The following is a 57,671-nucleotide window of genomic DNA, read 5'->3' on the forward strand; positions in this document are numbered from 1 at the left end:
ATGGCCATTAAGGGAGCCCACGACCGTGAGCAAGGCAATCGCAAAATCCCCAATAACTCCATCGATTGTCTTTTCACGATCTTGAAGCAGATTCAGGCTGACAAGCGCCAAACGGCCAACGCATGGGTGACCCGCACCATTACGAAAAAGCAGCGCGATATGCTCGCGCTGCTTGGCTTAGAAAATCCGCCCCGGGTGCTGAAAAATTAGGGATCAGTTATCCGGGAGTTCCGGCTTTACGTCGCCCGCTCCCATCCTTCCGGTGAGATAAAGAAGAAATCCCGCAATAAGCACGCCTACAGCCCAAACTGAACCGCTTTGCAGAAGACCGAGCGCCGCAGTTCCATTTCCCGCGAGCGAAGCTGCCGCGAGCGCCGCTGCCTCGACAAGGACGATAGAGACGACTGCCGCATTCGGTATGCGTCGGAAAAGCAGATCCGACACAGCCGCCCAGAGAACCAACCCCAGAATGGCCATGCTGAAGAACTGCCCCCATACGCCCAGCGCGTTCATTTTGCAGTGCAGCCTGCCGCTTAGTTACTTAATGCTGACGTTCTTGCCGGCACCGGAGATATCGTCTGCAATCTGCTGGAACTTGTCGCGCAGCGCGGAGATGAATGCGCCGTCCGACGAGAAGATGTAGCCGACGGCCGCAGCCATCGCTGCAGCCAGAATGCCGTATTCGATAGCGGTAACGCCGCTTTCATCAGCGGCAAACTTGCGAAGGGACTGAGAGATTTTCATGGGATTCAATCGTTAGGCCCCCTCTCCCGAGTCACTATTGTTTATTTCATAAACAATTTCGAGGGAGGTTGCAGCTAAATAAATATACTTATGCGAATCATTCGCATTTGTGACGCGAATATTACAAGGGTAAATCCGAATTTTCAACTGCATACCCCCTTGGAAACGCCTGTCTAAGTATACGTTTGAGATATTGCCAAAAAATAGATACGTCCAGTCAGGACGCATATCGGATCAATAATGCTTGTATATAATTGAATTAGGTGTATGGGTTACCCTTACATATAATCCTTTACCTACCTCTGTCCCCCTCCCATTTGTTCTGCTGGCTTATGCCTAAAGTGATATGCACAGCCGTTGCCGGCAGCTGCCGCAGCCACCGCTTGATTCAGACGTCCAAACTGACAACCCGCCGTTTTGCGTGACGCCGATCGACGGCGGCTTCACTATTATTTGTATATTCGCCTGAGCGGCTCCCTCAAACAGCTGCCGCCCCGCGGGAAAGATTGCCCAACACTCAGAATCGATTCCATTGGAGGCCTTTCATATGAAGTTCACATTCCAGACGCCCACTCGTCTTATTTTCGGCTCCGGCCGGCTTGACGCCTTGGGTGACGAAAAGCTTCCCGGCAAGAAGGCGCTTCTGCTCACGTCTCGCGGGAAATCCGCTGAACGCACCGGTGCACTTGAGCGCACCATGAAAGCGCTTGAGCGCGCAGGCGCTCAATATGTGTACTGCCCGATGGTGGAGTCCAATCCCGTTGTTGACAACGTCATGAAAGCCGCGCTTGCCGCCCGTGAAGCCGAGTGCGACTTTGTCATTGCGTTGGGCGGCGGCTCCGTCATGGACTGCGGCAAAGCCGTGGCCATGATGGCGACCAACCCCGGCGACTTCTGGGACTATGTGCCTCAGGGGACCGGCGGGCGCAAGCGCATTGAAATTGCTCCGCTCCCCATCGTGGCCATTTCCACCACTGCAGGCACCGGCAGCGAAGTCGACGGCGGCGGCGTTATTTCCAACCCCGAAACCAAAGAAAAAATCGGTTTTGGCGGCCATCCCGGCCTTTACCCCGTACTCGCCGTGGTAGATCCCGAACTCACGCTCTCAGTGCCGCCCAAGCTCACGGCCTATCAGGGATTTGACGCGCTCTTTCATGCCGTTGAAGGCTACCTCACGAAGCGTCCCAACTACATGTCCGATATGTTTGCGCTTGAGGCCGTGCGCCACATCGCATCGGGTCTTGCCCGTGCGGTGAAGGACGGCCATGACCTCGAAGCCCGCGAGCATGTTTCCATCGCCAATACCCTCGGCGGCTATGTCATGGCCTGCTGCCGGCTGACAAGCCAGCACGCTCTCGAGCATGCCCTCTCAGGCGAATGCCCCGAAATGCAGCACGGCGCCGGCCTCATTATGCTGTCGATCGCCTATTTCAGTCACATGATCAAGACCGGAGCCAACTCGATGCGCTTTATCGAGCTCGCTCATGCACTCGGCGTCAAGGATGCCGTTCATCCGGATGACTTCCTGCGCGCCCTCCATGACCTTCAGATCGCCTGCGGCGTAGCCGACCTGAAGATGAGCGACTACGGCATTACGCGCGACGACATCCCGAAGCTTGCCGCCAAAGCGCGAAGCGTCGGAGCCGCGCTCTTTGAGCAGGATGCCGTTGCACTCACTTTTGAAGACACCGTATCGATTTTGGATTCTGCCTGGCGTTGATTCCGCAGCGCCTCTGCCGGCGGCAGCCTCGAAGCCTGCCGCCCAGCCCAAACCCGCCTCTCGAAATGGGATGCGGGTTTCTTTATGTCGGAGGCTTGCTGCATGGCGAGTCATGCTGATTTTTCAAATGCCGACGCGAAGCACTCTTTTGACCCTGCTAGGTCATCCGAACTAACACGGTCTAAGGTCTCTCCTTTCGGCAAAAGGAGAGCACTCCTTTGCACCTCCCGCACTCCGGACTACGCCGCATTGTTGAACTATTCTGCAGCATACCCCCTTTCACTTTTGAGATTACCTCCCGCCGGAGGGCAAACACGATCCTTTCAGCCCTATTTGTATACTTACCTATTTTTCAATAAAATGCGCAGTCTCGTCGTGATTTAATCGCCGTCGAGCATCCGTTCCCCTCGTTATGCATCGTGCAGTTTTGTTGTGCCGGCATGCACAGCTCGAGGTAGAGGCACACCTGCTCTGCAGTCGACAATTTCCTCCGGCTTACGAACGACATACCGGATCAACTTTGGATAGAGACAAAGCGCAGGAACACAGCTCAAGGCGGTGTTTCCGGCCTTTGCTCAAACCAAACTATTCAGACCGTACCTCCCCCTCGGGCGGGAAGCGAAAACGGCACCCAAGCCGGCAGCATTCGCAGGCCCAGAGAGGAGATCGTCTTAATGTCTGCGAAAAAATACTTCGGCGCTTTCTGTCTGTACCTCAACTACTTGGTACACGGCATCGGCGTTCTCGTGATGAGCCTCAACGTTCACGAATTCGAAGTGCAGTGGCAGACCGATGCTGCAGGCGTATCTGTCGTGATTTCCTCGCTGGGTCTGGGCCGTCTTGCGCTCCTGGTTTTGGCGGGTTCGCTTTCAGACAAATACGGCCGGCGTCCCTTCGTGCTGCTCGGCACTGTCACTTATCTCGCTTTCTTCATCGGCCTGCTTTTTACGCATGATGTCGGAACGGCTTATTTCTTCGGACTCTTGGCCGGCGCAGCCAACAGTCTGCTCGATGCCGGCACCTATCCTCGTCTGATGGAACTCTTCCCGAAGGCACCGGGACCGGCAGTCATTCTGGTCAAAGCGTTTGTCGCAGCGGGGCAGTTTTCGCTCCCGCTCATTCTGAGTTTTTTGGTCGCTCATGAATTGTGGTTTGGCTGGAGTCTTCTCATTGCAGCCGCCATCCTTGCACTCAACTTCTGCGTGCTCTTCTGGATGCCCATTAAGGTTCCCGATCAGCCCACACGCCTCGGCGAGCCTCTTGCCGCTGAGCTCGCGCAGCTCAATGACCCCGAAACGAAGCTCAAATTGAAGCGCAGCAGCCGCATCGCGATGCCCGAACTCATCAGCTACACCCTCTTTGGGTACACCGCGATGGCCACTTTTTACATTGTGAGTCAGTGGCTCGCGCAGTACGGGGAATCCGTTGCCGGAATGCCTTATTCTGAGGCGCTCAAACTGCTCTCGATATACACCACCGGATCACTTGCCGGGGTGTTCTGCTCATCGCTCGCACTGCGGACATTTTTGTCTCCGCAGATGATGCTGCTCGGCTGCACCACTGTCTCAACGCTCGCGCTCGCCGTCGCCTGCTTTTTCCCGTCGCCGACCGTGATGTTCGGCTTCTCATTTATTTTCGGCTTTGCTGCCGCCGGCGGCGTTGTTCAGCTTGGCCTCGCCATGATGGCAGCTCAGTTTCCTCGGGCCAGAGGCCGGGCCACAGGCATCTATTACAGTGCGGGGAGCATCTCCAATTTCACCATGCCGCTCATCACGGCCTGGATCGTCCGCGAATGGTCTATCCATGAGATCTTCAAATTTGACGTCATCATCTCCGGATGCGGCATCTTGCTCGCCGTCTTTATTGCCTGGAGAAGTCGTCATGCGCAGGCTATTGATTTGAATTAAGTGCAGAGCAACGGTATACACGGTTTACCGTTCTCTTCCCTGTAGGCTAAACACATCTCAATTTCATCGGCCATCAGAACCATGTATCAACATGTCTTCCAGACTCAAGGCGTCATGCATTTTGAAAGCGGCAAAACGCCCCGCGTTATGCGCTATGTTGTCAGTGACGATCCGCATTGGGCTTCGGGCTACCACATGCATGAAAACGAAACAGAGCTTATCTGGGTCGAACGAGGCACGGTAGAGGTGATGGTCAATGCCAACAAATACGTGGCTCATGCCGGCGACATCATCGCCTTGGAGCACGGCAAGTTCCATATGCTTGCCTCAAGTGACGCTGATCCGGCAAAAACATTCACCTGCGCCGTCTACGGCTTCAAATTTCACGACGTTCGAGGAGAGTCCCTCATTCTTGAACCGGACTCTGTTCCGGTCGTTCACGCAGCACTCGGCGTAGATACCATCCGCACGCTCTTTCGCGAATTTGACACGCTTGTAACCCAGGCCAATCCTCTCGTTGACATTCTCGGCAATCTGATTGCCACGCTGCTAACCGTTCTTTTCCGCGAAAACTTCAAACTTGCAGCTCGTCCCGGGAAAGACAAGCAGCTCAAGAACGCCTTGATCCGAGAGGTGCTTGTTTACCTCAACGAAAACTATCGAGAAAAGATCACCCTTGAGGCGCTCTCCAAACGCTTTCGCGCGTCAGTGAGCTATATCGCTCATGAATTTGCACGCGAATACGGGGTTTCGCCGATCAACTACGTTATTGAACGGCGCATTACCGAAGCAAAATTTGCGCTCACTACAACTACGCAGAGTCTCAACCAAATCGCCTGGCATATCGGCTACGAAAATACTTATCACTTCTCCAAACTCTTCCAGCGCCACGTCGGCTGCTCGCCTTCGGAGTACCGTCGGCGCTTTGGCAAGAGTTCGGGAGAGCATCCCGACGAAGCGTCCGAAGACTGATCGTTTGGAAAGCAATAGGCTTTGCGCCCCTATCTGACGCATTATTTTCACCCTGCAAATGGGAGACAGCGCTGACTGACAAAACGCTGCCTCCCATTCTTTTATGCGCCTCCTATGGAGCCGACCGTTGGCGGTCCGGATGCATCCATCCTTTAGGTTAAAGTTTCGGCCTCCGCTGAGCGGCCATTTAAATGTTTTCGCCCGCCACCATGCCGAATGTCAGAGCATCGATGATGCCGACGGTACCGAGACGGCTCGCTCCATGAACCCCGCCCGTGACTTCGCCGCCGGCATAAAGACCGGGGATGGGTTTATGCGTGCGCATGTGGATGACTTCGCCTTTGGGCGAAATCAGAACGCCGCCCATCGTGTGATGGATCTTCGGACAAACGCGGCCGGCATAGAAAGGCGGTTTGGATACATCAATTCCATTCGTCACATTCATCGGTTTGCCGAAGGCTTCATCCTTCCCGCTCTTAACGGCAGCGTTGTACTGCTCAATCGTGTCACGCAGCGCTTTGCGGTCAATCTTATAAAAATCAGCGAGTTCATCAATAGAGTTAAATACCTTTACGGTCTTCTTTTCGAGCGGAGCCATGAGGAAGGCAGGATTCACGGCCTTAGCCGCCGCAGAGTCACCGATCGCCACCGGATAGTTTTCATCGTTGCCGATGACGGCGAACATGGCTTCCGTTTTAGGCTGGCGGCCCGCGAGCTCGTTAACGAAACGCTTGCCCGTCTTGGGATTCACGATGATGCCGTAGCGGTAGCAGGCGTGTTCGATGAAGTTTGCCGAAATGCCGTACCCGGGCTCATCAGGATTGCATGACGGGAGGAACTGCAGCCAAGAAATCTGAATCGGGGCGGCACCAATGTCCAAAGCGGCAGTGAGCGCCCCTGCAGTTGCGCCGGGCTGATTGGTTGAATCCATGGTCGGCTGCACGCGCGGATCCTGCATCTGACGGAACCACGTATCGCGGGAGAAACCGCCTGCGGCAAGCATCACGCCGCGCTTGGCACCGTAGAACTTTTGCTCACCGGACGTATTGTCTGCATCGTCGCTCGCAAGTTTGGAGTTGAAGCTGTATTTGGTGCGCGCAGCGATGCCCGCCACTCGGCCGGCATCATCGATCACAAAGGAATCCATTTTCGTGCGGTTCATGATCGTGACATTCTTCATGCCTTTGAGCGCTTTGAGCATCGGCAGGACATAGCAGGAACCGTCGCTTGTCGTTGACTCAATGATTCGGGCCGCAGTATGACCGCTGCTGATGCCAAGATGGGAATCATCTACCGTGCAGCCGTATTTGCGCAGGAGCGCCACGACATCGTTGCAGCGGTCATAGATGACATCGAGCAGTTCGACATGGTTGATTCCAAGGCCGTCTCTGGTGCAGTCGCCGATAAAGATTTCACGGGAATCCTTGATCCCGAGCTTCTTTTGATTGGGGTTGCCCGGACAGGCAAAGTTGCCGCCGCAGATGAGCGAATTGCCGCCGAGGATCGTCATTTTCTCAATCAGCAGCACCGAGTAATTCTTCTCGGCGCACCGAAGCGCACAGGTGAGTCCCGCAAAGCCCGAGCCAACGATAACGACATCGTATTGCTCATCGAATTTTTCAATGCTGCTGCGGGGAACCGCGGCCTGCACAGCAGAAAGACCGGACAGAAGCGCCGCACCGCCGGCGAGTTTGAAGAGATGGCGTCGAGTTGATTGCATGGTGTTTCTCCTTTCTCCATACTGCTGAGCGTTTTTTTGCTTCATCCTGACGGAAGCGCTTCGCTCTGCATTTGCCAAGCAGTCTATGGAGAGCCCTGAACGAGAGGCATCTCCCGCGTGAGGTGAGGTTTTCCTCACGTACCGGCGGAGGTGAGGAAACCTGCATGAGTCCACTATCATTGCCTGATGCTCAGTCGCTTCCTTACCGTTTCCGTTTTCACGGCAGCCTTCTTTTTGGCCAATCTTCCTCGTCCCGGATATGCCGAGGCTGAAGAGAAGACCATCGTCATTGCCATGGCTGAAACGCTCGAGCCCGGGCTGCGCGATCACCTTTTTGTTGCGACAGGAGCCGTTATCCGCCAAGCGCTCCCCGGACGGAACATTGCCTTTGAGACCATCTCCGCCATCAACGCTGCACGCGACGTTAAACGCCTGCATCCAGACTTCCTGATCCTTCCGAGCGGGCTCTACCTTACGCTTGCCCAAACGAATGACCTGAGGCTCCTCGCCACGCGCAAGCGCTCGGAAGCTGCAGACCCGTCTCGAGGCGTGGCAGCCGCGTTCGTCGTTCGTGAAGACCGCACAGATCTTCAGTCCCTTGCGGATCTCGAAGGTGTCCGCATTGCAGCCGGAACACCCTACTCAGTGGACGGGTGGCTTGCCGCACTTGGCGAGATTCAGGCCCGAGGATACGACCCGGAGCATTTCTTCAGCGAGACGATCTTTCTTCAGTTTCCTTTTCCTGACATCGTCCGCAGTCTCATGAAGGGCAGCGCTGATGTCGGCGTTATTCCTGCGTGCATGCTCGAGCGGCTTGAATCAGTCGGCGCACTGGAGAAGGGGCTCCTGCGGGTAGTTCATGAGCAGACTTCGCCCGAACTTGCCTGCCGGCGCTCAAGCGCACTCTATCCGGATTGGGTTGTGGCATCCATGGGAACCGCTTCGCCCGAAGACGTCCGTCAGGTATCCATCGGTCTGCTCACCATGCCGAACACAAATGACTTCGAATGGTGGGCGGCCGGAGATTTTCGCGCGCTTAATGAGCTCTACCGTACGCTGCGGCTCGGCCCCTACGCTTTTCTTCGGGATTTTTCAGTTCACGCAGTGATTGAGCGGTACAAAGGGCCGCTTCTCTTCGCTGCTGCGCTGATGGTGCTCTTCCTCCTCAATGAACTGCGTGTGCATGTGCTCGTCAGAAGGCGAACAAAGGAGCTTTCGGACGCGCTTATGGAGCGTGACGCCAACGCGCAGTCCATCCGCGAACTGCAAAAACAATTGGGCGAGGTCGAGCGTGTCGGGGCGGTTTCTCAGCTTTCGAGCATGATTGCCCATGAACTGAAGCAGCCCGTTGCCTCCATCATCAACTTCTCGGCGGCGCTTTCCGTCCGTTTGGGCGGCCTGCTTAAAGCGCACCCGGAATGCGCAGCCGGACTTTGCACCATTCGAGCGGAATCCGAACGCATCTCAGAGATCATCTCCCGCGTGCGGCAATATGCTAAGCATCGACCGGTGTCTGCCGCGCCGTGTTCCTTGTCGGCAGCTGTCCGCAAAGCAGTGCTTGTTTATCGAAACGGCGAAGGCGGGCGTATTCCGGTGGAGGTGACCGAAACGGAAAATGTCTGGGTGGTGGCCGATGAACTTGAACTCGAACTCCTCGTGCTCAACCTCATCCGGAACGCGGCGCAGGCACAGACGCGCGTAGAGACGCCCTACATCCGCATCCGCATTGAACGCTCAGCATCTGAAGTTCAGCTCACGGTGGAAGACAACGGTCCTGCGCTGAGCGATGCTCAATTTCTCAAACTCTCACATGCACAAACGAGCATGAAACCGGACGGTCTGGGTCTGGGCCTTGAAATAACCCGTTCCATCGCCGCACGATCCGATGCCATGCTCGTCTTTGAGCGCAAGCCTGACCGCGGCCTGCTCGCCATCGTGCGCTTTCCGCTGAAGCTCTCTCTCAGCGGCACTGCATTCGAGGAGCGCGAATCATGATGCAAACCGCTGAAATTGAAACGACCCGTCCAGTCATTCGAATCGTTGATGACGATGAAGTTTTTCTGGCTTCACAGAAATTTTTCTTCGAAACATTTTTCCCTGAAGTCCGCGTATGGCCGTGCGCAAAGCGTTATCTCGATGAAGAGGATCTAAGCGCTCCGGGATGCCTTATTCTGGACTACCGCATGCCGGACCGATCAGGCCTGGAAGTTCAGCGCGCACTGCTTCTGAGACGCAAACCAATGCTGCCGATCATTTTTTTGAGCGCCCATGGCGACATCGGCACCGCCGTACATGCCATGAGGAACGGCGCGGTCGACTTTCTGGAAAAACCCGTTGAACCTGAAGCGCTGCTCGCCAAAGTTCGTACTGCCGTCGCATGGTCTCTTGATGCCTTTAAGCGTGAGCATGACCGCCGCCGTATGGAACGCCAGGTGCTGTCACTCACCGGAAGAGAACGTGAAGTCATTGATCTTGCGGTCAAAGGAATGCAAAACAAAGAAATTGCGGATCTTCTCGGCATCTCCGTGACGACCGTGAAGATGTACCGCGCCAATGCTTTTCAAAAACTTGGCGTCAATACGATTTTGACTGCGTCGCAGTTTCTTGCGCGTGCGGAAAACTCCTTGGAGCAGTGAGCATGATCACCAGACGTCAGCTCTTTGCCGGCATTTTGGGATTAACAGCCGGCCCCTCCTGGTGCGGGCCTCAGGAAATCCTCGCCGCAGCCGATGTAATTGTCGTCGGGGCGGGATTAGCAGGCTTGAGCGCAGCGGTTTCTGCGCGTGAAGCCGGCGCCCGACGGGTGCTAATTCTCGAAAAAGATGTGATGATCGGCGGACATTCAATCATGTCAAGCGGCTACTTCAATGCCGTCGATCCCAAGCGGCAGAAACCGCTTGGCATCATTGATTCGCCGGCGCTGATGGAGAAGCAGTCGCTGCAGGTAGGAGGAGACACCGCCTCCCCCATTCTGATGCGGCGGCTTGCCGAATCCTCTTCAGAGGTGCTTCAGTGGCTCGAAGCGCACGGCGTGCATTGGAGCGACCAAGTCTTCGAATCCTATTCATCCTTTCAGCGCAGGGGTCACATTTCAAGCCCTGTGCGGGCCGGATATGACTATGTGATGGCGCTCCTCGAGTGTGCGCACCGGCTGGATGTGAAGATTCTGCTTGGGCATCGTGCCGAACGCCTCATCACTGAAAACGGCCATATTGTCGGTGCTGCGGGAGTTTGCCGGGGCCGTCAGGCTTTCGAAGCCAGAGCGCATGCCGTGATTCTGGCTACGGGCGGCTTTGCCGCCAATACAGCCCTGCTTGAAAATGCGCTTGGCCCTTATGCGGCAACGCTGCGCAGTTCGGCCAATACGCGCGGCATTCTGACCGACGGTGCGGCCGGCGACGGCATTCTCATGGCACGCGCCGTCGGAGCAAAGATCGTCAATATGGACTCCGTTCTGCTCGTTCCCTATAACGGCGGCCGAGTGACGGGTTATGTCGGCGGCGACATCTATCTCACCAAAGAAGGCAGACGCTTCATCGATGAAGGAGCGTCCTGGCTCGCGCTGCGCCAAGCCCTGCAAAACCTCCCCGACGGAAAGATGTGGGTGCTCACGGACTCCGGAACAGTGAAAAACAACGACTTTTCGCTCAAACTGATGACCGGCGCGGTGCGCGAAGCCGCGACGCTCGATGAGGCTGCCAAAGGCATTGGCTGCAATCCTGCGGTATTGGAAGAGACCGTCAGGCAATACAACCATTCGGTTCACATTGGACGCGATGAGGCCTTTGGCAAAACGACGATGCTTAAAGCGCTTGATGAACCGCCCTTTTATTACGGCGAAGAACGGCTCAACATCCATTCAACCGAGGGCGGCGTTGCCATTGACACGCAGGCCCGCGTTCTGGATCAATCCGAGGAGCCCCTCTTGGGTCTTTTTGCGGCCGGCGAGACCGTCGGGAATCTTCACGGCAAAAGCCGTCCCGGCGGGAACGGCGTTTTGGCCTGCGTCGTCTTCGGGAGAATCGCAGGCCAAGAAGCGGCTCAACTTAGCCTCTCAAGTCATTGAGAGGCTCCAAGTCTTTTGCTCACAAAGGCGGAATGGGTTTGCCTTCGTTATGCCTCACTTTCATCATCAGGGCGGTGACAGTGCGGCCGACTAATCCGAGGGCTGACCGGCTGCCACACGCTCACGAACCATTCGAGCCAGGGCAAATTTCTGTAGCTTACCCGAAGACGTCCGGGGCAGCGCATCGAGCACCACGAGATATTCCGGGAACTTATATTTGGCCACCCGCCGGCCGTCAAAGAAAGCGACGAGGTCCGTCAGATGCATGGCGGGGGCGCCGGGCCGCATGCTCACGCACGCACAGCTGCGCTCGCCCAGACGTTCGTCGGGCATAGCCACTACGGCGGCCTCCCGCACGCCGGGATATTCGAGCACAATGTCTTCGACTTCGCGGCTCGAAATATTCTCGCCGCCGCGCACAATAATGTCCTTCTTGCGGCCGGTGATGCGGATGTAGCGGCCCTCTGAATCCGTGCGGCAATAGTCGCCGGAATAGTACCAGCCGTCCGCGTCAAGCGCCCGTGCGGTCATCTCAGGCTCTCCCCAATACCCCACAAAGACCTGCGGACCGCGGGACGCCTCTTCGCCCTCTTGGCCGTGCGGCACTTCATGCCGGTTGTCGTCCACAACGCGGATCTCCACGCCGTCGACTGCGCACCCGTCCGTTTCTTCCGTATGCTCGCGCGTGTCGTTGAGCCGCACCAGCGAATGCGGCGAAGACTCGGTCGAGCCGTAAATGGATAAGAGCCGAATGCCGAAAGGCCGGCAGTCCTCAAAGAGCTTTGGCGGAATGGTGGTGCCGCCGCAGAGGAAAAAGCGCAGCGAGGACAAATCCCGCGGATGCTGCCGGAGCTCTTCGAGGATATCGAAGACAAATGGCGTCGCCCCCAAGACGCAGGTCGCTTTCTCGGCCTCAAAGAGATTCATGCAGTCATCTGCGCGGAAAATATCGAGAAGCAGACTCTTGCCGCCCAGAATGAAGGGCAGCGTCACCCCGTGGAGAAACCCGGTCGCATGCCCGAGCGGAGCGGGCATCAGAAAAGCATCCCGCCACGTGAGATTGAGGCGGTCGGCATAGGCGCGTTCGCTCGCGAGAATGTTGTTGTGCGTGAGCATCACCCCCTTGGGGCGTCCTTCCGTGCCTGAAGTGAAGAGCACTGCTGCGACTTCATCGGCATCAGCGGGAATCGGCGTGAGGAGCGGTTCCGCGCCGGCAATGACATCCTCGAACGCGTAAACACCCTCCTGCGAACGCAGCGATGGGGCAAGCGGGGCCATTTTTTCCACGGCCACAACAGCAGAAAGCCTCGGCAGGTGCTGCGCGAGTTTGGCAAGCATTTCAATCGGGCGGCTTTTGCGGAAAGCCGTAGCGGTAAAGACCACCTTGGCTTCACACCAATCGAGCGCCCAGGAGAGTTCCGCCTCGCGCCATGCGGGCAGAAGCGGCATCGCGATGGCACCGAGCTTTAAGGCCGCAACATAAGCGATGGTGAATTCCGCCCAGCCCGGCAGATTAAGCGCCACCACGTCGCCGCGGCCGACGCCGATCGTGCGCATCCAGCCGGCCAGACGCTGCGCCTTCTTGTCGAGTTGAGCGTAGGTGTATCGGCCGCCCTGGCTGTCAACAACACAGGTACGGTCGGGCACAGCACGCACGGACTGATGCCAATAATCAGCGAGCGTGGCGTCGCCCCAAAAGCCCTGACGGCGATAGAGCGCCCGGCGTTCGGGATTAATCGTGTATTCAGGACGCATGACTTGAGCGGTATGCAAATGGAAGGCTTGGAGAAGAAACCGGCCCGGCCTGCGCCGAGGAATCCGCAGGCCGGGCGGCTAGGAGAATCGAGGCTCAGCCCCGGAGACGCCGGCTTAGCCGAAGCGGAATTCGACGCCGAAGGTTCCCTGCGGGAATTCCCATTTCTTGAGGATCGTGTCGCCGCAGAGGACGCGGCAGGTGCCGCATTCAAGGCAGCCGGCGCAGTCAAAGCTGATCGTGCCGTCGTCGGCCTCTTTATAGAGATTGGCCGGGCAAGCCTTCACGAGCTTGCGGAATTCTTTGCGGTCGGGCTCATCGCAGAGCACGATGTGCGCATTTTCCTCATCCACAAAGAACTTGTCTTTGCCGAGCTTTTCGTCCACGTTGACGAACTTAATTTCCTTCGTGCTCACAGTGCTTTCCCCCAACCGTAGCCGTCTTTAAGGAGATTCATAACGCCGGCAGCCTTAACGCGCTGCCAGAGGCTCTTGCGAACCGGCGGGACCGGCGAACCGTCGTAGCGGAAAAGGTCGCGCATGATGCCCGCGGTCATCTTCGGGTAGTCCGAGAAAAGACGCGGATTCTCCATCAGGTGCGGCACATTGCGGTACTGCTTCATATCGCGAAGCACAAAGCTCTCTTCGAGACGACGCCGGTAGCCGGCCAGTCCGGCAGCAGAAAAATCTCCCGCCTTCTTGGCGTCGATCACGGCCCGAGCCGCGCATTCGCCAGAGGCGACGGCCAAATCCATGCCGCGCACAATGAAGCCCAGATTGATGCACAAGGCCGCAGCATCGCCCGTAATCAGCACGCCGTCTGCGGCGAGCTTTTCAGGCACCATGTCGTAGCCGCCTTCGGGGACGAGATGACCGGAATATTCGAGCAGTTCGCCGCCCTCAATCAAGGGCTTAACCGACGGATGATTCTTCAGATCCTCGAGCATCTGCGGCACGGTCTTGGGCGACTTTTCAATATCGCCCAGTCCGCAGACCACACCGAGTGAAATGGAGTCTTCATTGGTATAGAGGAAGCCGCCGCCCATCAGACCGGCCGAAGCAGAGCCCGCAAAGAGCCAGGCAGCGCCTTCACCGTCGCTCAGACCAAAGCGGTCATTGATGACCTGCTTAGAGAGGCCAATGACTTCTTTAGCGCCGACGGCGTACTGGTGAGCGTGATATTTCGGCAGCAGACCGATCGACTGGGCCAGAAGAGAATTAACGCCGTCGGCAAGAATCACGCATTCGGCGAGGAGCTCGTCCTCGCCCGCCTGAACGCCGGTCACGCGGCCGGTTTCATCCTGAAGCAGCCGATCGACGCGAATACCCGGAATGAACTGGGCGCCCTCGGACTCGGCCTTTTCCTGAAGCCACTGGTCAAATTTGCCGCGCAGCACGGTGTAGGATGCCGCCTCCGCGGAGAACGCTTCGCCCGTGTGATAGTCAAGCGTCACCGAGTCATCGTCGGTAATAAAGGAGATCTTCTCACGGGTCACAAGGCGCTCAACGGGCGCTTCCTCAGCGAAGCCCGGCATGACGCGCTCGAGGCTGTGGGCGTAGAGACGGCCGCCCGTCATGTTTTTGCTGCCGGCATAATTGCCGCGCTCAATCACGAGAACGTCAAGCCCTTCCTTGGCAAGAACGTAGGCGGCCACGCAGCCGGCTACGCCGGCGCCGACTACGATGGCGTCGAATTTTTCTTCGGACATGGTTGATACAGCGCGGACGGATGCTGTTGGGCAGCAGCTCAGGCAGTGCTGAGCACTTGAGAGCTGCCGGCATCGAGTGCAGACGCCCGGCGCCTTAAATTAGGGGTTGCAGGTGGGGTCGCGGGCACCCCGCGGCGGGGTGCCCTTTGCGGTGAACTCAGCGCCGCTTAGGAAAGCGCGCGGGTGAGTTCCGGAACGATCTTGTAGAGGTCGCCCACGATGCCGGCATCGGCATCCTTGAAAATCGGCGCGTTCTTATCCTTGTTGACCGCGAGGATCACGCCGCAGTCGGCGGCGCCGACCATATGCTGAATCTGGCCGGAAATGCCGAGCGCAATGTAGATGTCAGCTTTGAGCTGCGTGCCGGAAACACCGATATAGCGTTCGCGTTCCATCCAGTGCTCGCCTTCGGCGATCGGACGGGAGCAGCCGATTTCGGCGCCGATAGCCTTGGCAAAGGCTTCGATCATCGCAATGTCTTCCTGCTTGGCAATGCCGCGGCCGATGCCGATGACGCGCTTGGCCTTCGTGAGGTCAACGCTCGCGGCAGCCTTCGCACGGCGTTCCTTGACGACGATCGCGGCCGCCGGAGCGACCTTCTCGACCGCAATGACAGGGATGTCGGCCGACGCATCTGCCGGTTCGGGTTCAAAGACGCCCGCGCCGACCGTTACCACGGCGTCAGCGGAAACGATACGGACAGCCGCGGCAGCGAGACCGCCGTAGGTGCGGAAGGTGGCCTTCACAGCGTCACCGGCTTCGAGGCTCAGCGCATCGTTGACGAGACCGGCGCCGCGCTTAGCAGCTACGCCGGCAGCAAGCGCCTTGCTGCGGCGAGTGGCATCAAAAAGGAACAGATTGCCTTCGCCCTGCGCGAGCGAAGCGATCGTTTCCGCGTAGTTCTCAATGGCTTCGCCTTCGGCAAGGCCAAGGTTATAGACGGCCGCCGGACCGCAGGCACGAAGTTCAGCAGCGCAGCTTTCGCACGGCACAACAGCATTCACCACGGCGCCGAAGCGGCGCGCGCCGGCGATCAGATCCGCATAACGTTCAGCAGCATCCGCGTAGACCCAGACAGTTTGAATTTTGCTCATGACTCTTATCTCCGTGATGACTTATTACTTGAGGGCGGACTTGATGCGGGCAGCGAAATCGGCCACAGCGGAATCGCCTTCGAGGACCTCGTGAGCACGTTCTTTGCGCGGAGGCACTTCAATAGCATCGAGCTCAACGGTCTTCGCCGGAGCGCTCCAGCCGATGTCAGCCGTCGAAAGGGTCTTGGCGGGCTTCTTGCCGGCGCCGAGAATGGCCTTCATCGTGGGGATGCGGGGAACATTGATGTCGCTCGTGACGCAGACGGCGGCCGGAAGCGGGAGTTCAATGACTTCGACTTCATTTTCAAGCGAGCGCTCTACGCGGATGCCTGCATCGGTCTTTTCAATGCTGCTCACGGCATTCACACAGGGCACGCCGAGGATACGGGCGGCCAGAAGACCGGTCTGCTGAGCGTAGAGGTCTCCGGACCCTTCACCGAACACCAGCAGATCAAAACCGGTCGTGCGGGCGGCGGCGGCAATCGCCGAGGCGGTCGTTTCAGCAAGCGCGCCTTCAAACGCAGCGTCATCCTTGACCAGACACAGTTCGGAAGGACCGCGCGAAAGCACGTCCTTTTTAAGCTTGGAGTTTTCGAGGATCTTGCCGCCGACGGAGAGCGCCGTCACCACGTCGCCTTCACCGGCAAGCTGTACAGCAGCTTCAATGCCGTTCAGATCGAACTGGCTGATTTTGAAATCCGCACGATCAAAACTGAGTTTTTGATCGGGCGTCACAACAATGTCCTGCTCTTCGGGAACGACCTTGAAGCACGAGACGATATGCATAATGACTCCTTGGGGTTCAGAAATTACGCAGCTTTACCCCAGAGCATCATGGTGAGATCTGAAGCTTTTGCCGCCGCTAAATAAACTAGATCATTTAAGGATTGAGCAGTTTTTGCTCGCACCGCATTTCGATCGATGCAAATAGTGCTCTTCAAAAACAATCTTGACGAGAGCCATATTTGTTTTTCGTTTAAATTATCTTGCACGCGATGGCATGCTTCATCCCCGCTGACATTCGGTGAAATGAGAGTATTCCTTTGTTTTACCTAGGTTTTCGCCAGACGAAACCTTTATTCAGGGAGCAAAATACGTCAGCTCGCCTCCGATCTCCCTCACCGGTTAGGGATCCATGCGGTTCAAGCCGCCGACCACTGCCAAGCACGTTCCAGTTCCCCCAAAGGCGCAGTACCGTCATCCCGCCGATCTAGTGTCAATTCCCCTGCAGTACTAGTTAATTGGGGCGGATTTCAGGCATTTTCAAACACTCGTCCGAAGGCGCTCCAAGCGCGTCCTCCCCTCCTTCAGAAGAGCCCATTTCACTTTGAAGGGCAGCTCAATTCCATCCTCCGTGCAAGATAGCCATCGGCGCCTGCAATATAGTTTCTTCGTATTTTGTTTATTTTTCAATTAATTAACAGAATTTCAGCCTGCTGAGCACTTTCGCCTTCCGTGCAGGAATCGAGCCTCTCAGTCGTTTACGAATCAAGCAGCGTCATTCTGTCGGCTGCCTGAGGCCCTGGAGTCTTTGGATTCACTTCGCCCCTCCCTCTATATAGAGATGCAGCTCCAGAGGGCGCCATCCCGCCCTCTTTAGAACCTATAAGACGTACGAACATCCCTCACTGCTGCTGGCAGCATCCTCATCAAATCGAAGATAGATAAGGTAAACCAACGAGTTTTCAGTGAATTAGGGACGACCCGTCCGATTTGAACAGCCCTGCGCCGCTCGAGCCCAAAGGAGGCCCTCCCGCCGGTTCTGAAGCCCCTCATCAGGCTTGGGTCCCGGCTGGTCACCCCTCGGCCAAGCAAGATTGTCCAGTCCTCCATGCACGATTCGAGCTATTCAAGTCATTTTCGATCGTTCCTGCGCCGATACTGTTTTCCTTAATTTTCATAGCATTAAAAGCCTTTTAACTCGTCAGCCGGCGTTTCGGCTGTGCAGAAATATTGGCAAACAAAACATTTTCTTGCCTATCCAAAGGCTTTGCACATTTTGATAATTTCTCCTGTCCAAAGGAAGTAATCCGACCGGCGAATAAAGCCAATTAAAAATGACTTTTAAAACCGCCGCGGATTAAACAATACAAATGTATTGAAGCAGACACCCTTTAATTTTCTCTTCAATAAAACCGGAGAACGCTTTTATGACTAAACCCAATTCCGCAGCGGGAAGCACATCGTTTCTCGTCGCGGCGATCGGCATCTACGTCGCGTACTTCCTGCACGGTGCAAGCGTCATCGCACTCGCGCAGAACATGTCGGCTCTTGCAGAAAAATTCGCAACCGACAGCGCGGGCATCGCCTACCTGATTTCCGGCATCGGCCTCGGCCGTCTCGTCACCATCCTTTTCTTTGGTGCACTCTCAGACAAGTTTGGCCGCCGCTCGATGATCCTCCTCGGGCTCGTCCTCTACGTTCTCTTTTTCCTCGGCATCCCCTACAGCCCGAATCTCACCATTGCCTTCATTCTGGCTTTCTGCGTCGGTGCGGCCAATTCAGCCATTGACACCGGCGGCTATCCGGCCATGATCGAATGCTTCCCGAAGGCTTCGAGTTCCGCAGTCATTCTGCTCAAGGCCATGGTGTCCTTCGGTCAGATGCTCTATCCGATGTGCGTGAGCTTTCTCATGGTTTCGGGCCTCTGGTACGGCTGGGCCTTTATTGTCCCGGGCGCCATCCTGATCGTGCTCTCGCTCTTCATCATCAAGTGCCGCTTCCCCGGCACGAGCGGCTCGGGCGCTGCCGGTGCGGATGTTCCGCAGATGCGCGCCAAGCCCAAGATGATGCTCGAAGGTTTGGTGGCGGTTGTCTTCGGCGTCTGCGCCTTCTCCACTTTCTACGTTGTCGCCGTCTGGATGCCGCGCTACGCCGCAGCCTTCGGCGGCATGACGGAAGCCGAATCGCTCACCACGATCTCCTACTACTCCATCGGCTCGCTCGTCTGCGTCTTCGCCTTTGCCTACCTTCTGAAGAGCAAGGTGCGCTCCGTCTGGGCCATGACGCTCAACGGCCTCATCGCCTGCGTCGCATCTGCGGTTCTGTACCTCTACCCCTCGCCCTTCGTGTGCACGGCCGGCGCTTTCCTGATCGGCTTCTCAGCCGCTGGCGGCATCCTGCAGCTCGGCGTGGCTGTGATGGCGGAATTCTTCCCGGACAGCAAAGCCAAGGTGACCTCTGTCTACATGATGATGGGCGGCCTCGCAAACTTCGTCATCCCGCTCGCAACGGGCTACCTCTCGCAGATCAGCATCCGCTACGTGATTCTGCTCGACTTCGGTCTCGCGGTCCTTACATTCCTCTCGGCCATTTACCTCTTCAAGCGCTACTACGCGGTCTTCCGAATTCCGCAAAACGATCTGCGCTGGGGCGAACGCGCCGTCGCGAACAAATAACCCCCCGTCAACATCTTTTCCAGGCTAAACGCCTAACGAATGCCGCGCTCGGGCGACGCCGGACACCCTCGTCAGAAGCTTGCTGCCTGACGCCCGGTGCGACATCCAATCACCTCTCTATCCAGGAGCAATCAAAATGGAAGTTACTGCTAAGTATGAACTGATCGGCCTCATGGCCTACCCCATTCGCCACAGCCTCTCGCCGACGATGCAGAACTGCGCCCTCGAAAAGATGGGCCTGCCGATCTGCTACATGGCCTTCGAGGTTGACAATGCAAGCTTCCCCGACGCCATCAAGGGTCTTCGTGCTCTGAAGATGCGCGGCACGGGCGTTTCCATACCCAACAAGCAGCTCGCCATCGAATACGTTGACGAACTCGATCCGGCCGCTGAACTCGCCGGCGCCATCAACACGATCGTCAATAAGGACGGCCGCCTGATCGGCTACAACACCGACGGTACGGGCCACCTCCACGGCATCAAGGAAACGGGCTTTGACCCGAAGGGCAAGACCATGGTTCTCGTCGGCGCCGGCGGCGCTGCCACGGCCATCGGCGCCCGCGCCGCTGTCGAAGGCTTCAAGGAAGTCAAGCTCTTCAACCGCAAGGACGAATTCTGGGAAGGCGCTCATGCCTTTGCCAAGCGCGTCAATGAAAAGACCGACTGCGTCGTTACCGTTCACGACCTCGACGACACGGCCGCCTTCCGCGCTGCCATTGATTCCGCCGACGTGCTCACCAACGCCACCAAGGTCGGCATGAAGCCCCTGCACGAACTCTCCGTCGTGGGCGATGCCTCCTGGCTGCGTCCGGGCCTCGTCGTCTCGGAATGCGTCTACAACCCGCATATCACCAAGCTCCTCACGCAGGCCAAGGAAGCCGGCTGCACCACGGTCGACGGCTACGCCATGCTCCTTTGGCAGGGCTGGGAACAGTTCAAGCTCTGGACGGGCGAAGACTTCCCGATCGAATACGTGAAGGAAAAGATGGGATTCAAGTAATCCAGATCAGCTCTCCAATCCGCGGATGTCTCCGAAGCAGCCTCTCAATGTGGGAAACTGCTTTCGGAGGCCCGCCGCTCCCACTCCATTCGAGCAGCCCGAGCGTCTGTGCTCGCTCCGCTCATCCCCCGCTGCATTCATCAATATCGTCATGAAGACCGTTCAGATCAAGAACATCACCGTGGGCGAAGGCGCCCCCAAGATCATCGTTTCGCTTATGGCCAAGAATCTCGCCGCCGTGAAGTCCGAAGCTGCCGCCTACGCCGCTGCAGACTTCGACATTCTCGAATGGCGCGGCGACCACTTTGCTGCCGTCACCGATTCCGCCGCCGTTCTCGAAGCGCTCAAGACGCTGCGCGCCGCTTTCCCCGAAAAGCCCATTCTCTTCACCTTCCGCTCCAAGCACGAAGGCGGCGAAGCCGAACTGACGGCCGACGACTACATCGCCCTCAATATCGCCGTTGCGGAAACGGGCCTGGTCGATCTGATCGACCTCGAGCTCTTCACGGGCGACGAGCTCGTTAAGAATGCCATCGCCGCCGCCCACGCCCGCGGCGTGAAGGTGATCATGTCCAACCACGACTTCCACAAGACGCCGGCCAAGGACGAAATCATCTATCGCCTGCGCCGCATGCAGGAGCTCGGCGCTGACATCCCCAAGATTGCGCTGATGCCCACCTGCCGCCAGGACGTCCTCACGGTGCTTTCTGCGACCGTCGACATGTCCGAAAAATACGCTGACCGCCCGATCATCACGATGAGCATGGGCAAGACCGGCGTGACGAGCCGTCTCACGGGCGAAGCCTTTGGCTCCGCTGCCACCTTCGGCGCCGTGAAGACCGCTTCCGCCCCGGGCCAGATCTCTGTGTCCGACCTGCGCACGGTCCTCACGATCATCAATAAGGCCTAATCGGGCCAGCCTGGAAGTTCGCTCGGTCCGCCGACTCGAACTTCCGCCCCCTTTTTTTAGGAACGACTGCCGCCTTTGCGGCAGCCGCCGGGGGCTGCATTGTCGCTCCAATCGCCGCCCCCCAATCCCCCGTTACGTTCCTTTGCCGCGCTGCTTTCGCCACGCGCGGTCACTCCGGAGACATCCCCCATGACGTTTGCACGCCCGAAGCGCATCAACGGCCGAGTTCCCGTTCTCACGGCCGAAGAAGCTGTCAAGTACATTCCCGATGAATCCACCCTCTGCGTCCTCGGCGCCGGCGGCGGCATCCTTGAAGCCACGAAGCTCATTGAAGCCCTTGCTGAACGCTATAAGACCACGCAGACGCCGAAGAACATCGGCATCATCAGCCCGACGGGGCTCGGCGACCGCGCTGAACGCGGCATCAGTCCGATCGCTCAGGAAGGCCTCGTCAAGTGGGCGCTCTGCGGCCACTGGGGTCAGTCTCCGCGCATCTCCGAACTGGCCGAACAAAATAAGATTTTTGCCTACAACTACCCCCAGGGCGTCCTCACGCAGATGCTGCGCGCTTCGGCCGCCCATCAGCCCGGCATTCTGAGTGAAATCGGTCTGGGCACCTTCGTTGACCCGCGCAATCAGGGCGGCAAGTTAAACGACATCACCAAAAAGGACCTGATCAGCCTCGTAAATCTCGAAGGCAAGGAATACCTCTACTACAAGACCGTTGCGCCTAATGTGGCCTTCATCCGCGCCACGACCTGCGACAGCGAAGGCTACGCCACCTTCGAAGACGAAGTGATGTACCTCGACGCCCTCGTCATCGCCGAAGCCGTCCACAACAACGGCGGCATCGTGATGATGCAGGTTCAGAAAATGGTGAAGAAGGCTACGCTGCACCCGAAGGCTGTCCGCATTCCGGGCTACCTCGTTGACATCGTGGTCGTTGATCCCGCCCAGACGCAGCTCTACGGCGGCGCGCCGGTCAACCGCTTCATCTCGGGCGACTTCACGCTCGACGACAGCGAACGCGTCAAGATCCCGCTCAACCAGCGCAAGGTTGTCGCCCGCCGCGCACTTTATGAAATGAAGAAGGGCGCCATCGGCAACGTGGGCGTCGGCATTGCTGACGGCATTGGTCTCGTCGCCCGCGAAGAAGGCTGCGACGAAGACTTCGTGCTGACGGTCGAAACCGGTCCGATCGGCGGCATCACCACGCAGGGCGTCGCTTTCGGCGCCAACGTGAATACCCGCGCCATCCTCGACATGACCGCGCAGTTCGACTTCTACCACGGCGGCGGCCTTGACGTCTGCTACCTCTCCTTCGCTGAAGTCGACCAGCACGGCAACGTGAACGTCCACAAGTTCAACGGCAAGATCATGGGTACGGGCGGCTTCATCGACATTTCCGCCACGTCGCGCAAGATTGTCTTCTGCGGCACGCTGACCGCGGGCGGTCTGAAGACTGAAGTGGGCGAAGGCAGCCTGCGCATCACCCAGGAAGGCCGCGTCACGAAGTTCGTCGAAAGCCTTCCCGAAATCACGTTCAGCGGCAAGGTCGCTCTCGAACGCGGTCTCGATGTCCGCTACATCACCGAACGCGCTGTCTTCACGCTCAAGGAAGATGGTCTGCACTTGATCGAAGTCGCTCCGGGCGTGGATATCGAACGCGATGTCTGCTCGAAGATGGCCTTCCGTCCGATCATCGACGAAAACCTCAAGACGATGGATCCGTGCCTCTTCACGGACGCTGTGATGGGCTTCAAGCTCCCCGACGGCGAATAACTTTTTTTCGAATTCATTACTCAAGGAATACGCATCATGGCAATCGATTTCACCATGACCGAAGAGCAGGAGCTCCTTCTTTCGAGCATCCGCGAACTCATCAACAACGAATTCCCGGAAGAATATTTCCGCACGCATGACGAAGAAGGCAAGTATCCGCGTGAATTCGTGAAGGCCCTCGCCGAAAACGGCATTTCGCTGCTGGGCGTTCCGGAAGAGCACGGCGGCATCCCGGCCGACTACGTCACGCAGATGCTCGCCATTATGGAAATCGCCAAGTGCGGCGCGCCGGCCTTCCTGATGACTAACGGCCAGTGCATGCACTCGATGATCCACTTTGGCTCGCCCGAGCAGCTTCGCCTCACGGCCGAAAGCACGTCCACCACGGGCGACCCCGCCTACTCCCTCGCTCTGACGGAGCCGGGCGCCGGTTCGGACAACAACGCCGCGACCACGACCTGGGAACGCAAAGACGGCAAGATCGTGATCAACGGTCAGAAGACCTTCATCACGGGCGCTGCCGAATATCCCTACATGCTCGTTCTCGCCCGCGATCCGAAGTGCGAAGATCCCAAGCTCGCCTTCTCGCTCTTCTGGGTCGATGCCAAGGCCCCCGGCGTCAAGATCAACCCGCTCCACAAGATCGGCTGGCATCTCGTGAGCACCTGCGAGGTGTATCTCGACAATGTCGTCGTTGAAGAAAAAGACATGGTCGGCGAAGAAGGCAAGGGCTTCCTCAACGTCATGTACAACTTCGAAATGGAACGCCTGATCAACGCCTCGCGCTGCACGGGCTTTGCGGAATGCGCCTTTGAAGACGCCGCCCGCTACGCCAATCAGCGCATTGCTTTCGGCAAGCCCATCGGCTTTAACCAGATGATTCAGGAAAAGCTCGCGCTGATGAAGGTTAAGTGCATGAACATGCGCCACCTCGTCCTGAGCTGCGCCGTTCAGGCCGACCGCAAGGAATCCATGCGTGAAACCGCCGCGCTCGCCAAGCTCTACTGCGCCCGCACGGCCCTCGAGGTGATCGACGACGCCATCCAGATCATGGGCGGCCTCGGCTACACCAACGATGCCCGCGTCTCGCGTCTGTGGCGCGACGTCCGCTGCGAACGCATCGGCGGCGGCACCGACGAAATCATGATCTACATCGCCGGCCGTCAGATTCTGAAGGCCTTCCGCGACTAACAGCTGATTGATCTCTCTTTATCCGAAGCGCAGACCTGCCGATCCAAACGCGAGGTCTTCGCACGGGACTTGACTGCCCATGAAGACTTGCTGTCTTCATGGGCTCTTTTTTCTTTGATGTTTATTGAGGCATTATTCATTGCCGCACCGAGGAGCCAAAAGGCTCTGGCCCCTCGTGCAATGTTCGTCCCTAGTTTTGAAAAACGACGGATGCTATTGCTTGACCGGCGTTTTCTTCAGAGCACTCTGCGCCGCTGCGTTCGTTTTGCGCAGCTCCCATGTCACCACCGAAACCGTGCGGTTAAATCCTTCAGGATCATGGAAACCGGAAGAAAGGTCGGTGAGGTACCAATCTCGTGCGGAGAGGTATTTCTCATAGGCCGTTTCCAGCTTCTCCTTAACCTCTTGCGGAAGACTCGCCTCGCCCGCCTTGAGCTTCATGAAGATCCGCTGTGCGTCTTTAGCAGCCATCTCCATCTTCTGCACACGGATGCGGTATTCCTGCTGAATCGCTTCAATCGTATAAAGCGCCTGTCCCGGATCGGTCCAATTGCTCTTTGAGCCCGGACCATGGCAGGCACTGCGCATACAGGTGTTCTCAACCTTGAGCTTCACGAGACTGGGCTGATGTTCAGCCTTGCCGTCCGCTTTGCGGGCGAAGTGACAGTCCGTACAGGTCACCCCGGCCTGACCGTGCTTGCTCTGAAGCATGATTTCAACATGCGGATGATCCGATCCATTGACGTAATGGACACCGGTCGTGCCGTTGACGCCTTGGTGCCATCCCTTCGACTTGAACCAGGCCCAGGATTCGAGGGGATCCTTAAAAAACTCCGTCGCGTAGGGGCTTACGCCGGCCTTCTGCAGGTCCTCCGGTCTAACCGGCTTATCGTCATTGAGCCATTTATAAGTCAGATAGCGATTCGCAGCGTTGTGACACTGACCGCATTGGAAATTAGCGTTGTAGTCCTTCAGAATGCCGATCTTCCGTGTGAAGCCGCGCAAACCCATGTCGATGACCTCAATCGGAGTGGAGGCTTTGCTGCCGACGGTCTTCTGATAGAAGTTCTCCCTGCCGTTTTCGCCGGTCATGGATTCAATCAAAGGCGCAAAAATGATGCGGGGCTCTGCGGAATGCGGGTCATGGCAGAAATTGCAGTTGAAGCCCGTCTGAATCTTTTTCAGCATCGGGACCACCGGACTTGAAAAGTCATAACCCTTGGGATTCGCCGACATCAGATCGTATGAGTACTCCATCATGGTCTCGGACGTTTTGCAAAGCAGGCAGCGGGAGTCTTGCTGTCCTTCACGCCCCTTGTGCGGACGCCAGCCGATGCCGATAACGTCGCCCATCATCTGATCGCCGTTTTCCGGATGCATGTCCTTGATGACATCCCAGTGCTTTTCTTGAGGTTTCCCCTGTCCCGTCTTGTCATCGTACTGGAAGCGTCCGTTCGCGCGGTTCGCCACAAAATCAGCCATCAAGCTTGAATGGAAACGAGGGAAGCGGTACTGCAGCGACCGCGGCCAACCATCGTCCTGATCACGGATGAACGAGTAGGCGGGATTCCCGCCCATTTTTGCCCACGCATAATGGTATTTCGGATTCATCAGGTCCTGATGTTCCGAGGTGTGGCATTGAGAGCAAGATTCGTAGTCAAAGCGCGTCGTCGGACGGTTCGCAGCGGAGGGCTTAGAAAAGTGTTCAGCCTTCACCGTATGGCACGACCCGCAGTTAACGTCCTTGTGCGCTCCGCGGGTGTGAAGCTTGCTGATGGTGGTATGGCATGACAGACAGGTCTGCGCATCGAGCGCCTGAGGGGGCGGCGTAAGGGGCGTACCGGCGGCACGGCCGGTTCCGAGAGCTGATGCGGCCGTCGGCAAGCTGATTAAGGCCGCAGCAATCAGCATGGTTATGCGTGTTGTTTTTTTTGGGTGCATGGATGGATCTCCTTTGAGGTGCTGCACCGCGGTCAAAGCGGTGCAGTCTTGATGAAGGAGATTCTTCCCGTCGTTCAGCCAGTTTTCGGAGCCACTTTCCTGCTCAATGGCAGAGCCACTTCAGTTTCGCATAAGGTTTGCCGCCCTATCCGCCTTAGAGTGTCCGCCCGCCGAGGCCACTGTAAGGAACGCATCCGAAGAGGAATTGAGTGCAGTGCCGACAGAATCCTGCAGGACAGAGATCACAAAATATGCCGTCATCACTGCTGCAGTTGAATCACCGCACCCAAAGAGACCGAGAAGCGTCGGCAAAAGAACGGACGAACCGTTCGGGATGCCGGCTGCCGCCATGGAAAAAAGCGCCGAGCACATTGCGGCCGCTGCCAGCGTTCCCCAATCGCCCATGCCTGTTCCGATAAGTGCAAGGCTCACATAGACGGAAAGCGTCACAGCGGCGCCTGGCATGTTAAAGGCCGCGCCCAGAGGAATCGTGATCGACGCGACTTTGTCAGGCACCCCGTAACGCCGGCAGAACGCAAGGTTCATTGGAATGTTTGCGAGCGAGCTTCGCGAGAGAAACGCCGGGTAGGCGCTGTGCTCCAGAAGATCAAGCAGTACGCCGCGCACGGGGCGTCGTGCAAATAATTTGTAGACAATAGGATTAATGACCAACAGACCGGTAAGCGTGACGCCCGACACTAAAAGCGCGACAGCGCCGAATTGTCCTAATGAAGAAAATCCTCCGCGAGTGAGTGCCCCCACTGTCAGACAGAAGACCGCCGCCGGAAGCAGCTTCAGATAGCAGCGCAGAGCAGCCATCAGTCGTATGCCTGCGGATTCGACGAGAGCGCGCACGTTTTGAGAACCCGCCCAGCGCAGCAGCAGACCAATTCCCAGTGCTGCCGCAACTGCGCCAGGCATCAGCAGTTTCGGCATCACCTGCAAAACCGGCAGCATCTGACTCCACCCCGCAGCCGCTGTCGGATCCTGCCGCACCCCCAGTTCTGCGCTCAGATCAGGATAGGTCATTTCGACGCTTCCAGCGGCCAGCGCTCCCGCCATTGCGCAGAGGAACGTTGAGAGTATGAAGGCCAGAAAAACGCGCCCGACTCGGCAAAACCCGCTGCATTGAATCCCGCCGACAGCGGTCGACGTCGATGCCGCAACTAAAAGAGGAGCCGCCAAAGTCAATCCCCAAATAAACGCCTGTCCCGTCCAGGTCAGCAGTTCACGTACTTCGAAGCACCATCCGCCGGAAGGCAGCAAGCCATGAAACATAAGCGCAAAGATGAATGCTGCAGGAATGCTGTATCGCTGGCAGCGGCGCAGCGCTGCTGGCAAGCGGTTAGGAGATTTCATCATTTAGGTGACGCTCAGCTCAAAGCTGCAAAGGAAGAAAAATGATTCGCGGCAATACCCCTCCTTGCCTTGCGGATCTACCCACAAGAGCTTATCCCCTGCCATCCAATTCATTAGAGATTTGGATGCCTCCTTCATATTGGCACCATCAAAAGGTCTCCAATTGGCTCTGCGCCAGCGGAAATGGCTTCATAGACTGGTCCCAGCTGAGGTTCTCCAGCCTCTATTCCTGCACGCTTTTGCCATGTCCCATCTCTTCACCAACCTGCGCTGCATCCCTTTGAGCGTACTGCTTGCTTTCATCGGCGGCGTCCTTTTGGTCGGGTCTTCCGGGATGGAGACCCTCAAGAACTTTGTGTCCCGGCCGTATATAGCTGACATTCTGGCTGTACTGAAGATCCTCGGCAGCACCGCGGCAGCCCTCTCACTGGTCCTCTACCTGATCCGCCGCACTCGAGCGCCCTTCACGCGGCAATCGCTGGCAATGATCGGTCTTCATGCCGGACTGCTCGCGATGGTGGTCAGCATGGGGCTGGACTTTGCCTTAGGCTTCAAGGGCTTCGTCTACATTCGTGAGGGCGAGAGCGCAGCCACCTGGTTTGACGATGCGGGCAACGAGCGGCCTCTGGGCTTCTTAGTCGAATGCCTTAATTTCAAACTCGACGTCTATCCCGGCACTACGCGCCCCGAACGTTATGCCTCAACCATTCGGTTCTCTTCATCGCGGGATGACACTGTTCCCGCCTCAAGCCTGCTTCTGGCGGTGAACAGTCCCCAATCCTATCAAGGCGTCACGTTTTATCAGCAGGACTGCGGCCTTGCACCTCGAAAAGACAGCGCCGTGGAAGTGAAAGCTGCCGTTCGCGACCGCGAGATGAGTTACCTCATCGCCATTGGCGAACCGATCCAGCTCACCGACGGCACATTCCTCCTTATCGAAGACTTTTCGCCGACCATCACTTTTGTCAAAGGACGTCCCCAAACCATCGACGCCGATCAGATGCGCAATCCCGGCTATCTGATTCGGCTTGTCAGACCTTCCGGGGAAGATCTGAGCCACTGGGTGATGCCGTATCAGAACGCGACATGGATCGAAGACGATCTCGTCATCGAAGTCGGCGACTTCAAAAACCTCGAATACACCGTTCTTTCCGTTGCCAAAACCCCCTTTGCCTGGCTTTTCTATGCCGGCGGTCTTGTCGCCGGACTGAGCCTGCTGCTCTACACCTTCATCACTTTCGGTTCACGATCTTTTTCCGAGGCCAGCCATGAATATTGAAGAACTCTTCACCCTGTCTGGAACAGGTTTGGTCATCGGCGCTCTGCTGTCCTGGCTCTCGCTTGCATTTACGGCTCGGAGGGTTCCGGCCAGTGCGGCTCAGACTCAGCCCAATTCACGCCAGCCGCTTTCATCCGGAGGCAAAGCACTTCGAGTTTTCAGTCTTGCCGCAGCGCTTCTTGCTTTAATTGGCCTCGGCTGGGGACTTCTGGATCGGTGGCGTTGGTACATGTGGCAGATGAATACGGACTGGTTTCTCTCCTTTCCGACCGCCACTTTCTATGAGTCGGCAGTCTTTTGCGCCTTTCTCACTGCATTGGCATCTGCCGCATGTTCCTCCGTGCGCCGCAGCCCGCAGCTTTTCGGCGGAGGCATCATGCTGAGCGGCATTGTGCTGCTGGCATTGAATCTCTATGCGGTGCCGACTGCTCCAGTGCTCTTTTTGCCCGCCCTTCAAAGCTATTGGCTGGTTGCACATGTCACGCTTTCCTTTACAGCCTACGCACTCTTTGGCCTTTCTGCCTGCGCCGGAGCCGCACTTCTCTGCGGCGGCGCCTCTGCGGAAACAGCAGCACCGCTCATCCGCCGTCTGAACCTCCTCGGACTCGTAATCTTCACGATCGGGGGGCTCTTCTTCGGGGCAATCTGGGCGCATCACTCCTGGGGACGCTTTTGGGCGTGGGATCCCAAAGAGACCTGGGCATTTATCACTTGGTGCGCCTTCCTCGCTATTCTTCATTTTGATCACCGCCGCGAGCTTCCCCCGCGAAAACTCGCCGCAGCGACACTTGCGGCTTTCGCCGTACTAATCTTCACTTACGTCGGCGTTAACATTTTCTTTGCGGGTCTGCACAGCTACGCCGCACTAGAGGTCTCTCCATGACGCCCCATCCGTTCTCCATCAAACTCGATCAGACTTCAGTCGTGCCGCTTAACGAGCAGCTCACTAAGGCCCTGCAGGAGGAGATCAGACACCGGCTCCAACCCGGCGACAGGCTGCCTGCCTCGCGCATTCTGGCCGAATGCCTCGGCATCTCGCGCAATACCGTAACGGCCGCCTACAAACGCTTAGTAGATGAAGGATGGTGCGATGCCAGAGTGGGCAGCGGCACGTGCGTTGCGGAGCATCTGCCGCTGCGTGAACGGAGAGACCCCCGCACAGGCAGGCCGCCCACAGAGACTTCCAGCCTTCCAGAACTCTCAGAACGCGCGCAACTGGCGCTCTGCGCTGCGCAGTTCCATGTTCAGACCGAAGAACCGCTGGCGGTTGCCGCACCAGACTACGACAGCCTGCCGGGGAAAAAATGGACTCAGATTGTTGCGCGCATCTCTAAAAGTCCCTGGATGCACAACAGCTACTGCCATCCGGGAGGCTGGGGGCCTTTTCGCCGCGTCCTCGCAGATCATCTGCGCTCTGCTCGAGGGATTTCCTGTGACCCCGAACAGATCATCATTACCTCGGGTATTCAGCAAGGCCTCGCTCTGTGCGCGCAAATCCTCTTTAATCCTGGTGATGCCGTCGCACACGAAGATCCAGGCTTTGAAGTCCACCGCAGCACACTTCGCTACTGGGGCCTTCGTCCCGCACCTGTTCCCGTTGACGCTGAAGGGCTCTGCGTCGAGCAGCTTTCTGCTTTCCCTGAAGTCCGAGGCGTTTTGGTCACGCCGAGTCACCAGTACCCGCTCGGAATGCTCATGTCGCGGCAGCGAAGAGAAGCTCTAATCCGCTGGGCATCAGCGCACAAGGCTTGGATCATAGAGGACGACTACGACAATGAACTCTCTTACGCCGGCTCACCAACGACGGCGCTCGCTGCTATCGCAGAGATTCAATCTTCCGTGGTATACCTCGGCAGCTTTTCGAAAATGATCTACCCGGGCTTCGGCCTCGGATACTTGGTTGCCCCCAAAAGTGCTGCGAAGGCCTTCGAGGGCGCCAAGCTCTTATCAGACCGACATGAGTCCGAAGTGCACCAAACCATTCTCACCGAATTCATCAGCGGAGGTTTTTACGACGCACATGTGCGGCGTCTGAAAGTGCTCTATGCCAAGCGGCGCAATGCAGCCATCCGCGCCATCGGCCGCTTTCTTGGCGACATTGGTCACCTCACGATCGACAACCAAGGCACGCACCTGTGCTTTTGTTTTGAAAAAGCGCTCGACGACGTGCATCTTGCGGACTACCTGCGTCGGGAACACCGCCTCGAGACACGCGCTCTTTCGCCCTGCTTTGCCGATGCGCCCAAAGAGTACGGTCTGATCCTCGGTTTCGCGGGCTTTTCAGAGGTTCAGCTCGAAAACGCGGTCGAAGAGCTCTCGAGGGGTATCCGTTCGTTTCTGCGCACCTCAAACTGAGGCATAAGCTCTCGTCACCTCGAACGCAGGCTTCACTAGAGCAGATCCAAAAATCATCGGGGAAGGTACGCTGCTTGGGCCGCAGCGTACCGGTTCTCAGACGATAACGTTTAGAACTTCCAGGCGGCCTGCAGCTGCGCGCTCACACCCTGACGCTTGCCCGTGTAACCGTTCACGCCCAGATCGAATTCGAAGTGCTTGGCTTCGTTCTGATACGTCCAGCCGAGCGACACGATGCCCGTGCTGCCTTCGAGGTCAGTACCGTTCAAACCCAGATCACCAAATTGATCGGAGGCTCGGCCCTTGGCATCCGCCTTGAAGGCGTATTCGTAGGTCAACGCCGCATAGGGACGCAGGGCGGACGTATAGGCGTATTCAAACACCGATCCCAATTGTGCTCGGTGTGAATTGAGCGAATTGAAATGGAAATCCGCTCCTGCCACGTCCGAAGAACCCGAGGCGGTGTAGGACTCGCTCTCGCGGCCGTCGTAGAAGTAATTCAAGAATGTTCTGTTCTTGATCTTCCCAGCAGCTTGGAATTCACCGTACATGCCTAAATGAGCGCCCCAATAATTGCTCGTGCGGTCAAAATCTACGGAAACGCCGGCAATAGGCGCGGAGAACTCATTGCGAAGCCAACCGCCCTTCACGTATCCGGTGACATGCAGCCAGTCAATCGGCGTCGCATAGTTGCCGTAGACACCGAAACCCACATAGTTGTGCTTGCCGTCGCCCTTGGTCTCACCGACCGGAGCGGTCGTGGCGGTGCGGGTGTCGTAGGTACCGTGGCCCATTTCCATAAAGATTCCGACTTCGGAATCCTGCACGTTGAAGGCGTAGCCCAAAAGGCCCGAAATTACCGTGGTGTCCGCGTCCCCGGTGACGTCGAGGTCGTACTTGCCCACACGAGCCGCCGCAAAGGGGCCGGTTTGACGCACACCCTGACGGGACTTCATCGTGGAGTCAATTAAGAGCTCATCGGCCGCATACATCGTAGCGGCGGATGCGATGCTCGACTGCATCAGCGCGTTCGTCTGGTCATTTACCTTGTCGCTGCTCGGACGTTTTTCCTTGATCGTGGCCACCAGCATTTGGTCACTCTTCATCAGGAGATCGTAATCGTCCTTGGTGAGATCGCTTTCCTGTACGCGAGAGAGAGACGCAATGTGCTCCACCTTGAGATCACCCTTGAGCTCGTCCAAAGAATCGCCCGCGGCCAAGAGATTGTTCACTTCGTCCAACGCGATGCCTTTCTCGCTGTTGATCAAGCGCACCTCATCACCCGCGTTCAATGCCAGTCCGGTGCCCGTAAGCGTGATGGTGCTTGCCCCCTGGGTTGCCGAGTGCAGCAGGACGGGAGTGCCCGTCACCGTAACAATCGCCCCGTCTGCGGCCAAATTGCCCAAGAGTTCGGGAGTCAGCAGGAAGTTCAAGCTCGCGTTGGCGGCCACCGTCAACCCGGTAAGCGCCGAAAAATCGGTCACGTTCCAATAGGAATCTTCGCCTGCAGCTCCGGAACCGACCGTCAATGAGATCTGTCCGTTGTCAGTGATTTCCGTAAACCCTGAGAACTGCACTTTGCCGGCTCCGGTACTGTTGATGCGGATCTGCGCATCATTTTTGGCTGCCAAACTCGATTCTGCCGTGGTAATGAAATCTTTCTGGATGTCGATCTCGGAGCTGTCTTGCCCAAACAACGCATCCTTTGCATCAGTGGTCAAAGAATCGGAAATCGTAGCGATGGAAGTGCCGTGCAGCCGGACACCAGTGGTGTAATCGCCCTTCATGGTGATTGTGGCGGTCTTCGCCGTCACATGGGCGTCGTTATAGCCAAAAATACCCCAAGCAGCATTGTTATCCGCAAAATCCATCGTGAGATCGCCCGAGAACCCCACTGTTTGGTCGGTATAAAGACCGTAGGCGTGGTTCGTATCGTGAATGGAGATACTCATTTGATCGCCGAAGGAATAATTGCGCTTGGAGACCAAATCCAACGCGTATGCGGTCGCTTGAGGTGCCTTTGAAATGGCGATCGTCACCGGGCCGGTGATCGCGATGTCTTTTCCATATGCGGTGTATTGTGGATAGTTCTTATGATCCCAAACGTACAAACCCTCCACCTCTGTCATGCTCTCCGCATTGTTGCCATTGAGCTGCAGGTTCAGACTACCCACCTCAAGATTGGCTCCATATCCCAGTCGAAACGCCCCGATCGTAGTGTCGTTCGCCCCGGCGGTGATATTGATTTCCGCCGAAGTCGCGGAGAAGGTGCCACCGATTTGACCCAACACAGCCATGATGTCGCGTGCTACGTCCACCCCGGAGCGGTCAATATTCATCACCAAACCGCTGTTGAAAAAAACCTTCCCGTGGTACGCCACCCCCTCCGGCACGCTTCCTTCCATCAGCACAGGACTGTCCGTGTTAAAGGTCGTTGTTCCGGTATTTTCATAGTTGGTAGCCCGGAAAAACCATTGCTCGGTATAGGGCACTACGGTGCCATCGTCCAACGTGGTGGTCGATATGCTGGTGTCGTCCATCCGTAAGACCAAATTGCCTCCGGTAAAGGTCAAACCACCGCGGTAGGTGCCATCTAAAATCTTGGTCTGCGTATTGACATACGAGTTTTGTAAGGTCAGCGTTTTCCCCGCACCGATCGTTATTTCAACGGGATTGGTGTAATCCGAACCGATTACAGCAACGGTATTTGTGACCGTATAAACCGTGTCCTCATCAAACGTTTGACTGGAATGAATATAGGGACCGGTCACTTCTGCGCCCAAAATAGGGCCCGATAATGCGAATCCGATGGCCAGCGCCAACGGTGTGAGTTTTCCTTTCGTCATAGATTCTCTCCACGCTAGTGTCTTTGAAGCTGGAGAGAAATAAAAAACTTCGCATCCAAGTCCAAAGACTCGAAACACGAAGTTCATCGGAAAGAAAGTGCTGATTTCTCAACACTGGAGAGGGCTGTTTACCCCCCCCCCGTGTAAATTTTTATTGCATGCGCAATGACAGAAACAGTCGTTTTCTGTTTAGTTGACTTTACTGAATTCAATCGTCTTCGTCAAGCAATCACCGGTGACAACAGCATAGAAACTCCGGCATCAAAAAAGTTATGCCTAAGTTTGAATGCCGGTTTTCTAAATGAAAGCAATCCAAAGGTCTTCGACGCTTTGATCAACACAACCTCCCTCAAAAAGCAACGGCCTCAGACGAACCCGCGCCGCCTGAGGCCGATTTGTTTCTGCTCTGCATGAATTATGGCACCGTAATCAAATCGTACTGGTCATTGCCCATCCCGAGCGCCTTCATGGCAGTGAGCTGATGCAGGCCGCGTCGGCTTTCGATACGTTCGACCAGATCATGCTTCTCAGCGTCAGGACGGCCATAGACCAAATCGACCGAAGCCTGATCAATGGCCAGAATATCTGTGGAAGCGAGAATGCCAATGTCTGGGATCGTGGGTTCCGCGGCAGACGTGCCCGCGCAGTCGCAGTCAACCGACATACGGCGCAGCACATTGATAAAGACAATCTTCTTCCCAAAGTAATCACAGACGGCTTTGGCGGATTCTGCCATCGTCTCCATCAGCATTTCCTTGCCGGGCCACTGATCCCACGGCAGATTCACATCCGAAACGGCATGAACCTGCTGCTTGCCGATGCGGCCGTCGGCGCAGCCAATGGCGATATTCTTCATTGAGCCGCCGAAACCGCCCATCGCATGCCCCTTAAAGTGCGTGAGGACCAGCATCGAATCGTAATTGACGATATGGCCGCCCATCGAAACTTCCTTGAAGTGCTTGCCGCCTTTAACTGGCAGATTCACCGTTCCCTCAGCGTCCATGATGTCAACCGGGCAGAAGGTCCAGCCGTTGATTTCAAGGGTCTTGAGGTGATCCTCGGTGGTGTAGCGGTCGCCGTGATAGAGGGTGTTCGTTTCGACAATCGTGCTCTCAGGGATGCGTGCCTGCAGGGACTTCACCATTTCGCGCGGCAGGATGTTGGGACCGTGACGCTCGCCGGTATGGAGCTTAATGGCGATCTTGCCCGACAAATTGTCCTTGATCAGGTCGTAGAGTTTATTCAAGTGATCCGAGTCGATCACGGGTGAAAAATACACTTTGGCTCGCCCGGTTTCTGTGCCTGCAGCGGGCGCTGAGGCGCCCGCTGCCGTCCCGACGGCACCGAGCGCACAAGCACCGGCCGTTTTCAAGAAGTCTTTCCGAGTCATGTTCACAACGGTTCTCCTAATGCGTTTGAATGAACTGCCGCCCTTCAATCAGTGCAGTTCGTCAGAGGACAACGGCTTAAACGTTCCTGCAGCCGTGTTGACCGATTTATTTTCACCATTCCTGTCAACAAAGGAAATATCCATTTCTCTCAAAGATGTGCCCAAATCGGAACTGCAGAAAAACATCGGCACAGGTCCTTTTCGCGGGATAGTGTTCAGCCGAAAGATCAAGCGTAAACCCTAAATCGGCTGCGGCAGGCGCGTAAGATCATGAACTTTCGAATTCTTCTCAGAGCCTTTCGATGAACTATCTCACTCTGCTTGTTCTGGCCTACCTCGCGGCACTCCTCTGGTTCGGCATCCGAGGCGGGACTCGCGAACGTGAACTCAACGCGTTTCTGACGGCCGGCGGATCGGCCGGCGCGCTGCTCTGCGCCTTCTCGCTTGTGAGTACGATCATCGGCGGCTCAGCCACGCTCGGCATGGGCGCACTCGCTCAGAAGGTCGGCCCGGCGGCTTTTTGGTGGCTCGGCGTCGGCGCTGTCGGACTTTTTCTCCACGGTCTCATCATTGCGCCCGTTATCCGCAAGCTCCCCGTCGTGACGCTCCCGGATGTGCTCAGACACCTTGCGGGCCCGGCGGCAGAAAAATGGGCGGGCGCCATTATCGCGCTCTCCTGGGCAGCGGTGACGGCCGCGCAGTTCACTGCACTGCGCGCACTCCTTCATTCCATTTCGGGCGGCATGACAGCTGAGGTGCTCTATGTGCTTCTCGCGGCCGGCATTGTGCTTCATACGGCTTTAGGCGGACAGCGCGGCATTCTGCGGGCCGACTTTCTACACACGATTTTGCTGCTGGGAGGCTTCTCCGCCGCAGCGCTCTGGTGCGTCATGGAGCGGAGCGCTGACATCGCGGCGCTTCCTGTGATGCCCTTTACGGAGACCTTCGGGCTCGGCGACTGGGTGAAGATGATGCTCCTCGTCGGCATCACTTACCTGATCGGCCCAGACATGTTCTCGCGCACCTTCGCGGCCAAGAATGCGCAGACCGCGCGCCGCGCGGCCTGGACAGCTGCGCCGCTCCTCGTTTTCTTCGGCGTAATCGTGACGATGCTCGCGCTCCTCAACATCAAGGCTGAGCAGCCGATTTCTGACTGGCTCGCTGTCGGAAGTCCGCTCCCAGCCGCTGCGGCCGCAGCGCTTTCCATGGGGCTTATCAGTGCGCTTGCCGGCTCGGCCGATACGATTCTGCTCTCCGCGGCCGGCATCATTGAGAAGGATCTCTTTGGCGGCGCCCGTGCACGTGCCGTGCGTCTCTGGGCTGCCGCCGTCGGCATTTTGGCCGCACTGGCCGCCTATACCTCGGGAGACATCATCGGGTGGCTCCTCAAGGGCTACGCGCTCTTCGTCCCGGGCGTTGCCGTGCCGCTCCTCGTCCTCGTCGCCGGCCGCGCCCGACACGCGGATCCCAAGCTCTGGACTATTGGGGCCGCCGCGGGCGGCCTGGGAGGGCTTATCGGCAGCCTTACCGGCATCACCCTCTGGACTTACGGCGGCATCGCTGCTGCCGCCCTTTTTGCGATCTTTGCCGTACGGCGCGCCGCCCAAACCCGCCGAACGGCCGCCGCGTCACCGCTTCAGCCGCTTTCATAAATTAGAAGCCTTAATGTCGTCATCGGGCTTTTTGGAGCTCGATCCCGACACGCAGATCCTTTATGCTTACGGGCAGTTTTTTCGGAGCGCCGCCAGTTTTTATCCGACAAAGCCGGGCGCCGCTCCGCTGCATCTGCGTTATTAAGCAATGACCAAAGTTCTTCTCATGATTCTCGACGGCTGGGGCATCGGCGGCGGTGCTGCAGACCCGGCCGACGCCATCAGCGCGGCGCACCCGGCCTTCATTGAAAGCCTTGCCGCCCGGTACCCTCACGCGGAGCTTCGCACCTACGGCGAAAACGTAGGCCTGCCCGAAGGTCAGATGGGCAATTCCGAAGTCGGCCACCTCAACATCGGCGCCGGCCGCGTGGTCTATCAGGATCTTGTGCGCATCAACCGCGCCTGTGCGCAGGATAAGCTCCTTGAGCAGCCCGAATGCCGCGCGATGTTTGAGTACCTCAAAGCTTCCGGCAAAGCGCTTCACCTGATGGGACTCTTTTCCGACGGCGGCGTGCATGCGAGTTTTGACCATCTTCTGGCCTTCATCGACCTTGCCCGCCGCGAAGGCATTGAGCATGTCTACGTTCACGCTTTCATGGACGGCCGCGACACCGATCCCAAGAGCGGCCTGGGATTTGTGGAAGCGCTCGAGCGCAAGCTTTCCGAGCCCGGGGAAAGGGCTCAGCTCGTAAGCCTCATTGGCCGCTACTACGCCATGGACCGCGACAAGCGCTGGGAGCGCATTGAAGAAGCCTGGCAGCAGCTCGTGAACGGCAAAGGAACGCATTCTCGAGACCTTGCCAAATCGGTGCGTGCGTCCTACGCCGCCGGCGTCACCGACGAATTTATCAAGCCCGTCGTGAAAACGGATGAGGCTGACCGTCCCTTCGGCACGCTCCAAGCCGATGATGCGGTGCTCTTTATCAATTTCCGCAATGACCGCGCACGCGAACTCACCTCGGTTCTCACCCAGGCGCCGCAGGGCAGCATGCACCCGCTGCCGCTCTGGTTTGCGACGATGACGCCCTACGACGCAGCCTTTAAGGGCCTGCATGTGCTCTTTGCCAAGGAAAATGTCGTCAATCCGATCGGCGAATATGTGTCAAGCCTGGGGCTTAAGCAGCTGCGCATCGCTGAAACGGAAAAATACGCCCACGTCACATTCTTCCTGAACGGCGGCCGCGAAGAGCCCTTTGCCAACGAAGACCGCATTCTCGTCCCCTCGCCCAAAGTCGCCACCTACGACCTGCAGCCAGAGATGAGCGCTCCGGAAGTCGCTCAGAAGCTTTCTGCGGCCCTTCTGAGCGGTCAGTACGACTTTATCTGTCTGAATTTCGCCAACGGCGACATGGTTGGGCATACGGGCGTCTGGAGCGCCATTGAAAAGGCCGTGAGGACAGTGGACGACTGCGTGAAGCAGGTAATTGAGGCCGCCCAGGCTTCGGGAACCGACGTCGTCATCATTGCCGACCACGGCAATGCTGACCATGCCCGCAATGCCGACGGCTCACCCAATACGGCACATTCACTTAACCCCGTGCCGATCATCGTCGTGAGTCCGAGAGCAAAGGCCGTTCATAACGGCGTTCTCGCTGATGTCGCACCGACCGTGCTGACGCTTATGGGCGTTCCCGTGCCGCCCGAGATGACCGGCAAGCCTTTGGTTGAGCTTAAGGCATAAACCGCCAGTCCAATCCATCCAGACCCAAACGCCCGGCAGTCGAAACTCCCGGGCGTTTTGTTTTTGCGGTCTGCGTTCTCTCAGCTTAAAGAAGGCGCATCAGCATTGAGCCTGAGCAGTGTCCGAGGCATTTGGCGCCTCGGACGCCGTCAGGGCGCCGCAGAAGCTGAAGAGGCGTGCGGCGCCAAGTAAGGATTGAAACGTCTTCTGCGCGAAGCGTCAGCTCGCGCAGGCCGCGCATACAGCGTCTTCCTCGCAATCTGTCCCGCCGGAACGCTCAAGAACCTCAGCCATCGCCTCATCAGCCTCGTATCCGGCCGCCATGAAGCGCTCGGCTTCAGCGGTCGGCCCCATGGTATCCGTCGTGAGGAGACTCCCGCAGATCGCCGAATTGACGCCGATCCGCATGGCTTCCCGCACGGCATATTCGGAAAGCTGCAGCCGGCCGCCCGCAAAGCGGAGCTCTGCCTGCGGGTTAATGAGTCTGTAGAGGGCGACGGTCGTGAGGAAATGGTCTTCGGACAACTTCGGGGCATGCTCCAAAGGCGTGCCGGGACGAGGATCCAAAAGATTAAGCGGAATAGACGGGACTTCGAGTTCGCGAAGCGCAAACGCCAGGTCAATGCGGTCTTCCGCTGTCTCACCCATGCCGAAGAGCCCGCCCGAGCAGACCTCCAGTCCTGCCGCCTTAGCGGCGCGAATGGTCTTCACTTTATCCTCCCAGGTGTGTGATGAGCACACCTGCGGGAAAAACCGCTCGGAGGTTTCCAAATTGCAGTGCACCCGCACAAGGCCGGCTTCCTTGAGAAGCGCAAGATCCTTTTCGTTAAGGAGCCCGAGCGAAGCGCAGAGCTCGAGCTTGGGGTTGGTGCTGCGCAGCTTTTTAAGGTGCTCCGCATACATCCGGGTTTCCCGCGCAGAAGGTTTGCGGCCGCTCGCCACCAGTGAAAAACGAGTGATGCCGCCCGCCGCAGCGTGCTCGGCTGCCGCATCCACTTCACTGACAGGCAAAATGGGATGAATCGGAATGCTAGAAGATGGCCAGTGCGCAGACTGTGCGCACCATCTGCAATCGCAGGAGCAGGCTCCTGTTTTGATGCTGACAATGCCGCAGATATTAAAAATGCGCGATGCAAAGCGTTTCGTCGCTTCTGCGGCGGTATCAAAAAGATCTGCCCGAAGCGCAGGATCAGAAGCAAAAGCAAGTGCTTCATCGCGGGAGATCGTTTCGTTCCGGGCGATGCGGTCAATAATAGGCTGAAGAACCGGCATGAGGTCTCGCAGTTACGGTCACGAGCGCGAAACACTCGTGTCCGTCAAGAATAAGAGGTCGGAGGTCGAGTTTATGCCCGAAGGGAGGCTCTTCCGCTGCAGTCTGTGCCCGATTTGTATCAGGTCATGAAAATTTGGCTGCGGTCTACCGCCGGCATGTCGGCGGGCAGCCCCACATAGGGAGAGGCTTCGCGTTCAAACCCCGCGAAGAGCGCCTGCATGGCGCGCGCATACCATTCAAGGAAAATGCGCACGCGCTTGGTGTGCCAAGCTGACCGCGAAGTCACGATAAAGCACTCAACGGGCGGATGTGACCAGCCCGGGAGAATCGGCACCAAACGCCCCGCCTTCAGATCGTCTGCAATCTGCACGAGCGGCAGATCCGCCGCGCAGCCCATGCCTTTCAATACCGCCGCGCGGATAGCCAGGATGTCGGTGGACCGTACGGCTGAAGCATACTGGACAGCCTCCGTTTCACTGCCGCGCTGAAGCACCTTCGTCTCCGGGCGTACCGGTCCGCAGTAGATGTAGCCCGAATGACGGCGCAGATCCGCGGGCCTCACGGGCATGCCGCACCGAGCAATGTAGTCCGGACTGGCCGCAGCTACGTAGACATTTCGCCCGCGGCTCATATAGACCAGATTCGGCAGCGTGGGAATCCCCGTGAGCGTGGCCACTTCACAGAGCCCTTTTTGTACGTCAGCCTCTTTCAAGCCGGCCAGGATCTCAACCGTAATGCCCGGATGCTCGATTTGAAAGCGCTGGAGCAGCGTCGTGAGATGCCTCGCCGCAAAACCCGGCGCCGACGAAAGACGGATCTTGCCTTCGAGCGTGCGGTTGTCATCCTTCAGAGCGTCCATCAGAGAGTCGTGCGCCCTCAGAATCGTTTCCATGCGTTTGTGCGCCATGCGGCCTGCATCCGTGAGGACCAATGGGCGCACGCCGTGGCGGATAAGCTCAACGCCGAGGGTGCGCTCGAGCCCAGAAATGGCGCGGGAAATACTCGAGGGTTCTGTTTCCAGCGCTTTTGCCGCTGCCGTCAGCGTGCCGCTTCTGGCAAAAACAATGAAAGAGCGCCAAGCCTGCAGATCATCTGTTTTTGCCATTAAAGCCTCCCTGCTCTACTGCACGCAGCATTTTCTCCTGCACGAAGGCACCCCAAAGCCCAACCGCTTTGCCGCCGCCGCGTCTTTTCATGATGTTAGTGCCTGAAGCGGCACGACTCCAGCCGCATATTTTGCACTCTACGCAAATTTAAATTGCTCCAAGCGCTATTGAATCCATGCACTCAGCGCTTCAGACTGCCTGCATATCAAGGGAAAAGCCTTTGGGCCAACCCTTCATCCCTCGATTCAAACTACCAAGCCTCAAACCCATTCACCAATAGGCAGCAAGACATGCAGCGCGATGAATTTTTCTGGACCAGCACCATCAACAAGGCGACCATTGTCGTCAATGCGGCTGAGGGCCTCCTTTCAAACGAAGCTGCACGGGAGGCCGCGGGCGGCGTCGCTCGTCTTGAAGCCAAGGCCGAAAAGGATCCGGCGCTGCGCGTGAAAAGCTACATTGCCTATGAGCCGCTCCTCATCGCAGAAACTTCGCCTGCGGTAACCCTTATCCACGCCGGCCGTTCGAGTCAGGACATTCTCTCCACCCAGCGGACGGCCATTCTCCGCGACCGCACCGTGCAGGTTGCCAAAGCCTTTGACGCAGTAATCGGGAAGCTCCTCGATCTCGCAGAGGCCAACCGTCATACGATTGTGCCCAACTACACCAACGGCGTAGCCGCTCAGCCCAACAGCTATGCGCACTATCTCCTCGGCATTACCGCCGCGTTCCTGCGCGACCGCGAACGTCTCAACGAGTGTCTCACCCGCTATAACGCCTGCGCGATGGGCTCCACGGTACTGAACGGCACGGGCTGGCCCCTGAACCGCGAGGCGATGGCCGTGCGCCTCGGCTTTCCTGCGCCGCGCCGCAACGCCTTTGATGCCACCTGCATGTCGCCCGCAGATATGCCTTTCGAACTCGCGAGCATCAATGCGTCCGCCGCTCTGCACGTCGGCAGCTTCATTTCTGACGTGATGGTGCAGTACGCTCAGCCGCGCCCTTGGATCCTTCTGCAGGAAGGCGGAGAGAACACCTACGTCTCGTCCGCTATGCCGCAAAAGCGCAATCCCGGCCTGATGAACAACTGCCGCGCCGACGCTTCGGACGTGGTGGGTGAAATGGCGGCCGCCGCCGCCCGTATCCACAATCTCGTTCCGGGCATGGTCGACGGCAAAAACGTCGCCAAGAACGGCCGAATGATGGATGCTGCCGTCGGCATGTTCAGCCGATTCCTCAAAGTGCTCTGCGCACTGCGCATCAATCCCGACCGCGCGCTCGAAGAACTCAACAGCGACTGGACAGCTTCGCAGGAAATCGCTGACCGATTGATGAAGGATCATGGGCTGCCGTTCCGCATCGGCCACCACATGGCGAGCCGCATGGTGTCGTGGGCCCGCGCCAACAACGTGCTTCCGCTCGACTTTCCCTACGCCCAGATGCAGGCGATCTACCGCGAAGAAATCGAAGAGGAATTTCCCGAGACCGACCCTGTGCTTCCGATGAGCGAAACCGAATTCAAAGATGCACTGGACCCGCGCAAAATCATTGAAAACCGCCGCACTGCCGGAAGCGCAGCACCCGCGGAAGTTGACGCCATGATCCGTGAAGACCGTGCGGCGCTCGCCCAATTGAGCGCCGTCACCGCTGAAGCCGAAAAGCGTACGAACGATGCGCTCGCAGCGCTTGAAGCCGAATTCAAGCACTTCCTCTAACTCTCCATCAAACCACCCTAAGGAAAGACGACTATGTATGCCCTGATGCCTTGGATTGCGGTGATCGTCACCGCACTGGCCGGCTGGGCGCTGATTAAGCGCTACTCCACCCACATGGTTCTGCTCTTCGCCGGTCTCGCGATTTTGCTTTGCGCGGTCGTTCTCGGCGACCCGAACTTCCTTCCCAAAGGCGTGAAGCCCTCAGGATTCGTGCTCTTTGACATCTTCAATACGCTCAAATCCATTGCCACCAAGCAGAGCGCCGGCATCGGCTTTCTGATTATGACGGCCGGCGGCTTTGCTGCCTATATGGACCGCATCGGCGCCGCCAAGGCCTTGGTTGACATCGCCGTGAAACCCCTCAGCATGCTGCGCGCACCGTACCTCGTGCTCGTCGGCGGCTATTTCGTCGGTCAGATTCTGGTCATGGTGATCCCGTCCGCCGCCGGCCTCGCAATGCTGCTCCTCGTCGCTCTCTTTCCGATCCTTAAGGCCGTGGGCACTTCTGCTGCCGCCGCTGCCGCGGTCATCGGCACATCGGCCGGCGTGACCTTTGCGCCGACGGCCGGCACGGCCAATCTCGCCGCACAGGTCGGCAGCCTTGATCCGGTGATTTATCTGGTCCAATATCAGCTTCCCGTTGCCGTCCCGACCTTGATTGTCATTGCCGCCGCCCACTACTTCGTGCAGCGTTTCTATGACAAGAAGAACGATGACGTTTATACCGATGTTTCCGCAGCCAAAGCCGCGGATCAGCCGGCTGCTCCGAAGTGGTACGCCGTCTTCCCCATTTTGCCGATTGCACTGCTCATCATCTTCTCCAAACTCGTCGTTGCTTCCATCAAGCTTGACACGGTGAGCGCGCTCTTTATGGTTTGGATCGGCGTCGTCATCATTGAAATCATCCGGTCCCGTGACGTGAAGAAGGTCTTTAAGGACGGTCTCGCGATGTTCCAGTCGATGGGCAAGATGTTCGCCGGCATCGTCGCACTGATTATCTGTGCGGAATTCTTCGCCACCGGCCTCAAAGTCTCCGGCCTCATCGACATCCTCATCAATTCCGCGCAGGGCGTCGGCGCGGGCATGGGTGCGATGACAGTGATTCTGACAGCCATCGTCTCGATCGTGACCTTCCTCACGGGTTCCGGTGTGGGCGCTTACTCGTCCTTTGCCACGCTCGCGCCTGACGTCGCTGCCGGTCTGGGCGGCTCGGTTGCCGAACTGGTCACGCCGATGCAGTTTGCCTCCGGCCTGCTGCGCGCCATGAGCCCGGTTGCCGGCGTGATCATCGCTGTGGCCGGCGCCGCCGGCGTCTCCCCGATGGCGATTGTCCGCCGTACCTGGATTCCAATGATTCTCGGCATCATCACAGCCATCATTGCCAACGAAATCTTTATCGGCTGATGCATCTCCGGCCAACGGTCTGCTGGTTTAAGACTGTTGGCAAAACCCCTCCCCCTCAAGCGCCTGCTGAAAGACTGCTCCTCCGTCTTTCGGCAGGCGTTTTTCATAACTTCACAGCTGCTTCCTTCAGACCAAAGATCGATCGTTGACAGCAAACGAAATCCATGCGCTGCATCAACATTGACCTCAATAGCAAAATGTCTACTTTCAAGGCTCGCGTTTCTCCAGATAGAAGTGCCATTGACGGCTCAACAAAATGAGAGATCTCAAGACTCTGACATTAAAAAAAGAGCTTGAGATTAAACGGAGAAATATCATGACCCCAAAATGGACCTCTGCATTGGCTGCGGTCATCGCCTTAGCCCTGAGCGGAATTTCGCCTCCAAGTTCAGCAGCCGAAAGCATGGATACAGCAGCCGCTCATCAGGTTTATTCACACGGTGCCAAAGCCGACTATCTGGCCGGCTACCATATGCAGAACAAGCTTACGGCGAACTGCTCTGCCTGCCACCCGACGGATGCAGTTTCCGACAGTCAATCCGAAATTGACAAGAACTGCACTGCCTGTCACGGCACCTATGATGCGTTAGGCAAGAAAGACCATGCCGCCGGCAAGACTATCAGCGCGCATGCCGGACACCTTTCAATTGACTCCTGCACGACGTGTCATGGTGGACACGAAGCTTCGTTCTCATACTGCAACAACTGCCATGTCTTTGATATGCCGATGAAATTCGGTCGACAAAAGATAGCTTACGAACCGCAAGACCTATCCATCTATAAGGATGCGGTACCGAATCGAACGGAAAAAGCCGACTTTGTCATCGTTGGCGGCGGCGGAGCCGGTATGGCAGCGGCCATTGATGCTGCCCGAAACGGGCTGAATGTCGTAATGCTCGAGAAGATGCCCATCATCGGCGGCTCCTCTCTTTTATCAACAGGCGGAATGAACGTTGCCGGTTCGAAACAGCAAAAAGAAGCCGGCTTCAAGGATTCACCAGAAATTTTTGTCAAAGATACGCTCAAGGTCGGCAAAGGCACGAACGACAAAGTGCTCCTCAGCACATTGGCTCAGCAAAGCAACAGCGCGTTGGAATGGTTTGAGGCGATGGGCGGCCACCTTGACCTTGACCACGGCGTCTACGGCGGCTGCACGGTTCCGCGCATGCACTATACAAAGTCGGGCGGCATTGGACGCTATATGGTGGCAACCATGAAGCCCGTGCTGGAAAAATCCGGTGCAGATGTGCGAGTCAACTCTCAGGTGGTCCGCATTGAACATAACGCCTCCGGACGCGTTACCGGCGTTTTAGTGAAAGGCAAAAACACGGGGCTTTACCGCATTGAAGCTCCAACCGTACTTCTTGCGACCGGGAGCTATGCCAACAACAGCCAGCTCGTCAGTAAATACCATCCTGAGTTCTTCGGCATGGTGACCTCAGCACAGCCTGGTTCGCACGGTGACGGCATTTATCTTGGCCAAGAGGTCGGAGCCAATGTCACGCACCTCGAGCGTGTTCAGGTGCACCCGAATATTGCATCAGGCACAAGCCTAATGATTACGCTCGCCATGCGCACGAACGGCGGTATTCTCATCAACAATCAAGGCAAACGTTTCTTCAATGACAATGCGCCTCGCAATGAACTCGGCGCCGCAATGCTGAAGCAGCCTGCCCAGAAAGTCTGGCTTATCTATGACGACGGTGTCGTGGCTAAGCGTCCGAAGGTTCACCAAGGCTACGTGAAACTCGGTGTAGTGGTTGAAGCCGATACGCCCGAAGCACTGGCTCAAAAACTCGGTCTTCCGGAAGCAGCCTTTGCTCAAACGATGAAGCGCTACGCGGAATTCGTCAAGAACGGCAAAGATGAAGACTTCGGCCGCAAAGAACTGCCTGAACCGCTAAACAAAGGCAAGCTGTATGCCATTGACGTCGTGCTGGCTGTCGGCGGAACACTGGGCGGGCTTCGAACGGATGCACGCACTCATGTACTCAATCAACGCGGCGAAGTAATTCCGGGACTCCTTGCTGCCGGCGAAGTCGTTGGCGAATGGCACGGCGATGACCGCTACGGCGGCAATGCTGTAGCCGGAAACATCGTCTTCGGCCGCATTGCTGCGCAGGAAGCCGAAAAAGCAGTCGCCAAACAGCCATAAGTGAATTAAACGACTCAGAAAAGCCGAGTCATTCAATAATCTGCAATCTGTTTAAGAGATCTTCACGCGCTTCAAAGCTCGTGAAGACTCGGCAGAAATTCTCCGTTCCTTGCTGTAGAAAAGAAGTCTGTTAAGAGAGCTCAGACACCGTTCAGCCTCCTGTCAAGACATGGTGTCAAACTCAGCTCCCAGCGATTCCAGACCGGCAGCAACTAACGTCCAAGCGCCTGTCAAGAGATTCATCCCAACTCCCGGCAGGCGTTTTTCGTTGCTGCCGAAAGTCAGACACTGGCTCAGTATCCGCGTCGGGGGATCCTGTGACGTGATAAGTCGGGCATGTTTCTGAACCTTACTCGAGACGGCGAAGAGAGCCGAAATCCGCCGCAGTATTCTGTCACGCCTCCCACACCGATAAACAGGGCAAGAGCAGTCATGCCTTCGTTTGCGTTTGCCGCTCTCCCCCTCATACGAATAAATCAGGGTTAACACTTATTTGTAACGACGTATTATTCGTTTTTAAGTTAGCTAAATTATGAGTGAGAGATCATAAAAATTTGGAAACCCTTCTTTTTATACTGACCGGTCAGTCATTGAATACAATTAAATTTGTCACATCAGCAATGTCAATTCGTCCTGTCCGACAGGACGTACCGTACACGAAAGACGCCCTGCAAACCCGCTTCTGATTGAAGTCTGAGGAATTTGTTCGCAACATGCTCACCATCGGCATCGACCTCGGTTCGACCACGGTCAAATACGCACTTTTGTCGGAATCGGGCGTACTGCTCTCTCACGACTATGTTCGGCATGGCAGTGCGGTCAAACAGACGCTTGAAAAGGTGCTTCGCGCACTCGCGCTCAGAACGCATGACGCGCCCGTCCATGTGCTTTTTTCGGGTTCCGGAGCTTTGGGGCTGGCGGATGCGCTCGGTGCGGGCTTCGTGCAGGAGGTCATCGCCGCTTCGCGCTACCTCAAACACCGAGCGCCCGATTTGGATGCCGCCATTGAATTGGGCGGAGAGGACGCTAAGCTCCTCTATTTATCCAACGGCGTTGAACTGCGCATGAACGAAGCCTGTGCAGGCGGCACAGGCGCTTTTATCGATCAAATGGCATCGCTCTTGGATGTTGATGCAGCCGGACTCAACAAACTCGCGAGTGAGGCCGAGATCTCGCATCCGATGGCATCGCGCTGCGGCGTGTTTGCCAAAACCGATTTGGTAGCGCTCTTGAACGGCGGCGTGCCGAAGTCCGAAGTGGCCCGGTCGGTGCTTGACGCAGTCGCTGAACAAACCGTGAGCGGCCTCGCCTGCGGGCGTCCTGTCAGAGGCAAAATTGCTTTTCTCGGCGGACCGCTCACTTTTCTTTCAGAGCTTCGCGCCGCCTTTGAACGGCGTCTCTCGTCGACGGGGACAACCTTTGCTTCCTTTTGCGATGCGCACTGCGCCGTGGCCATCGGCGCTGCCATGGAAGGCATGGATCCGGCCTCCCGAGCGCATCGCTCCCGCGTCTGGCATTCGATTGACGATTTAGTCCGTGAGATCCTCTCCGCAGCGCCGGAGAACCGCGGCTCGGGGCTGCCGCCGTTATTCAAAAATCCGGCAGAACGGGAAGCCTTCACCGAGCGCCACCGCCGAGAGTGCGTTGAGCGTTCGCCCATCGAAAATGCAGAGGGCGACCTCTTTCTCGGGGCCGACCTTGGTTCAACCACCGTCAAGGGCGTCGTGCTCGATGCTCAGGGGCGCCTCCTTTACAGCTGGTACGAACAAAATGAAGGGCAGCCGCTCGAACGCCTCTATCGTGCCGTAAAGGCGCTCCTCTGTGTCGTGCCCGCCAAAGCACACATTCGGCAGGCCTGTACCACCGGATACGGCGCAGACCTCGCCCGAGCGGCGCTCGGCGCCGCATTCAGCGAAGTCGAAACGCTCGCGCACGAACGCGCTGCCGCCGCCTTTGAACCCAATGTGAGCTATGTCATCGACATCGGCGGCCAGGACATGAAATGTCTGGAGGTTGAGCACGGCCTCATCCGCAGCGTGAAGCTTAATGAAGCCTGCTCATCGGGCTGCGGCTCTTTTCTGCAGACGTTTGCCAAGCAGCTCTCGCTCACGCTCCCTCAATTCGTTGAGGCTGCGCTCGCTTCGAAGGAACCCTGCGACCTCGGCACCCGCTGCACGGTTTTCATGAATTCCAAGGTGCGCCAAGCCCAGCGCGACGGCGCATCGCTCGAAGACATCGCCGCGGGCTTATGCCGTTCAATTGTCAGAAATGCGCTCTACAAAGTGCTGCGCATTCACGATCCGGCAGAGCTCGGCGAACACGTCGTCGTTCAGGGCGGCACGTTTCTCAATGACGCCGTTCTGCGTGCTTTTGAGGAGCAGATCGGCCGCCCCGTTATTCGGCCGGACATCGCCGGACTGATGGGCGCCTACGGCGCAGCGCTGATTGCCATGGAACGCACCAGCGCGGCAGTGCCGGAAATCGACCTCGATCCGGCAAAGCTCGATGCGGGCAAAGTCATTCAGCGAGAACTGCTTTGCCGCGGCTGCGGCAATCACTGCCGCCTCACGATGAACCGTTTCCCTTCGGGCGACAAGTTCTTTTCGGGGAATCGCTGTGACTTCGCACAGAAAAGCGCGGGTGCGGGCCGACGGAAGAAAGCGTCCTTCATTGACTGGAAGCTCGAACGGCTCTTTGCGGGCGAACCGCTCCCTTTGGAAGCGGCCGCCATGGGCGTTGTCGGAATCCCGCGCGCACTCAATACCTACGAACACTACCCCTACTGGTTCAAACTTTTCAGCTGCCTAGGCTTTCGCGTGGAGCTCTCGCGCCCGTCCGACCATGCCCTCGCCTCGAGCGCCTCCGAAACCGTGCCGTCGCAGAGCCTGTGCTTCCCGGCGAAACTCGCTCACGGCCACGCCGCTGACCTCGCCCGCAAAGGCATTGCAGACATCTGGATGCCCTGCGTGCCGCTCGAGGGCCCCAGACATTCGGGCGAAAAGCATATCGACGGGCGCTTTGCCTGTCCCGTGGCGGGCGGCTATCCGGAAGCCATGCGCCTCTCGCTCGCCTCCACGCTCCCGAACGCCCGCATCCTCACGCCTTTCGTAGATCTTGAGTTCCCCGAAAGCGTCGTTCGCGCGGTCACATCCGCGTGGCCTGCCCTTTCCCCCAAAAAAGTGCGTCAGGCGGTCGATGCCGCTCACGCAGCGCTCGAAGACTACCGCGCAGCATTGCGTCAAGCGGGCGAAGCACTGTGGCGCCGGCATGAAACCTCGGGCGAACCGCTCATCGTGCTCGCCGGGCGGCCTTACCATCTTGACCCGCTCATTAATCACGGACTCCCCGCCTTGATTGAATCCATGGGCGCTGAAGTCGTCACGGAAGACGCCGTAGCGCACCTCGCAGCGGTTCCAAGCGACATCGAGGTCGTCAATCAATGGACCTTCCACTCGCGCCTCTACCGTGCAGCAGCGCTCGTACGGGAGAGCCGATCCGCAGAGCTCGTGCAGCTCATGAGTTTTGGCTGTGGCATCGACGCCGTCACCTCCGAGCAGATTGAACGCCTTCTCGCTCAGCGCGGAAGAATCGCTACCACCCTCAAAATTGATGAGGGCGATACGCTCGGCGCAGCACGCATTCGACTGAAGTCGCTCCTGGCCGCGCTCGCAGATCGCCGGCGCAGCGACCAGAAAGCGGCGGCGGAGAGCCTCGAAGACATGACAAAGTCTACGGACACTCCGGTGCCGCTCGACAAAATGCTCGCCGACCGCGTGATCTATGCGCCGCAAATGGCACCGATCCACTTCCCGGTGATTTGCGCCGCATTAGGCGCAGTCGGCTGGCGCGTGGAGCTTTTGCCCGAAGTACGTCCTCAGGCGATCGAAGAAGGCTTAAAGCACGTGAACAACGATGCCTGCTACCCGGCAATCGTCGTGATCGGGCAGCTTCTCGACGCTTTGAAGACGCATGCCGTTGATCCCGACCACAGTGCGCTGCTACTCGCTCAGACGTGCGGCCCCTGCCGTGCCACAAACTACCCGACGCTGCTGCGATGGGCACTCAAAGACCTTCACCTGGAGAGGGTGCCCGTTGTGTGTCTCTCGGGCGGAAGCATTGAAGGCGCGCAGACCCTTAACGTGGGGCTCGGCGGCCTCAGACGCCTCATGCTCGCAACGCTCTACGGCGACATGCTGCAGCGCCTCTCGCTTCATGTTCGCTCCCATGAGCTTCATCCGGGCGATGCGCAGCGTCTCGTTGACCGCTGGACCGCCAGAGCCGCTCAAGCCGCGGCCGCCGGAGATGCCCGACGCTTTGCTGACGACGCCCGTGCCATGGTGCGCGACTTCTTCGCTGTGCCGATGGACGGCACAGAGAAGATTCGGGTGGGCATCGTCGGCGAAATTCTACTTAAGTACCATCCCGCCGCCAATCTCGGCATCGTGCAGGAGATCATTGATGAAGGCGCGGAACCGGTGCTCGGTGACCTGGCCGCATTCTTCCTCTACTGCCTCTATGACCACATCAATCAGGCCAAGGTCTTCGGCGGACCGCGCCTGAAAGCCATGGGAGCCTGGCTGATGATCCGCTGGTTTGAGCATCTCCGCGGCATCATGCGCAAAGCACTTGACGGAACACCAGTGGCAGGCGTGTCGACCCTCGCGGAAGACCTCGAGCGCATTGACGGACTTGTGTCCGCCGGTCAGGAAGCCGGCGAAGGGTGGCTCTTGACCGCCGAAATGGTGGAGTTTATTCACTCCGGAACGCCCAACGTCGTGTGTCTGCAGCCCTTTGGGTGCCTGCCCAACCACGTTACCGGGAAAGGCGTCATCCGGCGGCTCCGCGAAGAAAATCCCCTCGCCAATATCTGCGCCATCGACTTTGAAGCCGGCACCTCTAAAACCAATGTCTCCAACCGCCTGAAGCTTTTTCTCGCACAAGCAAGAGAAAACTTCGAGCGGGGAATTGCTGTTGACGAGCCGGTGCCGACGGCGCACCGCATCATCCCCATCACGCCGTCAGCCAATATTGCGGTTGATGCATCCGAGAGCCCGCACAAGGACCGCGGCGGCGGTCAGGCGGCCTGCTGACGCTCCGACTGCGTTCATTTGAATGCGGTTTAAAAACAAAAAACCGGCATCCCCAAGGAATGCCGGTTTCCTAACTCACAAAGGCTGAAGTCAGCGCTTGCAGCTGCTGGTGCAATTAGAACTTGTGAACGAGGCCAAGACCAAATTCACCCTTCTTGGTCTTCGTCTTGTCAACAGCTCCGCTCACAACGTCGGTAACCTTGAGAGTACCTTCGCTGTATGCCGCAAATGTGTAAACCATTGTGCGCTTGCTGAACGGATAAGAATAAGCAGCAGAAAGACCCCAACGATCGAAGTCAGCCGTCTTCACAGCCTTAACCGCTGTGGCGAGGGTTGAGGTGACATCAGCACTCGTTTCACCGTCGACATAGTTAGCCTGAGCATAAACGGTGCCGCCAAGAACCGGAGCAGTCGCACCAAGTGTCAAAGCGTAACCTTCAAGACCTTCGCCATCAACAGCGGCAAATCCTGTCTGGTTTCCCTTGATGTCGGTAACACTGTAGCCGCCCATCTTGTTCTCGTTCTTGCCGTACTGAGCCATGCCGTAGACCTTGGCAACGCCGAAGTCATAGGAAGCGCCCCATGTCACGCCGAGAGAGTCTTCGGAATTCGCTGGAGTATTAGCCGCGTTCAAAACGGTATCCACGACGAGGCCCGTGCTGAAAGCGCCGAGCTCATACTTGGCACCAAGACCGGCATAACGGTCGTTGTTGCGTTCGTTGCCGGCAGCTTCCTGACCATTGCGGTTGAAGGAGTACTGAGCATAAACCTTGACGCCGGCGAAGGACGGCGTGACATAGGTCACGGTGTTGTCCATACGATCGCGGTCGGAGAGATTAAAGAGACTCTTGGCGCCGGCCGTATCGCCCCAGCCCGTGCCGAAAACGGTGTAGCCATAAACCACATTGTAGGAACCAACGCCGGCAGAGAGCGCGCCGACCCGGCCCATAGAGAGCGTACCGAAATCACCTGTCACGAAGAGATTGGCTTCACGGCCAAAGAGACGGCCGCCCTGCGACATCGTGCCGTCATCAGCAGCGAAGCCGTTTTCCAGAATAAAACCAACCTTAACGCCGTTGCCAAGATCTTCCGTACCCTTCAAGCCGAAACGGGAACCGGAATTCTGACCAGCCTGTTCTTTAAAGGTATTCACAGCATCAGCATCACCAACCTTGGAGTACTGATAGTTAAGACCAAGGTCAACGACGCCGTAAAGCGTAACGTCAGCGGCAGCAGCGCTACCAGCAAAAGCGCCCAGGACAGCCAGAGCAGCGAGTGTCTTTTTCATTTTCAGAGCCTTATTCAATATGTTTGAGTTATCCTGCTCTGCGGGGAGGGGCGGAGCAGGCTTGCGTTAGGCAGCCGAAGTAAAACCGGCGGCCGCTCCGTCCAAAGAATGACCGCCGGTGGCTTCTGACTGCTTAAGGAGCTCAGGCTTGCGCCTGAACTCAAACGGCATTCTTTCATTACCCCCCCCCCCGCCACAGGGTTTTCACTTAACTCGCCTTTGTTTTTATTTGAATTTCAAAGTGTTATAGACAACTCGCCCCGCTTTACCGCTTCGCCAAATGTATCTTTAATACAACTAAATATTTGAATACGAGGTGAGTGCTACAACTGGATACGGCTCCATTCAGAGAGCAGCAAAATCACACTCATCAAAGCCTGAACTCCCGAATAACAGATCCCGAACTCGAGTAAGTGAGGTTAACGATCTGCGGTTTTGCTATGTCAGCCCCATAAAAATGAACAAATAAATTTTGAAAGGCTTCTTTTTTAAAATGTTATCTCTCATCTTAATTCGTATCTTTTTGTGCTTTAGTGATGTAAAAATCTAGCGACAAGTTTTATGCCATCAAGGAACCCAATGCCGAGGCTTTGTGCTGCATCTTCGCATATCAAACATCACGGGATCAGATCACCAAGAAATCCTAATGCTTGGTCCGCAAAAATGTCGTCTGCTTTGCAGCCGATTCCATCATCAATACCACTGCCAAATTTCCTCAGTACGCCCAAAGAGCCTTTTGTTTCAGCCTGGAAAAGACTTTGGTCAATGAGACAAGTTATCACCATGATTTCCCAGACGATCCAGCCCCTACCCCAGCTGCTGCCAAGATAAATGCAGCTTTGTGAAAGACCCGCGCTTGAGGTTCAGTCGGGTTTTTGCACAGCTGTGAAGGAAGCGGTGCTCCAGCAGCTGCCGCAGCAACACCGAGCAGTAACACTGGTCCCTTTGCTTCACCCATACCCCCCATACACACACAAGATGGCGTTGCTGGCCGACTGTATGCGGGTAGACGATGCACTCAGAAAACGCTCTCCAGCAAAAAATAATTTTCCCGTTCACACAGAGCAATGAAACGATCTTCATTCTTAATGAGGCACGAGAAAAAATACTGATCGCCAAAACAATTAGCAAATTGATATATTAAAATATCAACAGCATCTTGATTTAAGTCAATGCGTCCGCCTGTTTTATAAAGAAACTTTTAATGATCTTAATGTTTAAACCATTAAAAATAACCGCAAATTCAATAATAAAATTGATAAAATAAAATTCGATTTTATTTACAAACAGCACAGTTTAAACAGCATTAAGCATATGACGCAGAAACTATATATTTCTTAAGACAATAAGCATTCATTGCCTCAGAGATCAATTCTTGATTTCTTTATTTTAAATAAATAATCTCTTCGGTTAACTGGTCATTCTATAAATGAATACTTAATTTGCTGATCCTGCGAGCAGGCTTCTCATCGCCCTGGAGTATCACTCGAACCAACAGCTTCTAGATTCAGGATTAACCTGCCCCCATGCGTCGAGATATGAGTGATGCCTGTTCTACTGCGATTTCGCGAGCCCTGTGCACGAGCTCATCGCGGTAACGCAGTGTTGGAATTGAAACCGAAACGGCGCCGCAGGCGACATTCTCGCCGTCGAGTACTGGCACTGCGATGCAGCGGATCCCCTCATACTGCTCCTCGTCATCCTCCTCAACACCAGTGGAGCGGATCAAGGCGAACCGCTCTCGGAAAAGTTCTATTTTGGACTGAACCGTCTCACCCCCTTCTGCGGCGATCTGTGAAAGGAGTCGCTTACGCTCCTCTTCTTCGGAAAAAGCAAGGAAAATTCGGCCTGAAGCGCTGTTTATCATTGGGAACGTACTTCCGAGACGCACTTCTTGCCGCAGCGCGTGACTCGAAACCTGCTTGTCAATCACGAGCATCTCCGTGCCCGAAGGTACCGCGAGATTCACAGTCTCATCGATCTCAGTCAGAATACGTTCCAAATAAGGACGAGCTATCTTGAGGAGTCCGGTCTTTTCAACCACCTTGCTGCCGATCGAAAAAAGTTTATAGGAGAGCGAGTAGCGGCCGCGGCGCTTTTCCTGGACGACGAAACCCTTGTCAGCGAGCGTGAGCAGGAACCGATGCACACTCGTCTTAGGCAGCCCAATCTCTGTGGCTAGTTCGTTAAGTTCCCAAGAACTCTTTTTTGAGAGTGTGTCGAGCAAATCACAGACCTTTTCAACCGAACCGATCGTATAGTACTTCTTGCCTTCATCCATGGTGGAGCTTCCAGTTCCTGTATGTTGCAGCGCTCGGGAACAGAGCGCTGCTCTGCATTATTTACAAATAATTATGCCGCATCCCGGAATGGTATCCTAGAGATGCGGCATAAAGAAAATCCTGCGGATCAGTGTCTCAAAGTTTCAGCCGCGATACGGCCGCATTCCCGAATGACACAGTAAGCATAGGCAAGGACAATGAAGGAGATGGGCAGCCCCACAATCGTGAACATGCCGCGCACAGAATCGACGCCCCCCGTGGCGACAAGCAGGTAGCCGATCACACCAAAACTTACGCCCCAGATAATCTTTAACCAGCGCGGCGCCTCGTCATCGACGGAAAGATTCTTCGTCGACAAAGTCGCCATGGTACCCGTAATCGAATCAGCCATTGTCGAGAAGGAAAAAAAGACGGCAATTATGAAGAAGGCTGCAAGAATCTTCGCGAAGGGCAGTGTCGAGAGAATCGTGAAGATCGTCACTTCAAGCCCCTTTTCGTTGACACTCTGCCAAACATCCATAATACCGGTGTACTGAAGCCATACAGTTGTGCCGCCCCAGATCGCGATCCAGACGATACAGAAGAGCGTAGGAGCGCCGATATTCATGAAAATGAATTCACGTACGGTGCGGCCTTTGCCAAGACGAGCGAGGAAAAGACCGATGATAGGTGCGTAGACAAAGAAGGAAGCCATGAACATAATGATCCATGACTTAGACCAAGTCTCGTTCTCAGCCATCGTTGGCAAAATCACGCTGTGTTCGAAGAATCGGTTGAAAAACACACCGAGAGACTCAGTGCCTGCATCAACAATAAAGCGCGTCGGACCAAGACAAAGCACATAAACCATTAGGCCGATGAAGACGATCGTGCAGAAGCTCGAGAGAACACGCATGCCCTTCTTTATGCCTGTGAGGCATGAGACAACATAAACGGTGACCATGATGGCCGCAATCGCGAAGACCGTGACCCCGTCAATCGGCAGACCGAAGAAAAAGTTCAGTCCCGAATTGATCTGCATAAGTCCGACGGCCATCGAACAAGCGAGCGCGCCCACGATGCAAAACAGACTCACCATTGGAACGACGGTTTTCACGACGCCGTAAACTGAACTCGAAAGGTAGGGTTCGAAGATTGAGGACACTGAAATCGTACGGCGCCGATTGTAGGCCATGAGCGCCACGCCCACGGCGCAGAGCGAATACATCGCATACTGGGCGATCGTCCAGTGCAGCATCGTCTGGGAAATTGCGAAAAGACCCGCCTCACGTGTGAAGGGCTGCGCTCCTGCAGCTGCAGGGGGTGCGGCCATGTGGAAGATCGGCTCGCCCATCGCCCAGAAGAGGATACCCGTGCCAATACCCCCCTTGAGACTCATCGAGAACCACTGCCACATCGTGTATTCAGGCTTCGCGCCTGCCCCGCCGATCACCACGTCGCCCGCCTTGGAAAAAGCGAGGCCGAAAACCAGCAATACCAGGATAAGCGCGAAGAGCACAAGCCACCATCCGAAGTTGTCACTCACCCAATTGAGCCCAGCATCGAGGATTGAACCGAAGAGCTTTTGATTTGCGATTCCGAGCACGATCACCGCAATGCCAATCAGGTAGCTCGGCCAGAAAACACCTTTAGCAAGTTCGGTTTTTTTCTTGAAAACTGTCATGTTGTTACCCGTTTAGTTGTCCCATATTATGGGATTAAATTCCGCGTATTAGATATAAAACTGTATAAGTACTGAGTGGGGATAGAGCTCCTCACGGGCCAGTGTTTGGATCCGGCCGGCGTCGATGAATTGAGGGTTGAAAGGACAGCGTGGTCAGTTGAGCTCAGGCATTGGCGCGGGCTTATGGTCTCGCAAAGAGCGCCAGCGTTCGGCTTCACCGCTTGCGCGCCAGCGTTCAAACCTGTCAGTCTGCCCAAAGATATAGCTCGAGTAGCGCACGATGTACCAAAGGTAAAGCATCACGACGAAAGCCATCGGCAGCCCTATCAGAGTGAAGAGACTGCGGATCGCATCCTGTCCTCCAGAAATAATGAGCACATAGGAAATCATGGCGATCACAATGCCCCAGAGAGCCTTGATCAGCACCGGCGGTTCCTCGCCCACACTCGCATTTTTCGTTGAAAGCACGGCCATGGTGCCTGTGATCGCGTCGGCAAGCGTTGCGAAGGAGAAGAAGACTGCAAAAAGAAAAAAAGCACTCAGCATTCTGCCCTGTGGAAGCGTAGAGAGCAGCGCGAAGATCGTACTTTCCATGCCGCTTGCCTGAACATGCGCCCAGATATCGAAAGTTCCGCTCCATTGACACCATACTGCCATGCTCGCCCATGCACCAATCCAAAGGATGCAGAAAACAGAGGGCGCAAAGATATTCATCCAAACGAATTCACGAATGGTCCTACCCTTCCCAAGGCGCGCAAGGAACAGCCCAAGAATGGGAGCGTAAACAAAGAAGGAGGCAGTGAACTGTACATCCCAATCACGCGACCAAGTTTCACCTGGCGCTAGCGTCGGCAGGATAAGCGAATGTTCAACAAAGTTGTTGAGATAGTCACCGAAAGCTGTGACTGAGAGATTCATGATGAACTGCGTAGGACCGACCACCACAGCATAGATCATCAGAGAGGCGAAAATCGCCGTACAGATCTTTGAGAGTATATTGAGGCCGCGCTTGATACCAAGAAGCGCTGAAATAGTGTAGACAAAAGCTAGCATCGACACGATCACGAACCAAACCATCGGTGAGGGATCGATGATGTTGAGGAATCCGAGACCTGAACTGATCTGCATAATGCCCACTCCCATCGAGCAGGAGACGGCACCGGCAATGCAGCAAATGCAGGCAGTATGGGTAAAGTCCTTGATGATGAGGTACACGCGCGGACTCAC

The 57,671-nt window shown here is 56.8% G+C and carries 39 protein-coding genes and 1 pseudogene (1 of these 40 running past the window's edge); 21 read left to right on the forward strand and 19 right to left on the reverse strand.

Translation table 11 applies throughout. The annotated features are described in order from the left end of the window. A pseudogene (locus DES29_RS07160) lies at positions 1 to 210 on the forward strand (IS1634 family transposase); the annotation flags it as partial. A 3-nt stretch (positions 211 to 213) separates the two neighbouring features. Here DES29_RS07160 and DES29_RS07165 read toward each other — a convergent pair. Beyond that, on the reverse strand, positions 214 to 513 hold the full coding sequence (locus tag DES29_RS07165) for a prepilin peptidase (RefSeq protein WP_113854656.1): 300 nt from the start codon (positions 511 to 513) through the stop codon (positions 214 to 216). Positions 514 to 537: 24 nt separating this feature from the next. Further along, positions 538 to 744 (reverse strand): Flp family type IVb pilin, encoded by a 207-nt coding sequence (locus DES29_RS07170; protein ID WP_005432771.1) that lies wholly within the window; start codon positions 742 to 744, stop codon positions 538 to 540. A gap of 547 nt (positions 745 to 1,291) precedes the next feature. On the opposite strand from DES29_RS07170, the gene DES29_RS07175 reads away from it, so the two are divergent. The 3 genes from DES29_RS07175 (at position 1,292) to DES29_RS07185 (ending at position 5,343) form a co-directional block, all read left to right on the forward strand. Then, complete coding sequence (locus DES29_RS07175) at positions 1,292 to 2,464, forward strand: iron-containing alcohol dehydrogenase (protein ID WP_113854657.1); 1,173 nt, start codon at positions 1,292 to 1,294, stop codon at positions 2,462 to 2,464. 674 nt (positions 2,465 to 3,138) lie between these two features. Further along, positions 3,139 to 4,371 carry an MFS transporter gene (locus DES29_RS07180; protein ID WP_021995237.1) on the forward strand — a complete coding sequence of 411 codons (1,233 nt, stop codon included), beginning with the start codon at positions 3,139 to 3,141 and terminating at the stop codon, positions 4,369 to 4,371. Between the two features lie 114 nt (positions 4,372 to 4,485). After that, a complete protein-coding gene (locus DES29_RS07185) occupies positions 4,486 to 5,343 on the forward strand; it encodes a helix-turn-helix transcriptional regulator (protein WP_249031204.1) in 858 nt (285 codons plus the stop codon). A gap of 187 nt (positions 5,344 to 5,530) precedes the next feature. Here DES29_RS07185 and DES29_RS07190 read toward each other — a convergent pair whose 3' ends face one another. Further along, positions 5,531 to 7,063: a flavocytochrome c gene (locus tag DES29_RS07190; protein WP_113854658.1), complete on the reverse strand. Its 1,533-nt coding sequence runs from the start codon at positions 7,061 to 7,063 to the stop codon at positions 5,531 to 5,533. A gap of 186 nt (positions 7,064 to 7,249) precedes the next feature. Between DES29_RS07190 and DES29_RS07195 the strand changes: the two genes are divergently transcribed. The 3 genes from DES29_RS07195 to DES29_RS07205 are packed head-to-tail and all read left to right on the forward strand — an operon-like array spanning position 7,250 to position 11,129. Further along, a complete protein-coding gene (locus DES29_RS07195; protein ID WP_021995239.1) occupies positions 7,250 to 9,058 on the forward strand; it encodes a sensor histidine kinase in 1,809 nt (602 codons plus the stop codon). Beyond that, positions 9,055 to 9,699 carry a response regulator transcription factor gene (locus DES29_RS12675; RefSeq protein ID WP_113854659.1) on the forward strand — a complete coding sequence of 215 codons (645 nt, stop codon included), beginning with the start codon at positions 9,055 to 9,057 and terminating at the stop codon, positions 9,697 to 9,699. The genes DES29_RS07195 and DES29_RS12675 overlap by 4 nt, the downstream gene beginning before the upstream one ends. A 2-nt stretch (positions 9,700 to 9,701) precedes the next feature. Next, a complete protein-coding gene (locus DES29_RS07205; RefSeq protein ID WP_113854660.1) occupies positions 9,702 to 11,129 on the forward strand; it encodes an FAD-dependent oxidoreductase in 1,428 nt (475 codons plus the stop codon). Positions 11,130 to 11,219: 90 nt separating this feature from the next. Here the strand turns inward: DES29_RS07205 and fadK are convergent, their stop codons facing one another. From fadK to DES29_RS07230, 5 genes are all read right to left on the reverse strand, one after another. Beyond that, positions 11,220 to 12,884, reverse strand: a complete 1,665-nt coding sequence (fadK, locus tag DES29_RS07210) for a medium-chain fatty-acid--CoA ligase (protein ID WP_016474593.1) — start codon at positions 12,882 to 12,884, stop codon at positions 11,220 to 11,222. Positions 12,885 to 12,998: 114 nt separating this feature from the next. After that, complete coding sequence (locus DES29_RS07215) at positions 12,999 to 13,298, reverse strand: ferredoxin family protein (protein WP_005432521.1); 300 nt, start codon at positions 13,296 to 13,298, stop codon at positions 12,999 to 13,001. Then, positions 13,295 to 14,590 (reverse strand): FAD-dependent oxidoreductase, encoded by a 1,296-nt coding sequence (locus DES29_RS07220; protein ID WP_016474594.1) that lies wholly within the window; start codon positions 14,588 to 14,590, stop codon positions 13,295 to 13,297. The genes DES29_RS07215 and DES29_RS07220 overlap by 4 nt, the downstream gene beginning before the upstream one ends. Before the next feature lie 167 nt (positions 14,591 to 14,757). Continuing rightward, positions 14,758 to 15,684: an FAD-binding protein gene (locus tag DES29_RS07225; protein WP_005432524.1), complete on the reverse strand. Its 927-nt coding sequence runs from the start codon at positions 15,682 to 15,684 to the stop codon at positions 14,758 to 14,760. A 24-nt stretch (positions 15,685 to 15,708) separates the two neighbouring features. Next, entirely contained in the window at positions 15,709 to 16,470 is a 762-nt protein-coding gene (locus tag DES29_RS07230; protein WP_021996004.1) for an electron transfer flavoprotein, read from the reverse strand. Between the two features lie 1,364 nt (positions 16,471 to 17,834). On the opposite strand from DES29_RS07230, the gene DES29_RS07235 reads away from it, so the two are divergent. From DES29_RS07235 to DES29_RS07255, 5 genes are all read left to right on the forward strand, one after another. Continuing rightward, complete coding sequence (locus DES29_RS07235; protein ID WP_021996003.1) at positions 17,835 to 19,082, forward strand: MFS transporter; 1,248 nt, start codon at positions 17,835 to 17,837, stop codon at positions 19,080 to 19,082. Between the two features lie 136 nt (positions 19,083 to 19,218). Continuing rightward, positions 19,219 to 20,082, forward strand: a complete 864-nt coding sequence (ydiB, locus tag DES29_RS07240) for a quinate/shikimate dehydrogenase (RefSeq protein ID WP_113854661.1) — start codon at positions 19,219 to 19,221, stop codon at positions 20,080 to 20,082. A 151-nt stretch (positions 20,083 to 20,233) separates the two neighbouring features. Then, positions 20,234 to 20,992, forward strand: a complete 759-nt coding sequence (gene aroD, locus DES29_RS07245; protein WP_113854674.1) for a type I 3-dehydroquinate dehydratase — start codon at positions 20,234 to 20,236, stop codon at positions 20,990 to 20,992. A 189-nt stretch (positions 20,993 to 21,181) separates the two neighbouring features. Continuing rightward, complete coding sequence (locus DES29_RS07250) at positions 21,182 to 22,774, forward strand: acyl CoA:acetate/3-ketoacid CoA transferase (RefSeq protein WP_021996000.1); 1,593 nt, start codon at positions 21,182 to 21,184, stop codon at positions 22,772 to 22,774. A gap of 36 nt (positions 22,775 to 22,810) precedes the next feature. Further along, entirely contained in the window at positions 22,811 to 23,965 is a 1,155-nt protein-coding gene (locus DES29_RS07255; protein ID WP_005432535.1) for an acyl-CoA dehydrogenase, read from the forward strand. 213 nt (positions 23,966 to 24,178) lie between these two features. On the opposite strand, the gene DES29_RS07260 is transcribed toward DES29_RS07255, so the two are convergent. Both DES29_RS07260 and DES29_RS07265 read right to left on the reverse strand, forming a co-directional pair. Beyond that, positions 24,179 to 25,906, reverse strand: coding sequence for an ammonia-forming cytochrome c nitrite reductase subunit c552 (locus tag DES29_RS07260; RefSeq protein WP_113854662.1), 1,728 nt, complete (start codon positions 25,904 to 25,906; stop codon positions 24,179 to 24,181). A 120-nt stretch (positions 25,907 to 26,026) separates the two neighbouring features. Further along, on the reverse strand, positions 26,027 to 27,268 hold the full coding sequence (locus DES29_RS07265) for a cation:dicarboxylate symporter family transporter (protein WP_113854663.1): 1,242 nt from the start codon (positions 27,266 to 27,268) through the stop codon (positions 26,027 to 26,029). 241 nt (positions 27,269 to 27,509) lie between these two features. Between DES29_RS07265 and DES29_RS07270 the strand changes: the two genes are divergently transcribed. Genes DES29_RS07270 through pdxR form a run of 3 tightly spaced genes read left to right on the forward strand, consistent with a single transcriptional unit; the run spans position 27,510 to position 30,899 of the window. Further along, on the forward strand, positions 27,510 to 28,544 hold the full coding sequence (locus DES29_RS07270; protein ID WP_021995996.1) for a cytochrome c biogenesis ResB family protein: 1,035 nt from the start codon (positions 27,510 to 27,512) through the stop codon (positions 28,542 to 28,544). Further along, a complete protein-coding gene (locus DES29_RS07275; protein WP_021995995.1) occupies positions 28,534 to 29,427 on the forward strand; it encodes a cytochrome c biogenesis protein in 894 nt (297 codons plus the stop codon). The genes DES29_RS07270 and DES29_RS07275 overlap by 11 nt, the downstream gene beginning before the upstream one ends. Next, complete coding sequence (pdxR, locus tag DES29_RS07280) at positions 29,424 to 30,899, forward strand: MocR-like pyridoxine biosynthesis transcription factor PdxR (RefSeq protein WP_021995994.1); 1,476 nt, start codon at positions 29,424 to 29,426, stop codon at positions 30,897 to 30,899. The genes DES29_RS07275 and pdxR overlap by 4 nt, the downstream gene beginning before the upstream one ends. A 110-nt stretch (positions 30,900 to 31,009) precedes the next feature. Here pdxR and DES29_RS07285 read toward each other — a convergent pair whose 3' ends face one another. Together DES29_RS07285 and DES29_RS07290 are read right to left on the reverse strand one after the other, a co-directional pair. Next, positions 31,010 to 33,745, reverse strand: coding sequence for an autotransporter outer membrane beta-barrel domain-containing protein (locus DES29_RS07285; RefSeq protein WP_113854664.1), 2,736 nt, complete (start codon positions 33,743 to 33,745; stop codon positions 31,010 to 31,012). A gap of 415 nt (positions 33,746 to 34,160) precedes the next feature. Continuing rightward, positions 34,161 to 35,135, reverse strand: a complete 975-nt coding sequence (locus tag DES29_RS07290) for a DUF362 domain-containing protein (RefSeq protein ID WP_236578917.1) — start codon at positions 35,133 to 35,135, stop codon at positions 34,161 to 34,163. A 302-nt stretch (positions 35,136 to 35,437) separates the two neighbouring features. Here DES29_RS07290 and DES29_RS07300 point away from each other — a divergent pair, with 302 nt between their 5' ends. Together DES29_RS07300 and gpmI are read left to right on the forward strand one after the other, a co-directional pair. Continuing rightward, positions 35,438 to 36,787 carry an SLC5/6 family protein gene (locus tag DES29_RS07300; protein ID WP_113854666.1) on the forward strand — a complete coding sequence of 450 codons (1,350 nt, stop codon included), beginning with the start codon at positions 35,438 to 35,440 and terminating at the stop codon, positions 36,785 to 36,787. A 148-nt stretch (positions 36,788 to 36,935) separates the two neighbouring features. After that, entirely contained in the window at positions 36,936 to 38,468 is a 1,533-nt protein-coding gene (gene gpmI / locus DES29_RS07305; protein WP_021995865.1) for a 2,3-bisphosphoglycerate-independent phosphoglycerate mutase, read from the forward strand. An 85-nt stretch (positions 38,469 to 38,553) separates the two neighbouring features. Here the strand turns inward: gpmI and DES29_RS12480 are convergent, their stop codons facing one another. The 3 genes from DES29_RS12480 to DES29_RS07315 all read right to left on the reverse strand — a co-directional run bounded on the left by DES29_RS12480 (position 38,554) and on the right by DES29_RS07315 (position 40,846). Continuing rightward, complete coding sequence (locus DES29_RS12480; protein ID WP_156022094.1) at positions 38,554 to 38,709, reverse strand: hypothetical protein; 156 nt, start codon at positions 38,707 to 38,709, stop codon at positions 38,554 to 38,556. Continuing rightward, positions 38,688 to 39,740 (reverse strand): biotin synthase BioB, encoded by a 1,053-nt coding sequence (gene bioB, locus DES29_RS07310; protein WP_021995864.1) that lies wholly within the window; start codon positions 39,738 to 39,740, stop codon positions 38,688 to 38,690. Before bioB ends, DES29_RS12480 begins: the two co-directional genes overlap by 22 nt. A 119-nt stretch (positions 39,741 to 39,859) precedes the next feature. Next, entirely contained in the window at positions 39,860 to 40,846 is a 987-nt protein-coding gene (locus DES29_RS07315) for a LysR family transcriptional regulator (RefSeq protein WP_021995863.1), read from the reverse strand. Positions 40,847 to 41,137: 291 nt separating this feature from the next. Between DES29_RS07315 and DES29_RS07320 the strand changes: the two genes are divergently transcribed. From DES29_RS07320 to DES29_RS07335, 4 genes are all read left to right on the forward strand, one after another. Continuing rightward, positions 41,138 to 42,562 carry a lyase family protein gene (locus DES29_RS07320; protein ID WP_113854667.1) on the forward strand — a complete coding sequence of 475 codons (1,425 nt, stop codon included), beginning with the start codon at positions 41,138 to 41,140 and terminating at the stop codon, positions 42,560 to 42,562. Between the two features lie 33 nt (positions 42,563 to 42,595). Then, entirely contained in the window at positions 42,596 to 43,966 is a 1,371-nt protein-coding gene (dcuC, locus tag DES29_RS07325; protein ID WP_046446708.1) for a C4-dicarboxylate transporter DcuC, read from the forward strand. 316 nt (positions 43,967 to 44,282) lie between these two features. Then, positions 44,283 to 46,121 (forward strand): flavocytochrome c, encoded by a 1,839-nt coding sequence (locus DES29_RS07330; protein ID WP_170126119.1) that lies wholly within the window; start codon positions 44,283 to 44,285, stop codon positions 46,119 to 46,121. 713 nt (positions 46,122 to 46,834) lie between these two features. Continuing rightward, a complete protein-coding gene (locus DES29_RS07335) occupies positions 46,835 to 51,211 on the forward strand; it encodes an acyl-CoA dehydratase activase-related protein (RefSeq protein WP_113854669.1) in 4,377 nt (1,458 codons plus the stop codon). 115 nt (positions 51,212 to 51,326) lie between these two features. Here DES29_RS07335 and DES29_RS07340 read toward each other — a convergent pair whose 3' ends face one another. The 4 genes from DES29_RS07340 to DES29_RS07355 all read right to left on the reverse strand — a co-directional run. After that, on the reverse strand, positions 51,327 to 52,499 hold the full coding sequence (locus DES29_RS07340) for a porin (protein WP_113854670.1): 1,173 nt from the start codon (positions 52,497 to 52,499) through the stop codon (positions 51,327 to 51,329). 1,513 nt (positions 52,500 to 54,012) lie between these two features. Continuing rightward, entirely contained in the window at positions 54,013 to 54,780 is a 768-nt protein-coding gene (locus tag DES29_RS07345) for an IclR family transcriptional regulator (protein ID WP_113854671.1), read from the reverse strand. A gap of 128 nt (positions 54,781 to 54,908) precedes the next feature. After that, positions 54,909 to 56,444: a BCCT family transporter gene (locus tag DES29_RS07350; protein WP_016474620.1), complete on the reverse strand. Its 1,536-nt coding sequence runs from the start codon at positions 56,442 to 56,444 to the stop codon at positions 54,909 to 54,911. A gap of 153 nt (positions 56,445 to 56,597) precedes the next feature. Further along, a protein-coding gene (locus DES29_RS07355) for a BCCT family transporter (RefSeq protein ID WP_113854676.1) crosses the window boundary here: on the reverse strand, positions 56,598 to 57,671 show its 3' portion. It continues 543 nt past the right edge of the window; the window shows 1,074 of its 1,617 coding nt (coding positions 544–1,617); its start codon lies beyond the right edge, outside the window; its stop codon occupies positions 56,598 to 56,600.

The organism is Sutterella wadsworthensis (assembly GCF_003315195.1).
Lineage (GTDB): Bacteria > Pseudomonadota > Gammaproteobacteria > Burkholderiales > Burkholderiaceae_F > Sutterella > Sutterella wadsworthensis.

What these genes read in the sequence shown, in the direction of transcription:
- DES29_RS07165 (WP_113854656.1), bottom strand. Translation starts at nt 513, where the DNA reads ATGAACGCGCTGGGCGTATGGGGGCAGTTCTTCAGCATGGCCATTCTG.
- DES29_RS07170 (WP_005432771.1), bottom strand. Translation starts at nt 744, where the DNA reads ATGAAAATCTCTCAGTCCCTTCGCAAGTTTGCCGCTGATGAAAGCGGC.
- DES29_RS07175 (WP_113854657.1), top strand. Translation starts at nt 1,292, where the DNA reads ATGAAGTTCACATTCCAGACGCCCACTCGTCTTATTTTCGGCTCCGGC.
- DES29_RS07180 (WP_021995237.1), top strand. Translation starts at nt 3,139, where the DNA reads ATGTCTGCGAAAAAATACTTCGGCGCTTTCTGTCTGTACCTCAACTAC.
- DES29_RS07185 (WP_249031204.1), top strand. Translation starts at nt 4,486, where the DNA reads ATGCATTTTGAAAGCGGCAAAACGCCCCGCGTTATGCGCTATGTTGTC.
- DES29_RS07190 (WP_113854658.1), bottom strand. Translation starts at nt 7,063, where the DNA reads ATGCAATCAACTCGACGCCATCTCTTCAAACTCGCCGGCGGTGCGGCG.
- DES29_RS07195 (WP_021995239.1), top strand. Translation starts at nt 7,250, where the DNA reads ATGCTCAGTCGCTTCCTTACCGTTTCCGTTTTCACGGCAGCCTTCTTT.
- DES29_RS12675 (WP_113854659.1), top strand. Translation starts at nt 9,055, where the DNA reads ATGATGCAAACCGCTGAAATTGAAACGACCCGTCCAGTCATTCGAATC.
- DES29_RS07205 (WP_113854660.1), top strand. Translation starts at nt 9,702, where the DNA reads ATGATCACCAGACGTCAGCTCTTTGCCGGCATTTTGGGATTAACAGCC.
- fadK (WP_016474593.1), bottom strand. Translation starts at nt 12,884, where the DNA reads ATGCGTCCTGAATACACGATTAATCCCGAACGCCGGGCGCTCTATCGC.
- DES29_RS07220 (WP_016474594.1), bottom strand. Translation starts at nt 14,590, where the DNA reads ATGTCCGAAGAAAAATTCGACGCCATCGTAGTCGGCGCCGGCGTAGCC.
- DES29_RS07225 (WP_005432524.1), bottom strand. Translation starts at nt 15,684, where the DNA reads ATGAGCAAAATTCAAACTGTCTGGGTCTACGCGGATGCTGCTGAACGT.
- DES29_RS07230 (WP_021996004.1), bottom strand. Translation starts at nt 16,470, where the DNA reads ATGCATATCGTCTCGTGCTTCAAGGTCGTTCCCGAAGAGCAGGACATT.
- DES29_RS07235 (WP_021996003.1), top strand. Translation starts at nt 17,835, where the DNA reads ATGACTAAACCCAATTCCGCAGCGGGAAGCACATCGTTTCTCGTCGCG.
- ydiB (WP_113854661.1), top strand. Translation starts at nt 19,219, where the DNA reads ATGGAAGTTACTGCTAAGTATGAACTGATCGGCCTCATGGCCTACCCC.
- aroD (WP_113854674.1), top strand. Translation starts at nt 20,234, where the DNA reads ATGAAGACCGTTCAGATCAAGAACATCACCGTGGGCGAAGGCGCCCCC.
- DES29_RS07250 (WP_021996000.1), top strand. Translation starts at nt 21,182, where the DNA reads ATGACGTTTGCACGCCCGAAGCGCATCAACGGCCGAGTTCCCGTTCTC.
- DES29_RS07255 (WP_005432535.1), top strand. Translation starts at nt 22,811, where the DNA reads ATGGCAATCGATTTCACCATGACCGAAGAGCAGGAGCTCCTTCTTTCG.
- DES29_RS07260 (WP_113854662.1), bottom strand. Translation starts at nt 25,906, where the DNA reads ATGCACCCAAAAAAAACAACACGCATAACCATGCTGATTGCTGCGGCC.
- DES29_RS07265 (WP_113854663.1), bottom strand. Translation starts at nt 27,268, where the DNA reads ATGATGAAATCTCCTAACCGCTTGCCAGCAGCGCTGCGCCGCTGCCAG.
- DES29_RS07270 (WP_021995996.1), top strand. Translation starts at nt 27,510, where the DNA reads ATGTCCCATCTCTTCACCAACCTGCGCTGCATCCCTTTGAGCGTACTG.
- DES29_RS07275 (WP_021995995.1), top strand. Translation starts at nt 28,534, where the DNA reads ATGAATATTGAAGAACTCTTCACCCTGTCTGGAACAGGTTTGGTCATC.
- pdxR (WP_021995994.1), top strand. Translation starts at nt 29,424, where the DNA reads ATGACGCCCCATCCGTTCTCCATCAAACTCGATCAGACTTCAGTCGTG.
- DES29_RS07285 (WP_113854664.1), bottom strand. Translation starts at nt 33,745, where the DNA reads ATGACGAAAGGAAAACTCACACCGTTGGCGCTGGCCATCGGATTCGCA.
- DES29_RS07290 (WP_236578917.1), bottom strand. Translation starts at nt 35,135, where the DNA reads ATGACTCGGAAAGACTTCTTGAAAACGGCCGGTGCTTGTGCGCTCGGT.
- DES29_RS07300 (WP_113854666.1), top strand. Translation starts at nt 35,438, where the DNA reads ATGAACTATCTCACTCTGCTTGTTCTGGCCTACCTCGCGGCACTCCTC.
- gpmI (WP_021995865.1), top strand. Translation starts at nt 36,936, where the DNA reads ATGACCAAAGTTCTTCTCATGATTCTCGACGGCTGGGGCATCGGCGGC.
- DES29_RS12480 (WP_156022094.1), bottom strand. Translation starts at nt 38,709, where the DNA reads ATGCGCGGCCTGCGCGAGCTGACGCTTCGCGCAGAAGACGTTTCAATC.
- bioB (WP_021995864.1), bottom strand. Translation starts at nt 39,740, where the DNA reads ATGCCGGTTCTTCAGCCTATTATTGACCGCATCGCCCGGAACGAAACG.
- DES29_RS07315 (WP_021995863.1), bottom strand. Translation starts at nt 40,846, where the DNA reads ATGGCAAAAACAGATGATCTGCAGGCTTGGCGCTCTTTCATTGTTTTT.
- DES29_RS07320 (WP_113854667.1), top strand. Translation starts at nt 41,138, where the DNA reads ATGCAGCGCGATGAATTTTTCTGGACCAGCACCATCAACAAGGCGACC.
- dcuC (WP_046446708.1), top strand. Translation starts at nt 42,596, where the DNA reads ATGTATGCCCTGATGCCTTGGATTGCGGTGATCGTCACCGCACTGGCC.
- DES29_RS07330 (WP_170126119.1), top strand. Translation starts at nt 44,283, where the DNA reads ATGACCCCAAAATGGACCTCTGCATTGGCTGCGGTCATCGCCTTAGCC.
- DES29_RS07335 (WP_113854669.1), top strand. Translation starts at nt 46,835, where the DNA reads ATGCTCACCATCGGCATCGACCTCGGTTCGACCACGGTCAAATACGCA.
- DES29_RS07340 (WP_113854670.1), bottom strand. Translation starts at nt 52,499, where the DNA reads ATGAAAAAGACACTCGCTGCTCTGGCTGTCCTGGGCGCTTTTGCTGGT.
- DES29_RS07345 (WP_113854671.1), bottom strand. Translation starts at nt 54,780, where the DNA reads ATGGATGAAGGCAAGAAGTACTATACGATCGGTTCGGTTGAAAAGGTC.
- DES29_RS07350 (WP_016474620.1), bottom strand. Translation starts at nt 56,444, where the DNA reads ATGACAGTTTTCAAGAAAAAAACCGAACTTGCTAAAGGTGTTTTCTGG.